A 57,671-nucleotide genomic window follows, 5' to 3' on the forward strand; every position below is an offset into this window, starting at 1 on the left:
GTGTCTCAGTCCCGGTGTGGCTGGTCATCCTCTCAGACCAGCTAGAGATCGTCGGCTTGGTAGGCCTTTACCCCACCAACTACCTAATCCCACTTGGGCTCATCTCATGGCATGCGGCCTCGCGGTCCCGCACTTTCATCTCTCGATTCTACGCGGTATTAGCGACAGTTTCCCGTCGTTATCCCCCTCCATAAGCCAGATTCCCAAGCATTACTCACCCGTCCGCCACTCGTCAGCAAGAAAGCAAGCTTTCTCCTGTTACCGTTCGACTTGCATGTGTTAAGCCTGCCGCCAGCGTTCAATCTGAGCCATGATCAAACTCTTCAATTCAAAAAGTTTAATCGCTCAATACTGCTGACTTAATTAATCATCTATAATAAATAAACGAATCTTCGTAGCACTATTCAGTTCAATTTTAAAATCTTTAATGATAAAACGAATCTTCAAGTGCCCACACAGTTTGTCTGATTGATTATTAAAGAACATTTGCACTAAGCAAGGTTGATAATTCTAACTTCTCGTTATTTTATCGTCAAGAAAAATTTTCAAGAACTTTTCTTTTTGTTTGCTACCCTTGCGGTGCGGAGGCGTATTATAGAGATTCGATCCTGAGGATCAAGTGTTTTTTTCAAAAAAATGTTTGATAGGTTAGAAAAAATACAATTTGCTTATTTGATCTGCAAAAACGCCTCAGAAAATGACCGCACTTTCTGCCAATCTGTATATTCGATCTCTTTTGTCGGATCTGTTTCTCCGCCAGTGATGCGCATAATCAATTGGATCATAATACGATCGAAAAACTTATAGCGCGGATAAAGCAGCGCGCCGGCAAACACTGCCGATATCGTCGGTTTCCATGTCATCCGTTGCAAAAATTTACGCACATATACGTTCGTTTCCGGTGTGGATTTTTCAGGTTTCCGCGCCGTTAAATTGACGCCGAAAAATGCCGTCGTCTTCTGATTTAAAAGTGCGGTGTGTTTTTCTAACATTTTATACAGCTGTTTATTGAAATGCCCGTAGCGGATCGAGGCGCCAATCATAATACGATCATAGGCTTGAAGCTCGAATTCATCATGAATTGACTTAACCTCCACGTTTTCTTTAATCACATTTGCAATAAAACTGGCTATTTTTTTGGTTTGTCCATCATGTGTGGAATAGAGAATGAGCGTTTTCATTAAGATTTCCAAAATGTCGGTGTAAATAGAACTAAAAGTGAGAAGATTTCTAAACGTCCGCACACCATCGCTAACGTGAGAACCCACTTGGCGCTGTCGGGAATATCAACAAAATTACTGCTGACCGCCCCCAGTGCCGGTCCAAGATTATTTAAGCAAGCAATGACGGCATTGAATGCGTCAAACGTCTCAACGCCACAGCTAATCACGCCAAGTAAACAAATGACAAAGACCAATAAATAAGCAGAAAAAAACGCCCAAATACTTTGAATCACCCTTTCATCCAATACGCGTTTACCCAATTTTATCGGATAGACTAAATTAGGATGAATTAAGCGATTAAGCTCTCGTTTACCTTGTAAATAAAGCACAAGTACGCGCACGACTTTCAATCCGCCACCAGTTGATCCTGCACAACCGCCGATAAAAGAAGCGAATAATAATAAGATCGGGAGAAATAATGGCCATTGATCGAAACTTGAGGTGGTATAACCTGCGGTTGTCGAAATGGAAACCGATTGGAATGCCGATTGTTCAAGATTTTGTAGCCAATCATCATTAAAACGATGATGCCCAAGCAACATCACAAAACATACCGCAATAAGCACCAATTGAATAAAAATAAAAAAGCGAAATTCCGGATCACGAAAATAGCTCGACAGGATATTGCCTTTGCCGATTTGAGAAAATGCATTGAAATGCAAGGCGTAGTTGCAACCTGAAATCAGCAAAAATGCAATCGTAATTACGTTGACGGCGGAACTATTAAAATAAGCCATACTGCTATCATGCGTAGAAAAGCCACCAATAGAAACAGTTGAGAAACTGTGGCTAATTGCATCAAATGGCGACATTCCGGCTAACCAATAAGCCATTGCGCACAGTGTCGTTAATGAAGCATAAATAAACCATAATGTTTTCGCCGTTTCAGTAATTCTCGGGCGCATTTTATTTTCTTTGACCGGCCCGGAAATTTCCGCACGATATAGCGACATTCCCCCGATGCCGAGTAACGGAATAATGGCGACCGCCAGCACAATAATTCCCATGCCACCTAACCATTGCAAAAACTGACGATAAAATAAAATGGCTTTAGGCAGCTTGTCTAAGCCAATAATATTGGTTGCGCCTGTCGTGGTTAATCCGGAAAAAGATTCAAAAAATGCAGAGGCAATCGTCAAATCGGGATCTTCAAATAAAATAAATGGAATCGCCCCCAAACTTCCCATTACCACCCAAAAGGCCACAACAATTAAAAACCCCTCACGTGATCGCAGTTCTTCTTTGTGATGATGGCATGCCCACCACAAAATGGCGCCGGCGATAGCGCTAATCACAAAAGATTGAATAAAGGCTTTACCGCCACCGTCTCCGTAAAGCAAGGCGACAAATGCCGGCAATAACATTGTGCCTGAAAAGCACATCACAAGAATGCCGACAATCCGTAAAATAGATAGAAAATGCACAAAAAACTCTCTTACTCACTCTGTTCCAAAGATAATCTACCGGCAGATTTTTCGGTCAATTCCCGTTCAAATGCCTGCAATTTATCTAAGCGAACCCCTAACATCACTGTAACTTCAGCCTGAAAATCTTGCTCGATAACCGCCACATCATATTTTTCGCACAATGCTTGTAGCCACTGAATTTGGCTGTAATCACACCGCACTTGATAGCGCAAATAGTCCACTTTGGTCGTGACGTCCAACCGCTTTAACGCTTGTTGAACACCGCCGCCATAAGCCCGAACCAAGCCGCCGGTCCCCAGCAAAATACCGCCATAATACCGAACCGTTACTGCGCAAATTTCACCTAATCCGCTTCCTTGTAAAGCCGCCAACATCGGTTTTCCTGCCGTTCCCGCCGGTTCGCCGTCATCCGAAAAACCAAGCTGTTGTGAATCATTGGGCTTGCCCGCCACCGTTGCCCAACACCAATGCCGGGCATTCGGGTGCAATACCTTAATTTCATGCCAGAAGGCTTTCGCCTCAGCCAAACCTTCCGTGTGGCGCAAATAGGTAATAAAACGGCTTTTTTTAATTTCTTCGGTAAAATCCACCGCACTTTTAGGAATGCTATATTCAATCATACCATTAAGGAATTTTGCTGATTTTATACTGTGTTTTATTGTATTATAACCTGCAATTTTTCATAACAAATAGCCAAAATGAAGAACATCACAATCACCCAAACACTGGATACTATCGGGCTACGATGCCCTGAGCCGGTCATGTTAATCCGCAAGCATATTCGCCATTTAGAAAACGGTGATGTGCTTTTAATGTTAGCCGATGATCCGGCCACAACGCGAGATATCCCCAGTTTTTGTCAATTTATGGATCACACCCTGTTGCATAGCGAAACCGAACAACTTCCCTATCGCTACTGGGTAAAAAAAGGAAAATGATAATAACAAAAAGTGCGGTGAATTTTAAAAGCATTTCTAAAATCCACCGCACTTTCACTTGTTTGCCATCACAATCATACTCGACATCTACGATATAATATCATCATGAAAAACTTATTAACCACCCCTCATCCCACCCAAAACGATTACATTAACGCCATCGTCAAATTGGGCTCACGTGTTTACGAAGCGGCACAGGTAACACCATTACAAAAAATGAATAAGTTATCTGAGCGCCTGCATAATGCGATTTGGATCAAACGTGAAGATCGCCAGCCGGTTAACAGCTTCAAATTGCGTGGTGCGTATGCCATGATTTCCAGTCTATCGGCGGAACAAAAAGCCGCAGGTGTGATTGCCGCCTCTGCCGGCAACCATGCACAAGGCGTGGCGTTATCAGCAAAACAGCTCGGCTTAAAAGCCCTTATCGTGATGCCACAAAATACCCCCAGCATTAAAGTAGATGCAGTGCGTGGTTTTGGTGGTGAGGTGTTGCTGCACGGCGCCAATTTCGATGAAGCCAAAGCGAAAGCCATTGCGCTGTCAAAAGAAAAAAACATGACCTTTATTCCGCCCTTCGACCACCCTCTCGTGATTGCCGGCCAAGGCACCTTAGCCATGGAAATGTTGCAGCAAGTGTCCGATTTGGATTATGTTTTCGTCCAAGTTGGGGGCGGTGGTTTAGCCGCCGGTGTGGCAATTTTACTCAAACAATTTATGCCGGAAATTAAGGTTATCGGTGTGGAATCCAAAGATTCTGCCTGCTTAAAAGCCGCCTTAGATAACGGCAAACCGACGGATTTAGCCCATGTTGGCTTATTCGCCGACGGCGTAGCGGTAAAACGTATCGGTGATGAAACCTTCCGCCTATGCCAACAATACCTCGACGACATGGTACTGGTGGACAGCGACGAAGTCTGTGCCGCGATGAAAGATTTGTTTGAAAACGTCCGCGCCGTCTCTGAGCCATCAGGGGCATTAGGCTTAGCCGGTCTGAAAAAATACGTCAAACAGCACAATATTCAGGGCAAAAACATGGCGGCAATTCTCTCCGGTGCCAACTTGAATTTCCATACGCTCCGCTATGTATCCGAACGTTGCGAAATCGGTGAAAACCGCGAGGCCTTGCTTGCCGTCACCATGCCGGAACAGCCTGGCAGTTTCTTAAAATTTGTCCATACGCTTGGTGCGCGTGCAGTGACCGAATTTAGCTACCGCTACGCAGATGACCAAAAAGCCTGTATTTTTGCCGGGGTTCGCACCGCAAATGAAGCCGAAAAAGCGGAAATTATCGCAGAGTTAACACAAAACGGCTTCGATGTAGAAGATATGTCCGATGATGACATCGCCAAAACCCATGTGCGTTATTTAATGGGCGGACGGGTTGCCGATCACGGCGAACGCCTTTATACCTTCGAATTTCCTGAGCAAAAAGGCGCATTATTAAAATTCCTTGAAACGTTGGGTGGTCGCTGGAACATTTCTCTTTTTCACTACCGCGCTCACGGTGCCGACTACGGCAATATCCTTGCCGGATTCCAATTGGAACAACGCGATACCGGCGAATTCGAACACGCATTGAAAACCTTAGGTTATGTCTATCAAGATGTTACCGACAGTAAATCCTATCGTTATTTCTTGCGTTAAAAAGACAGCCCAAAATGACCACACTTCATGCTCTCCCCGTCGTCCTATCCGAATGGGGAAAGCCTGTGCAGTCGAAACCCTGCAACGCACTTAGACAGATATTCTATGGTTAAAATTAAACACTCCGTTTCTACCCGCATAGCCAACTATCTCATTGTGATTATTATCTTCGTTGGTGTCATTGCCTCTTTAAGTTTTACGTTAATGGCGGGCAATAGATCGTATGCCGAAGCCATTAATGTCTCCGGCTCATTGCGTATGCAAAGTTATCGCTTATTGTACGACATGGAGCATCAACCGGAATTAGTGGAAAAAGGCTTGCAGCAATACCGTGAAAGTCTGTATTCACAATCGCTACGGAATATCCACCACCAGTTTTTTGTGTCTGAAGACGTGAAATCCTCTTACGACAATCTTATTATGCGTTGGGAGAAAATGGAGTCATTCGCGCAACAAAAAAATTTCGTTGAATATCAACGTGATATTGCCGACTATGTGGCGCAAGTGGATCAATTTGTCTCTGCATTGCAATATTCCGCCGAACAGCGTTGGATTTGGGCAGTATGGGTAATTGCTTTGTCATTATTGTTGATTTTTGTGATGGTTTCGTATGTGAATTGGTACACCCGTAAGGCTGTTGTTCGCCCATTGGAACAGCTGACGCAAGCCAGTATCCAAGTGCAAATGGGGCAATTTAAACATATTCCATTAGATGTGGATAAAGAAGATGAAATCGGCAATTTAGCGCGTACATTCACCAAGATGTCCTCTGAATTGGGTAAGTTATATTCCAGTCTTGAAGCAACGGTAAATGAAAAAACACAAAAGTTGCAACAAACCAACCGCTCTTTAACTACGCTATACCACTGTTCACAACTGGTTACCACCAACAATATTAATGGCAAGATTTTGCAAATGGTGATGCAAAATATCATGAGCAGCGAACACTTACGTTATTTGGAATTAGAAGTGTTAGATGCGGAACATTGGAATATTTGCTTGGGAACAAAACAACCGTTAATCGAATGTCAGCAAACAGATGTGAGCATGGAAGGCGAAACCTTGGCGATTCTGCATTGGCAGGCGGGGTTGCCTTGCCCGGATTTGCGCACCATGAACAACTTGGCGCAAATGCTTAGCCGTTCGCTCTACTTCCACAAAACCCAACGTCAGCAAGAGCAATTGTTGCTAATGGAAGAGCGTTCTATTATCGCCCGCGAGCTACATGACTCTTTGGCGCAGGTGTTGGCTTTTTTACAAATTCAATTAACCCTGTTAAAACACAATTTGCACAAAGACGAACCGGATTCCAAAAAGAAAAGTTTGTCGATTATTCAGCAATTTGAACAAGCCCTGAGCGATGGTTACAGTCAATTACGCGAACTGTTGGCAACCTTCCGTTTAACCATTCAGGAAGCAAATTTAAAACTGGCATTGGAGCAAGTGATTGATTCCTTACGCAATCAAACCGACATGCAAATGAGCGTAGATTGCACCCTACCATCGCAAAGTTTTAATGCGCCGCAGTTAGTGAATGCCTTGCAAATTGTGCGTGAAGCGGTATTAAATGCCATTAAACATTCACAAGGCACGTTAATTGAAGTGATTGCGCACACAAACGAAGATGGCGAATACGAACTCATTGTGCGCGACAACGGTGTGGGCATTCCGAGTTTGGAAGAACCTGACGGGCATTACGGCTTAAACATCATGCAAGAACGCAGCACACAACTCAATGCCAAATTAACAATTTCTCGTCGAGCAAGTGGCGGCACAGAAGTCAAAGTCACACTGGCTCACGCCTTATCTTAAAAGGACAGATACATGCAAAATTTACAACCTTTTCATACCTTTTCTCTTCCTGCAAAAGCTAGAAAAATCATCGAGATTCACTCGATTCCGGCATTGCAACAGGCTTGGCAAGACTGCTTGGCAGAACAGTTGCCGGTGCTTTTTTTAGGGCAAGGCAGCAATGTGCTATTTGTAGAGGACTTTGACGGCGCCGTCTTACTTAATCGCCTACTTGGCATTGAACATCGGGAAGATACGGATTTTCATTATTTACACGTTAATGGTGGCGAAGTCTGGCATGACTTGGTGAGATGGAGCATCGCGCAGGGGTATTATGGTTTGGAAAATTTGGCACTCATTCCCGGCTGTGCAGGATCGGCGCCGATTCAAAATATCGGCGCTTATGGCGTGGAATTTAAAGAGGTATGTGATTATGTGGAGGTGATGAATCTTCACTCCGGCGAATTGTTCCGCCTCACCAATGCCGAATGTGAATTTGGTTATCGAGAAAGCGTATTTAAGCACAAATATGCGCAAGGTTATGTAGTGACTGCCGTTGGGTTGAAGTTAGCGAAGGCATGGAAACCGGTGTTGAAATACGGCAATTTAGCCAATCTGGATAAAAGTGCGGTCACTTCTGCGGACGTTTTTGCCGAAATTTGTGCCGTGCGTCAAAGTAAATTGCCGGATCCGAAAGAATTTGGCAACGCAGGCAGTTTCTTTAAAAACCCCGTGGTTTCAGCCCAACAATTTGAGCGATTACAACAAAACTATGCGACGATCCCACATTTTCCTCAAGCGGACGGCAGCATAAAATTAGCCGCAGGTTGGCTTATCGATCAATGTGGCTTGAAAGGCTACCAAATCGGTGGCGCCGCAGTACATCAGCAACAAGCGTTAGTATTGATTAATCAAGGCAATGCCACGGCATCTGATGTCGTGGAACTTGCCCATCATATTTATCAGCTTGTGGCGCTACGTTTTGATATTCACTTGCAACCGGAAGTCCGCTTTATCGGCAAGCAGGGCGAAATCGATAGTCAACAAGCTATTCGTTAGTTTTTTAACCGATGACTGAAGGAAATTTTATGGACTTTAAAACCGTATTAGACACATTACCTCCCATTGATCACCTTTCCGGATTAGCTATCTTAGATAACGGCACGGTGATTCATCACATTCCCGCCGTAGCCGGCAAATTAGGTTCACTGCGCGTGTACAATGCCTTAGCGCAAGAATTTAACGGAAAATTAGACCGTACTTCAGCACAAAAAGGCTTACAACTTTTCGCCGAACATACGCAAGATGCGCGCGAAAATGCCGGAAAACATCCCAATATTGATTTGTTGTTGCGCGTGATTGAACAAGACTTGTGTTATCAAATTGAGGCAGATTAATGGAACAGCAAAAACCTTTTCCTATTCCGGTCAATTATTTCAGTATCGTTTTAGGGTTAGCCGCATTAGGCTTAGCTTGGCGTTATGGCGCTCACACTGTGGCACTGCCGGCGCTTGTTGGTGAAACGTTACTTGGTTTGGCAACCGTCATTTGGTTGATCTTTATTGTCGCTTATGGCGTGAAATGGTTGCGTTTTCCACATCAGGCTAAAGAAGAATTACATCACGTCATTCAGTGTTGTTTTATCAGCTTGATTCCGATTACCACCATGTTAATTGGCTTAGCGGCGTTGCCGTATGAAATCGCTTTGTCTGTTGGATTAATTACATTGGGCATCATCGGGCAGCTAGCTTTTGCTGCTTACCGTGCAGCAGGATTGTGGCGTGGCATTCATAAAGCAGAAGCCGCCACACCGATTATGTACTTACCAACGGTGGCAACCAATTTTGTAAGTGGCACGGCATTAGGCTATTTAGGTTACAACGAAGTTGGTATGCTCTTTTTCGGTGCCGGTGTATTTTCATGGCTCAGTCTAGAACCGGCAATTTTGCAACGATTACGCAACTTAGAGCCGCTCGCACCTGCCGTTCGTCCGGTTATTGGCATTCAGCTTGCGCCGGCATTCGTGGGTTGTTCTACTTATTTGGCGTTAAATGGCGGCGAAATCGATTTATTGGTGAAACTACTTATCGGTTACGGTGTGTTGCAATTATTGTTCTTAATTCGTTTACTGCCTTGGATTTTCCAAAATGGTTTCACCGTTTCATTTTGGGCATTCTCGTTTGGACTGGCATCCATGGCAAACGTGGGATTGCATTTATACCAAGGTACGGCAGATAGGCTGCTTAGCGTGCTCGGTTTATCCCTGTTCTGGTTTGCCTCCATCATGATTGGATTGTTGATACTAGGCACGCTTTACCTCATGATGCGCAGACGTTTCTTTGCCGCTTAAACGCGCTATCAAACAAAAAAATGCCCTGATCATGTCAGGGCATTCTCATCATTAGTAAAGGCTAAACGCCTGCAAATAAGGCAACTTGCCTTTTTTCATCATATTTTCTATACCGGTTTTATGATCATGGCTAAACCCACGTAGTTCAAAGGTGACACCAATACCGTGATCATAGAAGATGTCATCATTTTTTTGATTCTGACGACTGGTAACATAACGTCTTGCGCCAACACCAACACTCCAACAACAGGTGTTATACTGCACGCCAAGATACTGCTCCACCGGTTTTTTAAGGGCTAAATCTTGATAATAACGGCCTGCAATCGCCCAATGATCACTTAACTCCCAACCGACTTGAACCCCAAGTTGTTTAATATCTTGATTATAGCGATTCGCTTCTGCCGTTAAATTTTGATTAATATATTCCTTGCTGGCATAGCGATAATTTAATTGCACCACGTTATTTTTTGTCGGGTTATATTCTATTCCGGTGTTTGCCAGAGAAACCTGCCCCAGCTGAGGATCGTATTGATAACCTCCCCGCCAACGCATCAGATCATTGATTTTCCAGTTCGCTTCAATCGCCCATGAAGAAGACGATCCTTCGGTTCGGTTATCACGGTTCTCATCAATTCGTGACGGCTCAAGGTAATAAGTTTGCCCAACGGCGATATTAAACCGCTCTTCTTTATTTTCATCAAAGAATCGACTGGTTCCCCCTAGCGTTACTTGATTGGCTGACGCAATTCTATCCAAGCCACTATAACGACGTGAATTAAACAGCGAAAAATAATCTTGCTGTAATAGCGAAGAATCATAACCGAATCCTAAATACTGCGAATTCAGTTTAGAACCGATATTGCTTTGATCTTTATAAGGGCGGAACAAATACTGCGCACGCGGCTCAAGGGTTTGTGTATAGCCCGAAATAAAGGTTTGGTTAGAGGCTAAAACACTCTGCAAGTCAATTTTTAATTGTGGCAAGATACGATTGACGCTCGATTCAACGTCCTCTGCCTTATCTGACCGCCCTTTCTTTTGCTGATACTGGGTTGCGTACAGTTTGGCTTCCAAATTCATACTGCCATAGCGATTTGACAAGGTTGTATTGACACTCGGTTCACCATGGAAACGCCATGCCGTCGGCATTTGCGCACTATCATTGTCAAAACGGACTGCTTGAGAAAAGAGTTTAAAATCCACTTTATTACCGAATAATCCATTTTGATAATAATTAAAGTCGATTTGAGGCAAAGCGCGATAAGGGCCAATAACCACTTCATCAAAAATTTGGAATTGCTTAACGAACATCGCAATATTGTAATTGGGTTGATAATACGCAATTCGCCCGGTTTGATCCGCATACCCATCAGTGCTGCTGCCATAAGCAGAGTCAAAGTCGTTAAAATAACGCTTATCACTCACCTTGGTGTAATTCAAATCCAAACGCCAATCTCGTGCAAAAGCCGCATTATGCTTCCAATAGAATAAATGACGCTTACGATTTTCGCTGTCATAATCTTTTAATCGATCATCGCCCAAATATTCACCGGCAACTTGTCCCTCGCCCAACGTCGTTAAATAGCGGAATTCACTGTTCAACTGCCAACCACGATGAGACATATATTTCGGCGTTAACGTGGCATCTAAATTCGGGGCAATATTCCAATACACCGGCTGAGCATAAAAATAGCCATCCCGACTGCCATGACCCAAGGTTGGAATCAATAACCCGGAACGACGGCGGTCGCCTATCGGTAACTGCAAATACGGCGTATAGAACACCGGCACGCCCTGTACTTTAAAACGGGCATGCCACATTTCTGCATACTCTTCTTTAACGTGTTGACGCATTTCATCGGCATAAATCGACCAAGAATGATCATCTTGCAAACAAGACGTAAAGGTCGCATTTTTCATCACACGATAGTCATCGCGCAATTCCACGCTTTCTGCCGACCCACGGCCTTGGCGATCCACTAATTGATAATGTGCATTGCGAACATCCGTATCTTTGGTATTTAAATGAATTTTGGCATCATCGCCTAACAAATTGATTTGGTTGTCTCGATAATCAAATCCGCCACGGGCAAAGGCATAACGCTGCACATTATCACCGCTTCCCTGTTGTTGCACCTCAACTTCCGCAGATTGTAAATGGCGATTGCCTTGTTTAACATCCACACGGCCTTTATAAATCCCACTGCGAGGCTGCGTTATCTCCGCCTGATCCGCCTCAATATACACCGGCAAATCGTTCGGATTTTCGCTCACCACTTCACCGGTAAAATGCGGCACACCGTATAAACACTGCTTTGCTAAATCAGCCATGCTTTCGGCGCTATAAAGTGCGGTCAAAATTGACAACGAAATTAACGTGTAAGTATTCTTTTTCATGAGAGTAGACAACCATTACAACCAAAGATAGCGTGATTATACTGTAAAACAGGCTAAATCACAGGGGTTAATCGGCGTTATTTGCCCCATTCTTATTTACAATGACAATGATTCCAATGATCATTCACCAAACCCATCGATTGCATAAAAGCATAACAGGTGGTCGGGCCGACAAACACAAAACCGCGCTTTTTTAACGCCTTGGATAACACCGCGGAAACAGCCGTCTGGGCAGGCACCATGGCTAAATCCGGCACATCATTCACCTGCGGTTGGCCATCCACAAAAGACCAAATAAAACGACTAAAATTTTCACCGCACTTTTCCATCGCCAAATACGCCTTGGCATTTTTCACAATCGCCTCCAATTTTGCCCGATGACGAATCAAACCGGCATTTTGCATACACTGATTTATGTCTTCATCTGTCATCTGCGCAATTTTTTGCGGATCAAAATGGTAAAACGCCTGCCGATAATTTTCCCGCTTTTGTAACACCGTAATCCACGACAACCCCGCCTGCTGTCCTTCTAAACAGAGTTTCTCAAATAATTTCTGACTATCAAATTGCGGCTTCCCCCACTCGTGATCATGATAATCCCGATACAATGGCGAACCCTCCGCCCACGCACAACGTGCCATTTTATTTTCCTTCTCAATAAAAAAATCTTCCAGAATGAAAACAATCCCCTAATACCAAGACTTTTCACGCAAAAAATGCGGTCATTTTCTAGCGTATTTCACAGGCATTATCATCTTCATCAATATTTATAAATACCTCATTGACAGGTAGAATAGCACCTTAATTATCAATTGTTTTAATGATTTCTAAGGAGTTTCAATCATGGCCACTGCAATTCAACAACGAGAAGAGCTTCAACGCCGCATTTGGCAAATCGCGAATGATGTCCGGGGCGCTGTTGATGGTTGGGATTTTAAACAGTATGTTTTGGGTACACTTTTCTATCGCTTTATCAGTGAGAATTTTATCACTTACATGAAAAATGGAGATGAAAGTATCAATTACGCTGGTTTAGCTGACAACATCATCACACCAGCGATTAAGGAAGAAGCGGTAAAAAGTAAAGGTTATTTTATTTACCCAAGCCAATTATTTAAAAATGTCGTAGCGAATGCTAACACCAATCCAAATCTCAATACGGAATTAAAACAAATCTTTAACGACATCGAAAACTCCGCCATAGGCTACCCTTCAGAACAGGATATCAAAGGCTTATTTGCCGATTTTGATACCACCAGCAACCGCCTGGGCAATACCGTTGCCGATAAAAACAGCCGTCTAGCTGCTGTATTAAAAGGCGTTGCCGAGTTAGATTTTGGTGACTTTGCAGATAATCATATCGATTTATTCGGTGATGCTTACGAATTCTTAATTTCCAACTATGCCGCCAATGCCGGTAAATCGGGTGGCGAGTTCTTTACGCCACAATGCGTTTCAAAGCTAATTGCTCGACTGGCTTTGTATGGACAAGATAAGGTCAATAAAATTTACGACCCCGCGGCCGGTTCCGGTTCTTTATTATTGCAAGCGAAAAAACCATTTGATGAACACATCATCGAAGAAGGATTCTTTGGGCAGGAAATTAATCACACCACTTATAACCTCGCCCGTATGAATATGTTTTTGCATAACATCAACTACGACAAGTTTGATATTGCCCTCGGTAACACTTTAATGAATCCTCAATTCGGCGATGATAAACCCTTCGATGCTATCGTTTCTAACCCGCCTTACTCCGTGAAATGGATTGGCTCTGACGACCCAACACTAATTAACGATGAACGCTTCGCCCCTGCCGGCGTACTTGCGCCAAAATCCAAAGCGGACTTTGCCTTTATTTTGCATGCGTTAAGTTATCTTTCAGCCAAAGGCCGAGCGGCGATTGTGTCCTTCCCTGGTATTTTTTATCGCGGCGGCGCCGAGCAAAAAATTCGTCAATATTTGGTGGATAATAACTATGTGGAAACGGTAATTGCGCTTGCGCCAAATCTCTTTTTCGGCACCAGTATTGCGGTGAATATTTTGGTACTTTCCAAACATAAACCCAATACCCAAACCCAATTTATCGATGCCAGCGGTTTATTTAAACCCGCCACCAATAACAATCTTTTGGAAGAGGAACATATCGAGCAAATTATCAAACTGTTTGTCGATAAAGAAGATGTGCCACATTTGGCTAAATCCGTGTCCGTTGAAGACATCGTTAACAATGAATACAACCTTGCGGTGAGTTCTTATGTGGAGCAAAAAGACACCCGAGAAGTGATTGATATCGATAAACTTAACGCTGAAATTAAACAAACTGTTGCTAATATCGACCGCTTGCGTGCAGAAATTGACAAGATTGTGACGGAGATTGAGGGGTAAAACACCATGAAAACCAACCGCACTTTTTTAGAGAAATTATTGGATGGGGCTGAGGTTGAGTGGAAGCCACTATCTTTAGTTACAGAAATGCAACGCGGAAAAACAATAACTGCAAAATCTGCAAATGAAGGAAATATCCCAGTTATTAGTGGAGGACAAAAACCTGCTTATTATCATAATGAATCTAACCGTGATGGGAAAACTATTACTGTAGCAGGTAGTGGCGCTTATGCAGGTTATATCATGTACTGGGAAGAGCCTATTTTTGTTAGCGATGCTTTTTCAATTAAAACAGATGAATCTTTATTACAAATAAAATATGTTTACCATTTTTTATTACAAAACCAACAAAAAATTCATGCGATGAAGAAAGGTTCTGGTGTTCCTCACGTTTATCCAAAAGATATAGGAACATTAATGATCCCCATACCCCCACTCTCCGTCCAAACCAAAATCGTAAAAATTTTGGACGCATTGACAGCGCTTACCAGCGAGCTTACCAGCGAGCTTATACTACGCCGAAAGCAGTATGAATACTATCGGGAGAAATTGTTATCTTTTGATAGTTTAGAGCTATCAGGGGGGGTAGTCCAATGGATAAAACTGATTGATTTGGGCGAGTTAATTCGTGGCAATGGATTACAGAAGAAAGATTTTACCGAAACAGGCGTTCCAGCCATTCATTATGGTCAAATTTATACCTACTATGGTACATTTGCCACGAAAACCAAATCTTTTGTTTCGCCTGAATTGGCTAAAAAATTAAAAAAAGCTAAATATGGTGATGTATTAATTGCTGGGACTAGTGAAAATTTAAAAGATGTAATGAAACCTCTTGGATGGCTTGGTAGTGAAATTACTTTTTCAGGCGATATGTTTGCATTTAGACCTAATAAAAGAGTAAATACAAAATTCTTAACATATATTTTGCAAACAGAAAAATTTTATAAATTTAAAGAAAAATATGCTCAAGGTACAAAAGTAATTAGAGTTAAGGCTGATATTTTTTTGAATTATGAAATTCCTCTTCCTACACTCGAAGAACAACACCGCATCGTCTCAATCCTCGATAAATTTGAAACTCTCACCAACTCCATTACTGAAGGTTTACCTTTAGCGATTGAGCAAAGCCAAAAGCGGTATGAGTATTACAGGGAATTGTTATTAAATTTTTCATAGCTCAGTAGCAACTGTAATTTTATGGAATAACTAATGAACGACTTAATCATCTACAACACCGATGACGGCAAATCTCACGTTGCTTTATTGGTTGTCGAAAATGAGGCTTGGTTGACTCAAAATCAGCTTGCGGAACTTTTTGACACCTCTGTACAAAATATCGCCTTACATATAAAAAATATATTAGAAGACAATGAATTAGACGAAAATTCAGTTATCAAGGATTACTTGATAACTGCCCAAGATGGCAAGCAATATCAAGTAAAACATTATTCCCTTGATATGATTCTCGCCATTGGCTTTCGTGTGCGTAGCCCTCGTGGTGTACAGTTTCGTCGTTGGGCAAATACGCAATTACGTACTTATTTAGATAAAGGTTTTCTATTAGATAAAGAGCGGTTGAAAAATCCGCAAGGTCGATTTGATCATTTTGATGAATTACTGGAACAAATTCGTGAAATTCGAGCCAGTGAATTGCGGTTTTATCAAAAAGTACGAGAGCTATTTAAATTATCCAGTGACTACGATAAAACAGATAAAGTCACTCAAATGTTTTTTGCAGAAACACAAAATAAGTTGATTTATGCCATTACACAACAAACCGCCGCAGAGCTTATTTGTACTCGTGCAAATGCTGAATTGCCTAATATGGGCCTCACCTCTTGGAAAGGTGCTGTTGTACGTAAAGGCGATATTATTGTCGCTAAAAACTATTTAACGCATGATGAATTAGATTCCTTGAATCGTCTAGTGATGATCTTTTTAGAAAGTGCCGAATTACGTGTTAAAAACCGTCAAGATCTGACATTGAATTTCTGGCGTAATAATGTCGATAATTTAATTGAATTTAACGGTTTTCCGTTGCTTATCGGCAATGGAACCCGAACCGTGAAACAAATGGAAACCTTTACTAAAGAACAATATGCCTTATTTGATCAGGTCAGAAAACAACAAAAACGCATACAGGCTGATAATGAAGATTTAGAAATTTTAGAAAAATGGCAAAAAGATCTAAAAAAGCAAAAGCATTAAGGAACCACTCATGATCCAATACAAAACTATCGCCGAATCCAACAACTTTATCGTTTTAGATCAATATAATAAGCTTGTGGAAGAGCCTAATGCCGGTTATCAAACGGAAGGAAGCCTTGAGCGTGAATTTATTCGTGATTTACGGGCGCAAGGCTATGAGTATTTACAAGAAATCAATGGTCATGATGCGTTGGTTAAAAACTTACGGGTTCAATTACAGCGATTGAACAATGTGGTTTTCTCTGATGCGGAATGGCGACGTTTTTTAGAGGAGTATTTGGATAAACCGAGCGATAGTCTGATTGAGAAAACCCGTAAAATTCATGATGACTCTATTTATGATTTTGTGTTTGATAATGGGCGCATTCAGAATATCTATCTGCTAGATAAGAGAAATGTTGCCAATAACGCCGTGCAAGTTATCAATCAATTTGAGCAAACCGGCAGCTATGATAATCGTTATGATGTGACAATTTTGGTGAATGGTTTGCCGCTTGTGCATATCGAACTGAAAAAACGCGGTGTGGCCATTCGTGAAGCCTTTAATCAAATTCACCGTTACAGCAAAGAAAGCTTCAATAAAGAAAACTCTCTCTTTAAATATATTCAGATTTTTGTCATTTCTAATGGCACAGATACTCGCTATTTTGCCAACACCACCAAGCGCGATAAGAATAGCTACGACTTCACAATGAATTGGGCAACGGCAAAAAATACCTTAATTAAAGATTTAAAAGATTTTACAGCGACCTTCTTACAAAAACATACCCTGCTCAATGTGTTGGTGAATTACTGCGTGTTTGATGTTTCCGATACCCTATTGATTATGCGCCCGTATCAGATTGCCGCCACTGAGCGTATTTTATGGAAAATCAAAAGTTCTTATTTGGCTAAAAATTGGAGCAATAAAGAAAGCGGCGGCTATATTTGGCACACCACCGGTTCAGGCAAAACGCTCACCAGCTTTAAAGCCGCACGCCTTGCAACAGAATTAGACTTTATTGAAAAAGTATTCTTCGTAGTAGATAGAAAGGATTTGGACTATCAAACCATGAAAGAATACCAACGCTTTTCACCTGATAGCGTGAATGGTTCGGAAAGTACGGCGGGGCTAAAACGCAATATCGAAAAAGATGACAATAAGATCATTGTTACCACCATTCAAAAGCTCAATAACTTGATGAAATCGGAAGATAAATTACCGATTTACAATAAACAAGTGGTCTTTATCTTTGATGAATGCCATCGTTCTCAATTTGGTGAAGCGCAAAAAAATCTAACGAGAAAATTTAAAAAATACTATCAATTCGGTTTTACCGGTACGCCGATTTTCCCACGTAACGCATTAGGTGCGGAAACCACGGCGAGTGTTTTTGGTGTTGAACTTCATTCTTACATTATCACCGATGCGATTCGTGATGAAAAAGTGCTGAAATTTAAAGTGGATTACAATGATGTACGACCACAATTTAAAAGCATTGAAACCGAAAAAAATCTTGAAAAACTGACCACACTTGAGAAAAAACAAGCCTTTTTACAACCTAAACGCATCGAGCAAATTGCCCAATATGTTTTAGACAATTTCAAACAAAAGACCCATCGTTTTAATGCGGGTAATCATGGCTTTAATGCCATGTTTGCAGTAAGCAGTGTCGATGCAGCTAAAATCTATTACGAAACGTTCAAACGGTTACAAAGTGCGGTCAAAAATCCACTTAAAATTGCAACAATTTTTTCGTTTGCAGCCAATGAAGAGCAAGACGCAATAGGGGATATTGCCGATGAAAGTTTTGAAGTGGAGGCGATGAACTCCTCTGCGAAGGAGTTTTTAAAATCGGCGATTGACGATTACAACAACTATTTTGCGACAAATTACGATGTGGATGGTAAATCTTTCCAAAACTACTACCGTGATTTAGCTAAACGTGTCAAAAACAAAGAAGTGGATTTATTGATTGTGGTTGGGATGTTTTTAACCGGTTTTGATGCGCCGACCTTAAATACCTTATTTGTGGATAAAAATCTTCGCTACCATGGTTTGATTCAAGCTTATTCACGCACAAACCGTATTTATAACAGTACTAAAAGTTTTGGCAATATCGTGACCTTCCGCGATTTAGAACAAGACACCATTGATGCCATTACGCTTTTCGGTAACTCCAATACACGCAATGTCGTGCTGGAAAAAAGTTATCAACAATATATGGAAGGCTTTACTGATGCCGGTGTTGCTTGCCGTGGATATATTGATATTGTGACTGAGCTAAAAGAAAAATTTCCTGACCCAAGTGAAATTCAAACGGAAAAAGACAAGAAAGACTTTGTGAAATTATTTGGTGAATATTTGCGGGTTGAAAATATTCTGCAAAATTATGACGAATTCGCCGCTTTGCAAGCCTTCCAATCGCTTGATACTACGGATGAAAAAGCCGTTGAGGCCTTTAAAGAAAAGTATTATTTAACGGATGAAGCTTTTGCTGAAATGCGCCCCATTGATATGCCGAGCGAACGTAATATTCAAAATTATCGCTCTACTTACAATGATATTCGCGATTGGCTCCGCCATCAAAAAGAGGGTGAGGAAAAAGCAAAATCGACGATTGATTGGGACGATGTGGTGTTTGAAGTGGATTTATTAAAATCCCAAGAAATCAATTTGGATTACATTTTAGAATTGATTTTCGAACACAATAAGAAAACGAAAAACAAAGCTGAACTCATTGATGAAATTCGGTCTATCATCCGAGCAAGCCTAGGAAACCGAGCAAAAGAAAGTTTGATTGTGGATTTTATTAATCAAACTGACTTGGATAACATTGTCGACAAAGCCGGCATTATTGAGTCATTCTTCCAATTTGCCCAAAAAGAGCAACAACAAGAAGCCGATGAATTGATGAGCAGTGAAGGACTGAATATTGATGCCGCGAAACGTTACATTAACGTGTCATTAAAACGTGGATACGCCAGTGAACAAGGGACAGATTTAAATGATGCAATCCCGAAAATGAGTCCGCTTAATCCACAATACCTCACAATAAAACAACGTATATTCCAAAAAATCGCCGCATTTGTTGAGAAATTTAAAGGGATTGGAGGGACTCTCTGATTTAGTTTGAATTCACATACGATGTATGCAAACGCATAATTTATGTATGAATTGAGTAAGGCACTACTTTTCATCAAATAAAAACGGCACCTCGACCGATGAGACTTCAGAATCTCTCGGCTGAGATGCCGTTTTTAATCGTATCAATTACTCTTTTGGTAAGCGTATGATGGAAAGTAGCAATCCGCCCCAGATAATGATCAGTGCGATCGCCATCATGATAATTGCATTAGTTGTCATGATTTTCTCCTTGTTTTTGTGTCAAGTGCTTCCACGGCAAACGGGAAAGTAAAAAACTGATAATGACTAAGCCAGCAGCCATGCCCCAGCCGAAGGTGTTGACAAACCATTGTGGGTAACCTTCGTAGCCGTTTGCCAATACTTTGGTCGCTTCTTTGTAAAGCATGAAGGCTAAAACGCCTGTGGTGACGACAATACAAGCCTTCCAGATTACACCAACATTGAAAGAGCTGGTTTCGTTCAGGTGTTCACCAAGTTCTTTTAATCGGCCGGTCACGATAATGGAAAGCAAAGAGAAGAAGGCTACGGCAACGATACCGAACATATTGACGAAGTTGTCCATGGTATCAAGCATCGGTAAGCCGGCCGCCGTACCAAATAATAAGGTGGATGCAAGCATCATTGGTAAACCAACTAAAAATGTGGCGTGCACGCGGCGCAAGCGTAATTTATCTTGTACCGCCGCAATGATAACTTCTAACACGGAAATAAAAGAAGTTAAACCGGCAAACACTAAGGAACCAAAAAATAATACGCCAAGTAACTGTCCTAGCGGTGCTTGATTAATAATCGTTGGGAACGCAAAGAATGCCAAACCAATTCCGCCCTTAGCCACGTCGCTGACTTCTTGTCCGTTTGCCATAGCAATGAAACCTAACGCCGAGAATACGCCAATACCCGCTAACACTTCAAAGCTACTATTTGCAAAACCAACCACTAAACCGGCGCCGGTTAAATCCGATTCTTTTTTCAAGTAAGAGGCATAGGTCAGCATGATGCCGAAGCAAATGGAAAGCGAGAAAAAGATTTGTCCATAGGCGGCAATCCAAACACTTGGATCGGTTAATTTGTCCCAGTTTGGTGAGAATAACGCATCAAGACCTTTTGCTGCACCTGGTAGAAATAAAGAATAGACCACTAAGGCAATAAACATAATCACCAAAATCGGCATAAAGATGACGGAAGAACGTGCAACACCTTTTTGTACGCCAAAAGAGAGAATTAATAACGTGATGATCCAGACAGCAAGCAATGGACCGACAACTGTACCAACAAAATCAAAACTTAAAGCAACCTCACTAGCCATTTTGATGTGTTCATGTAAGAAGAAATCGACCGGGTTACTCCCCCATGCAGAGCTGAAAGAATAATAAGTATAACTTGCCGCCCAACCGAGAATAACCGCATAGTAGAGACCGATAATGACATTGATCATTACTTGCCACCAACCAAAGGTTTCAAACGTAGTTTTGAGTTTACGATAAGCCAGCGGCGGGGATGCACGGAATTTATGACCTAACGCATAATCCAAGAAAAGTAATGGAATACCTGCAGTTAATAGGGCAACAATATAGGGAATAATAAAGGCTCCCCCGCCATTTTCATAAGTAACATAAGGGAAACGCCAAATATTTCCCAATCCGACCGCTGAGCCGATCGCCGCAAAAATAAAGGCTCTCCGCCCAGAGAATGTTTCTCGTTTATGTGTGGTTTGTGTCATATGAACACCTGTTAAAAGTTAAAAATGAAAGAATGCTACTATAACCGAATAAAAAGGCTGTTCATAGCTACAAAACAATTATTCATGTTAAGAACAGAAGACTATTTTATCTATCCAGAAATGTCATCCCACAAAATTGATTTGAAAATATGACTCCTTGATAAAAGCCATAAAAAAAGTGAGTATTGTCATAACAACACTCACTCTTTATAAACTTCAAGTATTTTGCCAATATGGCCTTTTATTATACTTACTTGATAATTTTAGCTACCACGCCAGCGCCTACTGTACGGCCACCTTCACGGATAGCAAAACGTAAACCTTGGTCCATCGCGATTGGGTGGATTAAGGATACAGTCATTTTAATGTTGTCGCCAGGCATTACCATTTCCACGCCTTCCGGTAATTCGATAGTACCGGTTACGTCAGTTGTACGGAAATAGAATTGTGGACGGTAACCTTTGAAGAATGGAGTATGACGACCACCTTCTTCTTTGGATAATACGTACACTTCAGATTCGAAATCAGTGTGTGGAGTGATTGAACCCGGTTTCGCTAATACTTGACCACGTTCAATTTCTTCACGTTTTGTACCACGTAATAATGCACCGATGTTTTCACCTGCACGACCTTCGTCAAGTAATTTACGGAACATTTCAACACCGGTTACGGTTGTTTTCGCTGTTGGTTTGATACCTACGATTTCAACTTCATCACCAGTACGGATGATACCACGCTCTACACGACCGGTTACTACTGTACCACGACCGGAAATAGAGAACACGTCTTCAATTGGAAGAAGGAACGGTTGGTCAATTGCACGCTCAGGTTCAGGAATGTAAGTATCTAATGCTTGAGCTAATTCAAGGATTTTTTCTTCCCATTCTGCTACGCCGTTTAACGCTTGTAATGCAGAACCACGAATGATTGGTGTATCATCACCCGGGAAGTCATATTGAGAAAGAAGTTCACGAACTTCCATTTCAACTAATTCTAATAACTCTTCGTCATCTACCATGTCGCATTTGTTTAAGAATACGATGATGTAAGGTACACCTACTTGGCGACCTAATAAGATGTGCTCACGAGTTTGTGGCATAGGACCATCAGTTGCTGCTACAACTAAGATAGCACCATCCATTTGTGCCGCACCGGTAATCATGTTTTTAACGTAGTCGGCGTGTCCCGGACAGTCAACGTGTGCATAGTGACGGGTTGGTGTGTCATATTCAACGTGGGACGTGTTGATGGTGATACCACGCGCTTTTTCTTCCGGCGCGTTATCGATTTGGTCAAATGCACGAGCTGCACCACCATAGTGTTTTGCTAATACGGTGGTGATTGCTGCTGTTAAAGTGGTTTTACCATGGTCAACGTGGCCGATTGTACCCACGTTAACGTGCGGTTTTGTACGTTCAAATTTTTCTTTAGACATTGATTGTCCCTCTAAACAAACACGGTTATCGATGGTTCAATTTACCAGATTAACCAAAGTATTAAAATTTGTAATGGAGAGATTATTAAGAAGTGGTGCTGATAGGCAGATTCGAACTGCCGACCTCACCCTTACCAAGGGTGCGCTCTACCAACTGAGCTATATCAGCGCTTGGAGCGGGCAGCGGGAATCGAACCCGCGTCATTAGCTTGGAAGGCTAAGGTAATAGCCATTATACGATGCCCGCCGTTCTTAATTCATCTGTCCCATCAGTCGCTTAGAAATGGTGGAGGGAGAAGGATTCGAACCTTCGAAGGCTGAGCCGGCAGATTTACAGTCTGCTCCCTTTGGCCGCTCGGGAATCCCTCCACGCTAATTTGGGGCTTATCACACGAGATAATGGTGCCGACTATCGGAATCGAACTGATGACCTACTGATTACAAGTCAGTTGCTCTACCTACTGAGCTAAGTCGGCCTCGTGAACAAGTGAGGCGTATTATAGGGATTTTTTTATACCTGACAAGTCTTTTTTTTTTATAAATCGTTTTTTTTTTAATTATTCGTTTAATTATCAAACAAAAGAGAATACTGATTTGCTTAATTTATAAGCACAACTAAATTTTTACTGCGCATCCTTTCATTTATAAGGTATATTTCACCCATTATTTTACTCAACGGAAGCGCAATTTAATCGTGAAATCTCCAATTTCTGACACTTTTTCAGACAAATTAACCCCTTTTTTATCCTTTGAACGACAGCACTGGGCTGCCTTACGCAAATCCGTGCCATTAAAATTAACCGAGCAAGATCTTAAACCGCTACTGGGTTTTAATGAAGAATTGTCGCTGGATGAAGTACGTACGATTTACCTGCCACTCACCCGCCTGATTAACTACTATATAGAAGAAAACATTCGTCGCCAGAATGTTCTTCACCGTTTCCTTGGCGGAGAAAGCCCCAAAGTGCCGTACATTATTAGCATTGCCGGCAGTGTTGCCGTTGGCAAAAGCACCTCGGCACGCATTTTACAATCTCTTCTTAGCCATTGGCCGAGTGAACGGAAAGTGGATTTAATTACCACCGATGGTTTTTTGCATCCGCTTTCTTATTTACAAAAGCATCAGCTATTACAAAAGAAAGGTTTTCCGATTTCTTACGATACACCAAAATTAATTCATTTCTTAGCTGATATCAAATCCGGTAAACACCCGGTGAAAGCACCAATTTATTCTCATTTAACTTATGACATTATTCCTGAACAATTTAATGTTATCGATCAGCCGGATATTTTGATATTAGAAGGGCTCAACGTCCTCCAACCCAATGATAATCGTGCAAATCAAACCTTCGTTTCAGATTTTGTGGATTTTTCGATTTATGTGGACGCAGAAGAAAGCTTATTAAAAGAATGGTATATCCGTCGATTCTTAAAATTCCGACAAAGTGCGTTTTCTAACCCGAATTCCTATTTTAAACATTATGCCAATCTTTCCGAACAAGAAGCCATTGCAACGGCCAGTCGTATTTGGGATGACATTAATGGATTAAATTTAAGAGAAAATATTTTGCCGACGCGTGAACGTGCCAACCTGATCTTAAAGAAAGGGGTTAATCATGAAGTCGAGTTAGTCAAACTGCGAAAATAAGGCAAAAAGAGACCGCACTTAATCTAGCAAGACATAAAGTGCGGTCGTTTTTCTTTCTATTTCTATCGAGTCCCATGAATCACGATTGTTTTACCATGGGCTGTAATCAAATGTTGCTCTTCTAACATTCTCATAATACGCCCCACTGTTTCACGGGAGCATCCCACCATCTGTCCGATTTCCTGACGGGTAATTTTAATTTGCATCCCGTCCGGATGCGTCATGGCGTCCGGCATTTTGGCTAAATTTAACAAGGTCTGCGCAATGCGCCCGGTGACATCTAAGAAAGCTAGATTACTCACCTGCCGTGATGTTCGTTGTAATCGATGGGCTAATTGTGCGGTCAAATACATTAAAATATCGGGGCTAACTTGAATTAACTGACGAAATTTCCGATAGGAAATTTCCGCAACCTCACAAGCGGTCTTTGCTTTAACCCACGCAGAACGCAGTTGACCATCTTCAAATAATCCTGCCTCACCAAAGAACTCGCCCTTGCCTAAATAGGTCAAAATCATTTCCCTGCCGTCTTCATCCTTTACCATGACGGAAACCGAACCGCTAATGATGTAATACAACGTATCCGCTTCTTCTCCGGCGTTAATCAGTATACTTTTCGCTGCATATTTTTTGATGTGGCAATGTGATAAAAACCACTCCAGCATCGGATCCGTCGGTTGTGTGGCTTGTGCGTCCTGTTCCTGCACGTAAAACCTCCATCTAATTATGAAAAACTAAAAGGTTTATCTAAAAAAATCCGTTTTATCTTTTATATCGATAGATTCATGTAGTTCAGACCAAACGATCACCGCACGTCCTTGGCGGATTCTGTTCAGTAGCGCTTTCTTTTTTTGTTCAAAAGTCTGTTCATGTGAACCATAATCGGTTCCTTCACGTAAAATGACGCTTTCCACGATATTGATTAACGTGTCTTCCGCCAGTTCTTGCCAAGGAATAATCACAACATATTACCTAAATAAATAAATTATGCAAATAAGCTTTCAATGAGCTGCCATTGCTGGCTAAACCCTTGATTTGGTGTGTGTCGGAAGTTGGAACGCACATAGCGCATAAACTGCCCTTCACAGAGGGTGACGAGGTGTGCCGCGATAATGCGTTCGTCCACGTTAAATCCGCGTCCTTCGCGCAATTTTCGCATTTGCAGAATATTCACGAACTGCAATTCCAGCCTGTCAAAAAAGGTGGCAACACGGGCTTGTAGTTTGGCATCTTCAAACATCAGTGCATGGCCTGTTAACACACGGGTTAAACCGGGATTTTTACGGGCAAAATCCAAGATCATCTGCAGGATGTCTTTTACCCGTTGCATGGTGTTGGTTTCATTTTTGATCGATTGTGAAATGCGATTCAGCAATGTGCTTTCGATATTCTCAATTAAGGCTTCAAAAATCTTGGTTTTGCTCGGGTAATAACGGTACAACGCCGCTTCCGATACGCCCACTTCTGCGGCTAAACGCGCCGTTGTCATACGCTCCATGCCGCGTTCGGAATGCAACATGTGTGTGAGCACCGTCAACACTTGTTGGCGGCGTTCTTTAATACTGCGTTTATTGGTTTGTTCCATTAGTGTTTACCTGAATGGCCGAAACCGCCTTCGCCACGTTCTGTGGCATCAAATTCGTTGACAATATTAAATTCCGCTTGCACAACGGGCACGAAGACTAATTGCGCGATGCGATCACCTACTTCAATTTTGAACGGCTCATTGCCACGATTCCACACGGAAACCATGAGCGGACCTTGATAATCAGAATCGATTAAACCGACTAAATTGCCCAACACAATGCCGTGTTTATGGCCTAAACCGGAACGCGGTAAAATGACTGCGGCTAAATTCGGATCGGCAATATAAATAGAAAGCCCGGTGGGAATTAATTGGGTTTCACCCGGTTGAATTTCAATGCCATTGTCTAGGAGCGCACGTAAATCCAGCCCCGCAGATCCTTCGGTGGCATACGTTGGAAGAGGAAATTCGCTACCAAGACGACTATCTAAAATTTTAACGTCAATTTTTTTCATTATGATCTTTTCCTTTCACAAAATCTGTCATGTTTTTAATAAAGTGCGGTGGGTTTTTGTGGTGTTTTTTATTGACGGTAACGCACCATAATTTCATTGACTAATGCTTCTGCCAATGTATTTTTATCCGCTTGAGCTAAGGCTTTCTCTCCGTTTTTCCAAAAGAGGTGTAGCGCATTATGATCTTGTCCGAACACTTGCCCGCCGGAAACATCATTGGCACAAATCATATCCAAATTTTTGCGTGTCAGTTTATCTTTTGCGTAATCGGCAACATTCTGCGTTTCAGCCGCAAACCCAATAGTGAACGGGCGCTTTTCCGTAAGATGCGCTACATCAGCGATGATGTCCGGATTTTTAACGAGCTTTAACGTCATTTCTTCAGCCGATTTTTTGATTTTTTGATCAGCGATATCCGCAATACGGTAATCCGCCACCGCAGCACAACCAATAAAAATGTGATTTTTGACCGCACTTTCTAAGGCGGTTTGCCACATTTCTTGCGCGGAAGTGACATCAACGCGGTTGACATTGTTAGGTGTGGTAAGGTTTACCGGGCCGGTAATCAAGGTGACATTCGCTCCGCGTTTTGCGAAGGCATCCGCAATGGCAAAGCCCATTTTGCCGGAGCTGTGATTTGAAATGTAACGCACCGGATCGATGGCTTCACGCGTTGGGCCTGCTGTAATGGCAACATGGAGTCCGAGCAAATCTTGCTGCACAGTAAAATGATGGCAAAGTGCGGTGAAAATTTCCGATGGTTCGGACATTCGCCCGGCCCCCACATCACCACAGGCTTGTTCGCCACTGTTCGGGCCGATAAGTTGTATGCCACGGCTTAAAAGTGCGGTCAGATTTTGCTGTGTTATGGCTTGGCGATACATTTGCTGATTCATCGCCGGCGCAAGAAAAATCGGTGCGCTGGTGGCAAGGCAAATCGTGGAAAGTAAATCGTTCGCCATACCGACAGTTAAGCGCGCAATAAAATCGGCACTGGCAGGTGCGATTAATACGACATCCGCCCATTTCGCCAATTCAATATGTCCCATTGCCAGTTCTGCTTGAGGATCCAATAACGATTGCGCCACGGCATTACCGGAAATCGCTTGTAAGGTGAGTGGGGTCACAAATTCTGCGGCAGCAGGCGTGAGCACCACGCGAACTTGCGCATTGGCTTTGCGTAATAAACGAATTAATTCGATGGTTTTGTACGCGGCAATGCCGCCGGTAATGCCCACAACAATGCGTTTATTTTCTAGATTAATCATGCTTGAATCCCATGAATTGACTGACTCGGAGATGAATTCGCTTATTCTACTTGAATTATGATTTAATCAAAAATCTTATTTTGCGATCAGGATTCCACTTTTAAAGCCCGCTGTTTGGGTTTTAATGCCTTGTATGAATGAATAACGAATCTGTTATTTTTTGTGAGGTTGAAGAAATGGATGAGTCCTTAATGCCAAGGGAAAAGCTCTTAAAATATGGCGTCGCCACACTGACGGATGCTGAACTTTTGGCCATTTTCTTGCGTACGGGCATTAAAGGTTGCCCTGTGATGGAATTATCGAAAAATGTGTTGCAACATTTTGGCTCGTTGCGAGGACTCATTAGCGCCGATCAAAAGCAGTTTTGTGCGATGAAAGGCATTGGCATTACGCAATTTATTCAGTTGCAAGCTTGCACGGAAATGACACGTCGTTATTTATTGGCGGAACTTAAAGCAGGCTATTGTTTCAGTTCATCAGATGCCGTAAAAATGTACCTACAGACGGAGTTGGAAAATACAGAACGAGAAATTTTTTTAGTGCTTTTCTTAGATAATCAACATCGGCTGATTAAGCAGGAGCGCTTGTTTCTCGGCACAATTAATAAAGCGATGGTGTATCCGCGCGAAGTCATCAAGGAAGCCTTGGCGTGCAATGCGGCGGCGATTATTTTGGCACATAATCACCCCTCCGGTATGGCAGAACCCAGTTTTTCCGACCGACAAATTACTGAGGCGATCAAGCAGGCAGCAGAGTTGATGGAAATCCGTGTGCTGGATCATTTTGTGATTGGCAAAGGCGATTATTTTTCCTTTGCGGAACAAAATCTGCTCTAAAACGCACCGCACTTTGGGATAATTTTTCGTTTTAATGTCAGCAAATTCAGGATTTAGGCTTGAGAATGCAAGATAAAGTGAGTATAATGCACGACCTTTAATATAGTATGCGGGTCGGGTTATACGACCTGACGAGGTCATTCAAAAAGTTATTTTTGAAATATTCCGAACCGTAAGCTCGAGCTTAAATTTCATTATTGGAGATTAATATGTCTAGAGTCTGTCAAGTAACAGGCAAGCGTCCGGCAGTGGGTAACAACCGCTCTCACGCAATGAACGCGACTCGTCGTCGTTTTCTTCCTAACCTTCACACTCACCGTTTCTGGGTTGAAAGTGAAAACCGTTTCGTAACATTACGCTTAACTGCAAAAGGTATGCGTATTATTGATAAAAAAGGCATTGATGCAGTTTTAGCTGAAATCCGTGCTCGTGGCGAGAAAATCTAAGGAGCTAACAAATGGCAGCAAAAGGTGCTCGTGAGAAAATCCGTTTAGTTTCTACCGCAGAAACCGGTCATTTCTACACAACTGACAAAAACAAACGTAATATGCCTGAAAAAATGGAAATCAAAAAATTTGATCCAGTTGTGCGTAAACACGTTATTTATAAAGAAGCAAAAATCAAATAATTTTGCGAGAATTGAAAAACCCGACATTGTTCGGGTTTTTTTATATCCAGTGGCCATCGGAGAAAGAGAATGCCTGAACTACCTGAAGTCGAAACCGCACTGCGTGGCGTGAGCCCTTACCTGAAAGATTACACGATTGAAAAAATCGAGGTACGTCAGCCTAAACTCCGTTGGGCGGTATCACCGGAATTAGCGACATTGCATCAAATAAAAATTCTGGATCTGAGCCGCCGCGCTAAATACCTCATCATTCATACCGAACAAGGTTATATCATCGGGCACTTAGGGATGTCAGGAACCGTAAGAATCGTACCGCATGACTGCCCGATTGATAAACACGATCATTTGGATATTGTAATGAACAACGGCAGATTATTACGCTATAACGATCCGCGCCGTTTTGGCGCTTGGTTGTGGACGGAAAAATTGGACGAGTTTCATTTATTTTTGAAACTGGGGCCGGAACCGCTATCAGAGGAATTTAACGCAGACTATCTTTTCAAAAAATCTCGCAAAAAAACGACCGCACTTAAGACCTTTTTAATGGATAATGCTGTGGTGGTGGGCGTTGGCAACATTTATGCCAATGAAAGTTTGTTTCTATGCGGACTGCACCCATTAAAACTTGCCGCGAATCTCACCCGAAAACAGTGTGAACGTCTGGTAGAAACCATTAAATCCGTTCTTGCAAAAGCCATTGAACAAGGTGGAACCACACTCAAAGATTTCTTACAACCTGATGGCAGACCGGGTTATTTTGCGCAAGAATTACTGGTTTATGGCAACAAAGGCAAACCTTGTCCAAAATGTGGTACAAAAATTGAAAGTTTAATCATCGGGCAACGAAACAGCTTTTATTGCCCGACGTGTCAGAAGAAAAGGTAGGAATTACTAAAAATTATTAAATTACTATCATGAGTGATATAAAATATCTAGCAGTTCTTCTATATGAGCAGATAAACAAGGATTATAAGTTATACAATCAAGTGGGGTGCTTATTCTATTCTTAAGAGAACTGAATTGTCTAACAGAATTCTGAATAACTTTGTCTAAAGTGTCTATATTATTTCGGCAGAATGTATAACCAAAATTATTTTCTAAAACTTCTAAACACCCCATATTATCTGAAAATATAACTGGTGTTCCAGATAAAATAGATTCAATTCCTACAAGTCCAAATGGTTCATATATTGATGCCATAATTGTATAATCTACTGCTTGATACAGTTCAGACATATTTTTGCAATAACCTAATGATGTAATATTTTTACTTTCCGTAACTGGTGAGCCTGCAACAACAAGGCGAATAGGAAGATCTGATTGATTAAAATAATTTTTAAGGATATTGAAACCTTTTCTTTCATGTCCAGTAGAGGGAAATAAGAAGATAATTTCATGATCTTGAAAATTAAATTTTTTTCTTAAACTTATACGCTCGTCATCATTAACAGGTTTAAAACACTCAGAATTTACTGGTGGATAAATTACTTCTATTTTATTTTCTGGTACTTGATATAGAGTAATTAATTCATTTTTCATTAATTTAGAATGAGCAATAATAGTCTTAGCATAGTCAAAGCATCTTTTTTCATTTTTAATTTTTATTAGATCTAAAAAAGTTGGTTTTTTATTTAATGCTCGTAAATATCCTATATGGTTCCCTCCACATATAACTATATCTGATTTTGTATATGTCGTTGTGATAGAAATTTCTCTCTCTTTTGAGCGAGACTTTATCCTATTTGAAAAATAAGATAGGAAATAATTTCTAAGAGGCTTAGGGATAAGAGACAGGTTAATTTCTATAGGATTTATAAAGCTATATTCTAATATATCTTTATCAAACTTGACAGAATAAACATTTGGGAGAATATTTTTTTCGTGAAAACCGTTTACCAGATCAATTAGATAACGTTCTATACCACCGCCATATCTGAATTTTGAGCAGACAAGAGAAATTTTCATTATATTTACTCTAATTTATTTTTAATTATAGAAATCCCCCCGTAATATCGAGGGCTGAAATTAAAATTACTTTATACCTGGAATTTTGAAATAGCTGTTAAAGCGTTCAACACGACCACCTGTGTCAATAACACGTTGTTTACCTGTATAAAACGGATGACAGTTACCGCACATATCAAGGTTGATGTCTTTGCCTAAGGTTGAAAGGGTTTTGAGCACGTTACTGCAATCTTTATATTCAGGATGAATACCTTGTTTCATAGAAAACCTCAAAGTTGAAGCCATGCCGCTATCAAGCCAATTGAAGATCCAATCCCTGACACCTCTCGATATTAACATTACGCCATTATAAAATAATACTTTGTATACCTACTTACGAAGTTTACAGAAAGAGAAAATGACATTCAAGCTGGCCTAACCCTAAAATACATAACAACCCCCTCAAATATTATACTCATAGCCCACTTTATTCAACGCAGACTATCTTTTCAAAAAATCACGTAAAAAAACGACCGCACTTAAAACCTTTTTAATGGATAACACCGTGGTTGTTGGCGTCGGCAACATTTATGCCAATGAAAGTTTGTTTTTATGCGGATTGCACCCATTAAAACTTGCTGCGAATCTCACCAGAAAACAGTGTGAACGTTTGGTCGAAACCATTAAATCGGTTCTTACTAAAGCCATTGAACAAGGCGGAACGACACTCAAAGATTTCTTACAACCTGATGGCAGACCGGGTTATTTTGCGCAAGAATTGTTGGTTTACGGGAATAAAGGCAAACCTTGCCCAACGTGCGGTACAAAAATTGAAAGTTTAATCATCGGGCAACGAAACAGCTTTTATTGCCCGACGTGTCAGAAGAAAAGTTAACGATATGATTACTTCAATTGCTGCTCGATGATACCGCCACCAAGGCACACTTCATCCAAATAGAACACCGCAGATTGTCCCGGCGTAACCGCAATTTGTGGTTCATCAAAAATGACTTTAATGCTTTCGTCATCAATAGGCTCAATCGTGCAAGGCACATCCGTTTGGCGATAACGGGTTTTCACAGTACAACGCAACGGTTCACGAATCGGTTGACGATCGACCCAATGCAATTGTTGTGCAATTAAACCGGTAGAAAGTAATGCTGAGTGATCATGCCCCTGCGCTACAATTAACTCATTATTGACAAGATCTTTTTCCACCACATACCAAGCTTCTTCACCAGCCCCTTTTACGCCACCAATGCCCAAGCCTTTGCGTTGCCCCAATGTGTGATACATCAAACCATCGTGGCGACCAATAATATCGCCCTCTACTGTGCGAATGTTACCCGGTTGCGCCGGCAAGTAACGGGCTAAGAAATCCTTAAACTTTCGTTCGCCGATAAAACAAATACCGGTAGAATCCTTTTTCTTCGCTGTGATCAAACCTAACTCTTCCGCAATCGCACGTACAATCGGTTTTTCAATGTCGCCAACAGGAAACAGACTTTGTCCCACTTGCTTGCTGCTCAATGTATATAAAAAATAGCTCTGATCTTTGTTGGCATCCAAACCGCGCAATAATTGTGCGTTATCATCCGAGCCGCGGCGACGAACATAATGCCCGGTAGCGATATAGTTCGCCCCTAAATCTTCTGCAGCATATTCTAAAAAGGCTTTAAATTTAATTTCTTTGTTACACAGAATATCCGGATTCGGAGTACGCCCAGCCTTATATTCGCTAAGAAAATGCTCAAACACATTATCCCAATATTCTGCTGCAAAATTGATTTTATGCAGCTTGATACCAAGCTTATCGCACACAGCTTGAGCGTCAGCTAAATCTGCGGCGGCTGTACAATAATCGGTGTCGTCATCCTCTTCCCAATTCTTCATAAACAAGCCCTCCACTTGGTAGCCTTGTTGTTGAAGAATAAAAGCAGACACGGAGGAATCCACTCCGCCGGACATGCCGCAAATCACTTTTTTCGTGGCATTTTCGGCAAGTTGTTCAGCACTTAAGGGTGCGAAATGTTGATTATAGGTATTTGAAAATAACATAAGTCTCCCGTAACTTCGGTTAAGGCGAAGCACATTGGTGATAATGATTGAAAATAGCGGAATGACTTCCACGACATAAATTAAGATTGCTGCACATTAAAATTGCTACATAAAGTGCGGTTGTTTTTTGGTGAATTATTTCACTTCGTAAAATTGAGCTTTCTCTTTTTGCGCAAATTTTTGTTCATATTCTGCCTTGGCGTTTTCATCGCCGGCATCTAATTTAGACTGCAAGGTATCGCAAGGTTTATCGCAATCGCAGGCTTTGGCAATACCTAAAGACGATAAACCGCCACAACTGCCTTTCAGCGCTTGGCGTTTCACAATATAGCCCAATGCCATGGCCAAAATAATCAGGATGAAAATCCCAAAAGTCACTAAGAATAATTTCATATTCGCTCCATAAAACGATAAAAATAGGCACCGCACTTTGGTCTTTCGTGAACTGCATTATAAAATGCAGTCATGTGTAGTGTATCTAAAGTGTCATTCTACAATGACTGACACAGGTTAGACTAGGTTTTATACCTATTCAAGCAATAAGGAAGCAATTATGTTACCCCAAAAACGGTTAGAACAAATTCAAGAAATGGAAAACCTTCTAGGTCAATCGGAAGCCTTCTTACTTGAGGCGGAACAATTTTTAGAAAAATGGCAACAGATGTTACCAACGATAACTCGGCTGGAACATTATTATTTTGACGGCGACTGGCGACAAGATTATCAAGCCTATGAGCAAGGTGAAATCCCGGAGGAGATGCCTTGTGGCGTATTAACCGAAGATGCGATATTCGATGTGGGTGTGACACAACGCTCATTAGCCATCAGCTACTTAAAACTGGTGGCACAAATTTTAGATACGCCAAAATAAACAACCCTAATCGCTGCGATGTAGCCTCGCACGCTTAAGCGATATACCGTAGCACCTTAAAAACCGACCGGCGCAGTGAATTCCATCGTTTCCCCGGTAATCGGATGTTGAATCTGCAGGCTTTCTGCGTGCAAGCAGAGGCGAGGCGATAACGCTTTGGCTTGCGGATGTGCGTAGAATTTATCACCTAAAATCGGATGCCCAAGCGCCAGCATGTGCAAGCGTAATTGATGGGAACGCCCTGTAATCGGCGTAAGTTTTACGCGTGTGGTGTTATTGGGATAACGTTGTAAAACATCGTAAAATGTAACCGCTCTTTTGCCTCGTTCAAAGCAAATTTTTTGGCGAGGGCGATTTTCCCAGTCGCAAATCAGTGGCAACTCCACAACCCCATGATCTTGTTCCAGATGTCCCCAAACCAACGCCTGATAATACTTTTTCGGTTCGCGTTCACGAAATTGGCGTTTTAACTCGCGATCCGCTGCTTTGCTCAATGCAAACAACAAAATCCCGCTGGTTGCCATGTCAAGGCGATGCGCCGGTTCACAAAAACCGTACTTTTCTTTCACTCGCGACATGGCGCTGTCGTAATATTGCGGCTGATTGCCTGGTACGGAAAGCAGTCCACTTGGCTTGTTCACCACCGCAATATAATCATCGCGATACACCAAATCCAACCAAGGTTCCTGCGGCGGGTTATAGTCAATGAGAGCCATATTTATTCCTTATTGGTCACAATCACGCGTAGGCAATCCAAGCGCCATGTGGCTTGCTGTAAGTATTGGAGCATTTGTTTTCGTTGCGTCTGCAAGGTGTCAATTTCATCCTGACGGATATTTTTATTCACTTTTCGTAAGGCGATGAGACGAGTTAATTCTTCGTCAAGGTGTTGCAGTACCTGTTGTTCGGCATTGGCGATAATCTCCTTGCTTTGCTGTGCCATCACCTTTTCGCCTCGCGTAATGAGTGTTTCGATATTCGGTCGCAACATTTTCGCCACCTTATTCGCCATGTTGCGGTCCATCGGTTTGAGCTTGCGTTGTAAATGATCAAACACCACCTGTTGCGCTAAGTCATTGCCTTTGCTATCTAATAATAAACGTATCGGTGTGGGTGGCAGGAAACGCGTTAATTGTAACCCTTGCGGTGCTTGGGTTTCCACCACATACACCAGTTCTAATAACAATGTGCCCGCCGGCAGATGTTTATTCAATAACAACGCCACGGCACTTTTGCCGATGTCGCCGGAGGTGATTAAATCTATGCCGTGATAAATCATCGGGTGGTCCCACGTGAGAAATTCCAACTCTTCGCGCGCTAACGCCAGTTGACGGTCGAACGTGACGGTGACGCCTTCTTCTTTTAAGCCCGGGAATTCCGGTACCAGCATTGTGCCTGTTGGGGTAATCACAATGGATTTTTCCCCTAAATCTTCTTGCTCCACGCCAATGACATCAAACAGATTTAAGGCAAAATCGACCAATTCCGGGCTACCGTCTTGTGCGGCAATTTCTTGTGCCAGCTGTTTCGCCAGCTCGCCACCATTCGAATTCAGTTCCAGCAACAGATCTCGGCCTTGTTCTAATTGCTGTTTTAAACGTAACCGTTCTTGCTGCGTGTGGTCGATTAAGGCTTTTTGAGCTTCAAGTGCGGTCGGATTTTCCAATGTTTTTTGTAATTCTTCACCGAACTGCTCGAATAACAACGCGCCCATCGGACAGGTTTCGTTGAAGGCATTTAACCCCAAATGATACCAATCGGCCAACACCGCTTGTGCGCTGTCGGTAAAATACGGCAAATAAATCTGAATATCGTTGGTTTGCCCAATACGATCCAAGCGGCCGATACATTGTTCCAACAAGTCAGGGTTTTCCGGCAAATTGAATAACACTAAACGGCTGGCGAATTGGAAGTTTCGCCCTTCGGAACCAATATTGGAACTGAGCAACACCTGAGCACCGTTTTCTTGTTGAGTGAAATACGCCGCCGCACGATCGCGTTCCACAATAGCCATTTTTTCATGAAATACGGCGCTGCGAATGCCTTCTTTTTCACGCAGAATTTGTTCTAGCTGAATTGCCGTTCCGGCATAACGACAAATGACGAACACTTTTTCTTGCCGATGTTGTTTTAAAAAATCGATCAGCCATTGCACGCGCGGGTCAAATTCCCACCATGACGTATTGGCATTGAGTTCGCGCATGAAATGTTCGGGGTAAAGGGCGCATTGCACGGGATGTTCACCAAATGCTATGAGGGTTTTAACGGCGTTTTCGTATTGTTTCGGCTGCGGTAGCGCGATCGGATGATAAACCCGTTTCGGAAAACCTTGTACGCTTTGGCGGGTGTTGCGAAATAACAAACGCCCCGTACCGTGGCGGTCGATAAGTTGTTTAATGAGCGTTTCATTATTCGTCGAATTGAAATTGATGTCTTCACCCAACAAGGCAGAAATAGTATTTTTTTCCACCGCACTTAAAGGCTTATCCGCCAATAACGCTTGTGCGGCTTCAGCAATCGGTTGGTAATGCTGTTGTTCTTCCAAAAACGCATGGTAATCGTGGAAACGGTGCGGATCGAGTAAATTCAAGCGAGCAAAATGGCTTTGTTGCCCAAGTTGTTCCGGCGTCGCGGTGAGCAATAACACGGCCGGAATGTGTTGCGTGAGTTGTTGCACCAGTTGATATTCCAAACTCGGATTCACTTCGTCATACACCAAATGATGCACTTCATCGGCAATTAACATATCAAATTCCGCCGCCAAGAGTTGTTGTACTCGCTGCGGATGCTGTACCAACCAATCCAAGGCACAAATAATCAGTGATTCGGTGGTAAACGGATTCACTTCTTTCTGCTCTTCTGTCGCGGCAAAATCAGCGCAACGTTCTTCATCAAACAGCGAAAAATGCAAATTGAAACGACGCAGCATTTCCACCAACCATTGATGTTGCAACGTTTCCGGCACAATAACCAGCACGCGGCGTACTTTTTCGGCAAATAATTGCTGCTGCAAAATCATGCCAGCTTCAATCGTTTTACCTAAACCCACTTCATCCGCCAACAACACACGTGGCGCAATACGCTGACCGGCTTCTTTTGCAATGTGTAATTGATGAGGAATCAACCCGGCGCGGATACCACGTAAACCACGCAACGGCGATTGAAATTGCGCTTTTTGGTATTGCAACGCGTGATAACGCAAGACAAAATGCTCGTTACGATCAATCTGTGCGGAAAACAGACGCTCTTGCGGTCGGCAAAAAGAAATGCGATGAGCCAGCTCCATTTCACTGACGACACGGTCTTCCTTGCCCTCTTGTTGTACCAAATAGAACAGCAAGCCATTATTTTCCGCCACATTGAGCACTTCACCATGCCAACCTTCTACATGTTGAATCAAATCACCGATACGAAATTGCACACGATTTAACGGCGCGTTTTGCACCGAATAAATACGTTGTTCTTGTGCCGCAGGGAAATCAATTGTCACTTGCCGAAAATCCACGGCGCGAATGACACCCAAGCCTAAATTATTTTCCGTTTCGCTGATCCAACGCTGCCCAACCGCAAAAGTCATAATGCTCTCTCTACTGATAAAAAAGGCGCTATTTTAGCGGTGTTATTATGAAAAATAAACGATAAGAAAAACAACGATTGAACATAAAAGGCAAATTTATGTGATCCACCCCTCAAAAAATGTAGCAAATAATTTACATTTTGGAAAATGCTACCTAAAATGACCGCACTTTATCCCATTTGTGAGGTCACTATGAAATTACAACCGTGTTTACATCAACTAAAACAAGAACTTTTTTCCGATTGGAAACCTTTTGAAGTGTTTTGGCTATTTCTCTTTATTGCCGCACAAATTGTTGCTTTCGTATTGGATCCGCAATCGCCTTTAGCCATGATTTCCGGTATTGCCGGCGTGATTTGTGTGGTGTTCGTTAGTAAAGGGAAAATCAGTAATTATCTGTTCGGGTTGATTTTTGCCTACACTTACTTCTATGTAGCATGGGGCGAGAATTTCATCGGCGAAATGAATACCGTCTTGTATGTTTATATCCCAGCGCAATTTATCGGTTATTTCATGTGGAAAACCCATATGCAACAAGAAAAGAGCGGTGCAGAAAGCGTTATTGCGAAATCACTGACGCTGCAAGGCTGGCTCATCCTTGCCACCACAGTGATTGTCGGTACGTTATTGTTCGTACAAGCCCTTAATGCGGCAGGCGGCAGCTCCACAGGATTAGACGGTTTGACCACCGTGATTACTATTTCAGCCCAATTATTGATGATTTTACGCTACCGTGAACAATGGCTTTTATGGATTTTGTTAAATATCCTTTCCATTGCCTTATGGGCAGAAACCCCAGCCATGTATTTAATGTATAGTGCCTATTTATTGAACTCGTTATACGGTTATTACAACTGGACAAAATTAATGAAACAAAAATAATCGTCTATGACTTGTAGCATACTAACGATTTATGCATAAAAAAAAATGTCGCAATATACGCTATCTATTGCGATATTTTTTCTTCTGCTTACCACTAAAAATCACTGTAATTTTTGACCGCACTTTGGGTGAAATAATGCTTATCTTCCCAGCGCAACATGGTGAGGCGATTATTCCAAACGCAACCGGTATCGAGGGCATAAATATTCGGTGGCGTAGGTTCATCCACTAAACTTGCCCAATGGCCAAAAACAATATTTTCGGTTTGATACAGCGGATTGTCTAAAGCAAACCAAGGGACAAGGTTCTTCGGTGCTTCCTTGAGTGGCAATTTACATGCAAAATCCAAGCGATGATCCCGATAGCAAAAACGCATGCGAGTAAAGGCATTAATAATGTAACGCAGGCGATCCAGTCCTTTTAAATTTGACGACCAACGATCAGGCTGTTCCGAATACATATTTTCAATGAGATAGCGATAATTGCCATGACGCAGCACATTCTCTACGTCATTAGCACAGGCTTTGGCGGTTGCCAAATCCCAATCGGGCGAAATACCGGCGTGCGTCATGACGAAATTCAGTTGTTCGTGGTGAATCAATAAGGGTTGTTGACGTAGCCAATGAATTAATTCAAAAAAATCGGGGGCGGCAAAAATCGGTACAACACGATCACGAGGTTTGATTTTTTTAATGCCAAGTGCGGTGGAAATTAAATGTAAATCGTGATTGCCCAACACCGTGTAAGCGGCACTTCCCAAGGATTTAACGAAACGCAGACATTCCAGCGATTTATCGCCCCGTGCCACCAAATCACCGGTTAAATAAAGGGTATCTCGTGTTGAATCGAATTTCACTCGATCCAATAACATCTGCAATTCGTCATAACAACCTTGTAGGTCGCCTACTAAATATGTCGCCATTTTTGATCGCTCTTTTTAGTCTTCCGAATCCACCACATCCGCTTTGCTCACCTCTGCCGACGGGTTATCCGCCAACCAGTTCGCTAAACGGGCATAATCCGCAATGCTAAGATTTTCCGCACGTGCGTTTAAATCAATGTTAAGTGCGGTCAGATTTTCAGGTAAAAATAAGCCGGACAAGGCATTACGCAACGTTTTGCGGCGTTGATTAAATGCCTGAGAACAGACGCGATTAAGCCAATATAAATCTTTCACCGGGTGCGGCAGTGTGGCATGCGGGATTAAGCGAACCACGGCAGAATCCACTTTTGGCGCAGGTTTGAAGGCACTTGGCGGCACTTCCAACACCGGCATGACTTGGCAGAAATATTGCGCCATGATGGTCAATCTTCCGTAAGCCTTGCTGTTCGGCGCGGCACATAGGCGTTTCACCACTTCTTTTTGCAACATGAAATGCATGTCTTGAATAATGTGATGATATTTAAACAAATGGAACATTAACGGCGTAGAAATGTTATACGGCAAGTTACCAAACACGCGCAGTTTTTGACCTTTCTCTGCCAAATGCTCCTGTTCATAAAGAGAGGAAAAATCAAACTGCATGGCATCGGTTTCGATGACATTGAGTTTTTGATGTAAAAACGGGTGATGGCGTAAGCGTTCCGCCAAATCACGGTCAAGCTCTAATACGGTCAAATGCTCCACTTGCTCCGCAACAGGTTCGGTCAGCGCCCCCAAACCTGGGCCGATTTCCACTAAAAATTGATTGGGCTGCGGATAAATCGCCGCTACGATATTTTGAATCACATTGTTGTCGTGCAAGAAATTTTGCCCGAACCGTTTACGTGCCGTATGGCCTAAATGCTTTTTGGAATTCATTGAATAAGATCTTATAAAAATAACGAAAAGTGCGGTGTATTATAAAGCAAAATCCCGACCATTGGGTCGGGATGATGATTAATTTAAGTATTTAATGTCGGCGCGTTTACGCAAGGCCTGAACCCAGTCGCGGGCAGAATCTTGTAATTGTTGATTCACAATTTGCTCATAGGCCTTTTGACGATACGCTTCTTCGGTACGATCCCCTTGGCGAGTATTCGTTACCTCTAAAATATGCCAACCAAATTCCGTTTTAAATGGCGCACTGATCTCACCTTTTTTCGCGGTACGAATCGCTTGACTGAATGGACCTACATACGCTTCCGGAAAGGCATAACCTAGGTTTCCGCCGTTAGCGCCAGATAGATAATCTTTAGAATATTTCAGCGCTGCCTCAGCAAATGTCATTTTGCCGGAAACAATATCCGCTCGAATTTGTGTTAATTGCTTTTTCGCTTGCGCATCATTTAATAATGGATTTAGTTTCAATAAAATATGACGGACTTCATATTGTGTTCCCTTCACATTCTCCATTTTTCCCTTCGCTTTTGCTTCTTTTTGCATTTTCTCCGCCAGTTCTTCCACTTGCTCACGCGTTACATCAACGCTTTGGCTAATAGCATGGTTACGAACCTCTGCCATTAACACTTGTTGAGCAATCTGTTGGCGATATGCGTGGTAGTTAATCCCTTGATAATCAAGGGCATCCAATAACTGACCAAACGTTAATCCGTTTTGCGCGGCAATGCCTTCGATAATCTGATCAATTTTCGCTTCATTGACTTTAACACCGGACTCTTTTACCGCTTGATTGACCAACATATCATTAATCACTTTATCAATGGCTGCTTGACGACTGGTTCTCTTATTGAGTATCGGCTTAATTTGACTTTCCAATACCGGCACACCATTAACGGTTGCCACCACTTTTTCTTCGGCTTGCACCTGTGTCGCCATAGCAAAGAAAGCCAGCGCAACAGAAAAAATAGACTTAAAATTCATAGAGTAATATTCCTTAATCAGATTAAATGATGCTGTTTAGAGTATTAATTGGCTTAAAGGTTCACGAAGGTTATTTAGACAATAATGCGACTTCGTAACATTGATCAAACTGTTTTGTACGAACTTGAATATTTTCATTACGGCTGGTAGGGACATTTTTGCCCACATAATCCGCCCGAATAGGCAATTCACGGTGGCCACGATCCACAAAGATGACTAACTCAATCCGAGATGCTCGTCCAAAATCTGTCAGCGCATCCAATGCCGCACGAATAGTACGACCGGTAAAAAGCACGTCATCTACAAGAATAATCTCTTTATTCTGAATATTCATCTGCATTGATGCGCCTTTATAAATTGGAGACATTTCCTCTTCTATCAAGCTAAGATCATCACGATAAAATGTAATATCTAAATCAAACGATGGCACATCCACTTGTGTTAACGCCATAATCTTTTGCCGGATCAATTCGGCAATTTCGGCACCACGGCGTTTAATCCCAACAATCACTAAATTATCCAGCGTTTGGTGCTTCTCAATAATCTCATGAGAAATCCGTGAAATCGTTCTTAAAAACTGATTTTCATCAACAATAATTTTTTCCATAAGTTGTTACATAAAAAGCGTAGTCAAAACGGGCGCTATCTTAACATTTTTCAATAAAGTGCGGGCAAAAAATATCCTCATTTTTAACCGCACTTCATATGCTTTAAGTTTAATGATCAATGATAAGCCTACCTTAATCAGACACCTTCTTGTACAATGCGAAGAATCTTTAACTTTTCATTACGTTGTTTGGCTAAAATGAGCTAAACATCATCAACTCGAGGATTACGATGCAACTTACCCCTATTATGTATGGATTATTCGCCGCAATGACTATCACATTAACAGCTTGCGATAAACCACAAACACCGGTAGAAAACACATCACTATCAACCCCAAAAGCTGAACAAATTGTTGCCCTTGCCGGGAAAACCATGGGAAGTACTTACCATATCAAATACTTAGAAAAAAATAATTTTCCGGCTTCGCCTAAACAAGTCCATGAAGATATTGAAAAAATTCTTGTGGATGTTAATGCTAAAATGTCTACTTATATCAAGACCTCTGAGCTAAGCCAATTTAACCAAAATACACAAACCCAAACACCAATCGAAATCTCTTCTGATTTAGCCAAAGTGATCAAGGAAGCAATTCGGCTTAATAAGCTCACACAAGGGGCTTTAGATGTTACCGTTGGACCGGTTGTCAATCTTTGGGGATTTGGCCCAGAAAAACGCATAGAAAAACAACCCACAGAAGAACAACTTGCAGCACGTCAGGCTTGGGTGGGTATCGACAAGTTAACACTTACTGAAAAGGCCGGAAAATTTTACCTTACTAAAGCCATTCCAGAACTGTACGTTGATCTTTCTTCCATCGCTAAAGGATTTGGTGTTGATCAGGTTGCAGATTATTTGGAAAGTCTTCAGATAGAAAATTATATGGTCGAAATCGGTGGGGAAATCCGTGCCAAAGGACATAACAGTGAAGGTAAGCCATGGCAAATTGCAATTGAGCGGCCAAGTTTCGATGGATCACAAATTGCTCAGCAAATTATTGGTATAAAAGATTTAGCTATGGCAACTTCCGGTAATTATCGTAACTATTTTGAACAAGATGGTATTCGCTTTTCCCATGAAATAGATCCACATACCGGTCGCCCAATTCAACACGCGCTCGCCTCAATAACTGTTTTAGCTCCTAGCTCCATGACCGCAGATGGCCTTTCTACGGGGTTATTTGTTCTTGGAGAAAAAAAAGCCATGGAGATTGCTGAACAAGAAAATTTGGCAATATTTATGATCATTAAAGAAGGTAAAGGCTACCGCACAGAAATGTCGAGTGCATTTAAGACGTTATTAGAACAATAGTAAAAACAAAATCAATCTTGACCTCAACATCATCTTTCTCATCAGAGGATGATGTTGATTGATTCTCTCTCCAAATCATTCTCCATCCCCCACTTCTCCCCGAAAAATCAAAAACCCCCGATGCTTTCACATCAGGGGTTCATACGAATAAACTTGGCGGTGACCTACTCTCACATGGGAATCTCCCACACTACCATCGGCATAACAGCGTTTCACTTCTGAGTTCGGTATGGAATCAGGTGGGTCCACCGCATTATCGCCGCCAAAAATCGGTCGATGATATTCTTCTCTTTCTCTCTTATCTCTTTCTTTTTATTTCTCTGTCTTCTTCAAACTAAAACAAGCTGACTCTCCACTTTCTCTTCTTCGTCTACTCTCTTAACTGTTACCCTCTACTTCACTCCATGCTCCAGGTCTCCCCCAAAACACTTGAGCGTTGTATGGCTAAGCCTCTCGGGCAATTAGTATGCGTTAGCTCAATGTATCACTACACTTACACACCGCACCTATCTACGTCTTAGTCTTAAACAACCCTTACACACTTGATGTGTGGGAGAACTCATCTCTTGGCAAGTTTCGTGCTTAGATGCTTTCAGCACTTATCTCTTCCGCATGTAGCTACCCGGCAATGCGTCTGGCGACACAACCGGAACACCAGTGATGCGTCCACTCCGGTCCTCTCGTACTAGGAGCAGCCCCAATCAATTCTCCAACGCCCACGGCAGATAGGGACCGAACTGTCTCACGACGTTCTAAACCCAGCTCGCGTACCACTTTAAATGGCGAACAGCCATACCCTTGGGACCTACTTCAGCCCCAGGATGTGATGAGCCGACATCGAGGTGCCAAACACCGCCGTCGATATGAACTCTTGGGCGGTATCAGCCTGTTATCCCCGGAGTACCTTTTATCCGTTGAGCGATGGCCCTTCCATGCAGAACCACCGGATCACTATGACCTACTTTCGTACCTGCTCGACTTGTCTGTCTCGCAGTTAAGCTTGCTTATACCATTGCACTAACCTCACGATGTCCGACCGTGATTAGCAAACCTTCGTGCTCCTCCGTTACGCTTTGGGAGGAGACCGCCCCAGTCAAACTACCCACCAGACACTGTCCGAGACCGCGTTTCGCAATCTTCGTTAGAACATCAAACGTTAAAGGGTGGTATTTCAAGGACGACTCCATAATCACTGGCGTGACTACTTCAAAGTCTCCCACCTATCCTACACATCAAAATTCAATGTTCAGTGTCAAGCTATAGTAAAGGTTCACGGGGTCTTTCCGTCTAGCCGCGGGTACACCGCATCTTCACGGCGATTTCAATTTCACTGAGTCTCGGGTGGAGACAGCCTGGCCATCATTATGCCATTCGTGCAGGTCGGAACTTACCCGACAAGGAATTTCGCTACCTTAGGACCGTTATAGTTACGGCCGCCGTTTACTGGGGCTTCGATCAGGAGCTTCTCTTTCAATTACACCATCAATTAACCTTCCAGCACCGGGCAGGCATCACACCCTATACGTCCACTTTCGTGTTTGCAGAGTGCTGTGTTTTTAATAAACAGTTGCAGCCAGCTGGTATCTTCGACCGGTTCAACCTTCAGGGGCAAGCCCTTACAATCTACGCCGGCGCACCTTCTCCCGAAGTTACGGTGCTATTTTGCCTAGTTCCTTCACCCGAGTTCTCTCAAGCGCCTGAGTATTCTCTACCTGACCACCTGTGTCGGTTTTCAGTACGGTTTAGTAAAGCCTTTCGCTTAGTGGCTTTTCCTGGAAGTGTGGTATCAGTTACTTCAGCTCCGTAGAGCCTCGTCATCATCTCTCAGTGTTAAGGAAGTCCGGATTTGCCTAAACTTCCCACCTACCAACTTAAACGTACATATCCAACAGTACGCTAACCTAACCTGCTCCGTCCCCACATCGCAGCTTTACCAAGTACGGGAATATTAACCCGTTTCCCATCGACTACGCTTTTCAGCCTCGCCTTAGGGGCCGACTCACCCTGCCCCGATTAACGTTGGACAGGAACCCTTGGTCTTCCGGCGAACGGGTTTTTCACCCGTTTTATCGTTACTTATGTCAGCATTCGCACTTGTGATACGTCCAGCATGCTTCTCAACACACCTTCATCCGCTTACACAACGCTCCCCTACCCAACAGACTTACGTCTGATGCCGCAGCTTCGGTGCTATATTTGAGCCCCGTTACATCTTCCGCGCAGGCCGACTCGACTAGTGAGCTATTACGCTTTCTTTAAATGATGGCTGCTTCTAAGCCAACATCCTAGCTGTCTAAGCCTTCCCACTTCGTTTCCCACTTAATATAGACTTTGGGACCTTAGCTGGCGGTCTGGGTTGTTTCCCTCTCCACGACGGACGTTAGCACCCGCCGTGTGTCTCCTGAGTATCACTCTTCGGTATTCGTAGTTTGCATCGGGTTGGTAATCCGGGATGGACCCCTAGCCGAAACAGTGCTCTACCCCCAAAGGTGTCCGCTCAAGGCTCTACCTAAATAGATTTCGGGGAGAACCAGCTATCTCCCGGTTTGATTGGCCTTTCACCCCCAGCCACAAGTCATCCGCTAATTTTTCAACATTAGTCGGTTCGGTCCTCCAGTTAGTGTTACCCAACCTTCAACCTGCCCATGGCTAGATCACCGGGTTTCGGGTCTATACCTTGCAACTATTCGCCCAGTTAAGACTCGGTTTCCCTTCGGCTCCCCTATTCGGTTAACCTCGCTACAAAATATAAGTCGCTGACCCATTATACAAAAGGTACGCAGTCACCCTTGCGGGCTCCCACTGCTTGTACGTACAAGGTTTCAGGTTCTATTTCACTCCCCTCACCGGGGTTCTTTTCGCCTTTCCTTCACAGTACTGGTTCACTATCGGTCAATCAGGAGTATTTAGCCTTGGAGGATGGTCCCCCCATCTTCAAACAGGATATCACGTGTCCCGCCCTACTTCTCGTTAGCTTAGTACCACGACCTGGACTTCGAGTACGGGGCTATCACCCTGTGTCGCCAAGCTTCCCAGCTTGTTCCTCTGTCTCTGTCGCTATCACTAACAGGCTCTTTCGCTTTCGCTCGCCGCTACTCACAAAATCTCGGTTGATTTCTTTTCCTCGGGGTACTTAGATGTTTCAGTTCTCCCGGTTCGCCTCACTTACCTATGAATTCAGTAAGTGATAGTAGATTCTTCATCTACTGGGTTTCCCCATTCGGACATCTTGGATTAAACGCCTCTTATCGACTCATCCAAGCTTTTCGCAGATTAGCACGTCCTTCTTCGCCTCTGATTGCCAAGGCATCCACCTTGTACGCTTTGTCACTTAGCCATACAACCTCAAGTATTCTTAGGATGAACAATCTGATGAAGATAAAATGGAATTTAAAGTTAAAATCCACTCTACATCACAGATTGACGCTAAAAACACGTTAGGTTTGTCAGCCGTAACAGTTAATTTATTCAGAATCATTGCCTTTTATCAATAACCCTTACTCAGACTTTCTTGAAAGTCTCGTTTTCAGCTTGTTTCCAGTTTGTTAAAGAACAGTTTATAAAGAAAGTTATCTCTTTATATCATCATAGTTAAGTCAACTTTACCGTTTACTTATGATTTATCGTAATAAACTTAACTATGATGATATTGGTGGAGATAAGCGGGATCGAACCGCTGACCTCCTGCGTGCAAGGCAGGCGCTCTCCCAGCTGAGCTATATCCCCAATCACATCCTTTGGTTTTCACTCATACACAGTATGTTTGATATTTTCGTTGTCAACGTTAATTCACTAACATAATTATCAAATCACCGGTCTAAGTGGTGGGTCTGAGTGGACTTGAACCACCGACCTCACCCTTATCAGGGGTGCGCTCTAACCACCTGAGCTACAGACCCAATAGGATTTATCTTCGATACGTTTATTCTTCTTTTGTTTACAATCATCAGCCAAACTGTGTGGACACTTAAAGTCAATTCTATCTTTGGTAAGGAGGTGATCCAACCGCAGGTTCCCCTACGGTTACCTTGTTACGACTTCACCCCAGTCATGAATCATACCGTGGTAAACGCCCTCCCGAAGGTTAAGCTATCTACTTCTGGTACAACCCACTCCCATGGTGTGACGGGCGGTGTGTACAAGGCCCGGGAACGTATTCACCGCGACATTCTGATTCGCGATTACTAGCGATTCCGACTTCATGGAGTCGAGTTGCAGACTCCAATCCGGACTTAGACGTACTTTCTGAGATTCACTCCACCTCGCGGCTTCGTCACCCTCTGTATACGCCATTGTAGCACGTGTGTAGCCCTACTCGTAAGGGCCATGATGACTTGACGTCATCCCCACCTTCCTCCGGTTTATCACCGGCAGTCTCCTTTGAGTTCCCGACCTAATCGCTGGCAACAAAGGATAAGGGTTGCGCTCGTTGCGGGACTTAACCCAACATTTCACAACACGAGCTGACGACAGCCATGCAGCACCTGTCTCATGGTTCCCGAAGGCACTCCCGTATCTCTACAGGATTCCATGGATGTCAAGAGTAGGTAAGGTTCTTCGCGTTGCATCGAATTAAACCACATGCTCCACCGCTTGTGCGGGCCCCCGTCAATTCATTTGAGTTTTAACCTTGCGGCCGTACTCCCCAGGCGGTCGATTTATCACGTTAGCTACGGGCACCAAGCTTAAAGCCCAATCCCCAAATCGACAGCGTTTACAGCGTGGACTACCAGGGTATCTAATCCTGTTTGCTCCCCACGCTTTCGCACATGAGCGTCAGTACATTCCCAAGGGGCTGCCTTCGCCTTCGGTATTCCTCCACATCTCTACGCATTTCACCGCTACACGTGGAATTCTACCCCTCCCTAAAGTACTCTAGCTACCCAGTCTGAAATGCAATTCCCAGGTTAAGCCCGGGGATTTCACACCTCACTTAAATAGCCGCCTGCGTGCCCTTTACGCCCAGTTATTCCGATTAACGCTCGCACCCTCCGTATTACCGCGGCTGCTGGCACGGAGTTAGCCGGTGCTTCTTCTGTGATTAACGTCAATTTGTTGCGCTATTAACACAACAACCTTCCTCGTCACCGAAAGAACTTTACAACCCGAAGGCCTTCTTCATTCACGCGGCATGGCTGCGTCAGGGTTGCCCCCATTGCGCAATATTCCCCACTGCTGCCTCCCGTAGGAGTCCGGGCCGTGTCTCAGTCCCGGTGTGGCTGGTCATCCTCTCAGACCAGCTAGAGATCGTCGGCTTGGTAGGCCTTTACCCCACCAACTACCTAATCCCACTTGGGCTCATCTCATGGCATGCGGCCTCGCGGTCCCGCACTTTCATCTCTCGATTCTACGCGGTATTAGCGACAGTTTCCCGTCGTTATCCCCCTCCATAAGCCAGATTCCCAAGCATTACTCACCCGTCCGCCACTCGTCAGCAAGAAAGCAAGCTTTCTCCTGTTACCGTTCGACTTGCATGTGTTAAGCCTGCCGCCAGCGTTCAATCTGAGCCATGATCAAACTCTTCAATTCAAAAAGTTTAATCGCTCAATACTGCTGACTTAATTAATCATCTATAATAAATAAACGAATCTTCGTAGCACTATTCAGTTCAATTTTAAAATCTTTAATGATAAAACGAATCTTCAAGTGCCCACACAGTTTGTCTGATTGATTGTTAAAGAACAAAAAACGACGCGCTGCTTAATGCTTTACAACGGCGCGTCGTTGTGGTGGCGTATTATAGGCATTTTTTATCACCACGCAACCCCTTTTTAGCTTTTTTTTCATTTTTTGTTTTGATTGAAGATAATTTAATCAAATTAACAACATTCTTTACTTCAGCGATCCTTAGTATCCAACCTGTTCTTAAAGACGAAACCTATTGATTTCATTATTATGAACACGCTTTTTAAGAGTTGCTTTCTATAACAAGTGCGGTTATATTTTTTAACGATTTCTGCTATGAATAAAACATAGCTCTCTTAACGATTCAACTCGTTTCCCATCCTCCAATTAAAGGAATACATAAGGAATACATTATGACTAACCAGTTAGATTCTCTTCGCGAACTTACCGTTGTTGTTGCCGATACCGGTGACATTGATGCCATTCGTCAATATAAACCTGAAGATGCTACAACGAATCCATCTTTGATTCTGAGTGCGGCAGCGTTACCTCAGTATGCAGCGTTGATTGATGAAGCGATTGCTTATGGTAAACAACAAAGTCAGGATAAAGCACAGCAACTTGTTGATGCGGAAGATAAATTGGCGGTCAACATTGGTTTGGAAATCTTAAAATTAGTGCCGGGCCGCGTTTCTACGGAAGTGGATGCGCGTCTTTCTTATGACACCGAGGCGACTGTCGCGAAAGCCAGAAAATTGATTGCGTTGTATGAAGCCTCAGGCATTAATAAAAATCGTATTTTGATTAAAATCGCCTCTACATGGCAAGGTATCCGTGCTGCGGAAATCTTAGAGAAAGAAGGCATCAACTGTAACCTGACGTTGTTGTTTTCCGAGGCGCAAGCACGCGCTTGTGCAGAAGCCGGTGTTTATTTGATCTCGCCATTTGTAGGCCGTATTTTAGATTGGTATAAAGCCAACACAGATAAAAAAGAATATGCGCCGGCAGAAGATCCGGGCGTGATTTCTGTTACCAAAATTTACAATTACTACAAACAATATGGCTATAAAACCGTGGTGATGGGCGCAAGTTTCCGTAACGTGGGCGAAATCATTGAATTAGCCGGTTGCGACCGTTTAACCATTGCTCCGCCACTATTAAAAACCCTACATGAAACACCAAATGCGGTAGTGAGAAAACTGGGTTTCCAAGGCGAAGTACAGGCCAAACCACAACCATTAACCGAAGCGGAATTCTATTGGCAGCATAACAGCGATGCCATGGCCGTGGAAAAACTGGCCGAGGGTATTCGTAAATTTGCCGTTGACCAAGGCAAATTAGAAGAGATGTTACTGTCTAAATGGTAATGGTTTATTAGTTATGTATTAAGCAAAAGTGCGGTGGACATTTTCCGTGTTTAAAAACGCTGAAAAATCTGACCGCACTTTTTTATGAGCACACCCTATTTTGTCAATTTATCTCAATCAGGAGGCACAATGTCAACTCGTCAACAACTCGCCAATGCCATTCGCTTTTTAAGTATGGATGCGGTGCAAAAAGCCAAATCCGGTCACCCGGGCGCACCGATGGGCATGGCGGATATCGCTGAAGTATTATGGCGTGATTTTTTATATCACAACCCAACCAACCCGCAATGGGCTAACCGTGACCGCTTCGTGCTATCTAACGGCCACGGTTCTATGCTGATTTACAGCTTGTTACATTTAAGCGGTTACGATGTATCCATTGAAGATTTAAAACAATTCCGTCAATTACATTCCAAAACACCGGGGCACCCAGAGTTTGGTTATACACCCGGCGTTGAAACCACTACAGGTCCACTAGGTCAAGGTATCACCAATGCGGTGGGTATGGCGATTGCAGAGAAAACCCTTGCGGGCCAATTTAACCGTGACGGCCACAACATCGTGGATCACCACACCTATGTTTTCTTGGGCGATGGCTGTTTAATGGAAGGGATTTCCCACGAGGCTTGCTCTTTAGCAGGTACCTTGGGCTTAGGTAAATTAATTGCCTTCTACGATGACAATAACATTTCTATCGATGGTCATGTTGACGGTTGGTTTACCGATGATACACAAAAACGCTTTGAAGCTTACGGTTGGCAAGTGATTCCGGCAATCGACGGTCACAACCCGGCACAAATCATTGAGGCAATCAAACAAGCGCAAGCGGAAACCAATAAACCGACCTTAATTATTTGTAAAACCATTATCGGTTTCGGTTCCCCGAATAAATCTAACTCTCACGATTGCCACGGCGCACCATTAGGTGATGAAGAAATCGCATTAACCCGTAAAGCACTAAACTGGGATTACGCACCGTTTGAGATCCCAGCCGATATTTATGCACAATGGGATGCAAAAGCGAAAGGCGCAGAGCTAGAAAAAGCCTGGCATGAAAAATTTGCTGCTTATGCGAAAGCCTATCCAGAATTGGCTGCTGAATTTACCCGCCGCATGGAGAAAAACCTTCCGGCTGATTGGGCAAAAGAATCTCAGGCGTTTATTGACCATTTACAAGCGAACCCGGCAAGCATTGCAAGCCGTAAAGCCTCACAAAATGCTATTGAAGCTTATGCAAAAGTGTTACCGGAATTACTTGGTGGTTCTGCCGACTTGGCAAGCTCCAACCTCACCCTTTGGTCCGGCTCTAAACCGATTCGCGCGACTCAAAACGTGGATGGTAACTACCTCAACTACGGCGTACGTGAGTTCGGTATGGCGGCAATCATGAACGGTATTGCGCTCCACGGTGGTTTCATTCCTTACGGCGCAACCTTCTTAATGTTTATGGAATATGCCCACAACGCGATTCGCATGGCGGCATTAATGAAACAACGCAGCTTATTCGTGTTCACACATGATTCCATCGGTTTAGGCGAAGACGGTCCAACCCACCAACCGGTTGAACAAACCTCCGCATTACGTTTAATCCCGAACTTGAACACATGGCGCCCTTGCGACCAAGTAGAGTCTGCCATTGCTTGGAAAGCAGCGATTGAAAGAACTGATGGCCCAAGCGCATTAATTTTCACTCGTCAAAACTTGGCACAAATGGACCGCACTTCTGAGCAATTAGCTAACGTAGCGCGCGGCGCTTATGTATTAAAAGACTGCGCCGGCACACCGGATTTGATTTTCATTGCGACCGGTTCTGAAGTGGAATTGGCGGTGAAAGCGGCAGAACAATTAACCGCAGAAGGCAAAAAAATCCGTGTGGTTTCTATGCCAAGTACGAACGTGTTCGACAAACAAGACGAGGCTTATCGCGAAGCGGTATTGCCAGGCGCGGTGACTAAACGTGTGGCTGTTGAAGCGGGCATTGCCGACTTCTGGTACAAATACGTCGGTTTCAACGGTCGTATCGTTGGTATGCACAGCTTCGGTGAATCCGCACCGGCAGACCAATTGTTCAAACTCTTTGGCTTCACGGTGGATAACGTGGTCGCTAAAGCGAAAGAAATTCTTTAATTTCAGACCGCACTTTAAAACAACAGGCCGAACAGCAAAATCACTGTTCGGCTTTTTTCTGTTGTTTCTTGGCATTTTAAATCCATCATAGAAAGCACAAAGGCAGGTTACCCTGCCTTTTTTCTTATGTTCTAAAAAACCACTAATCAGATTTTTTCTGATTCTCTTTTGCCGCTTTCACAAAGCCTTCGAATAATGGATGCCCATCACGTGGCGTGGACGTGAATTCCGGGTGGAATTGGCAAGCAACAAACCAAGGGTGGTTCGGCACTTCAATGATTTCCACCAGTTTTTTATCAGCAGATAAACCGGTTACTTTCAAGCCGGCTTTTTCGATTTGTGGAAGTAAGACATTATTGACTTCGTAACGGTGACGATGACGTTCTTCGATAGTTTCGGCGCCATATAATTTGCGTGCTAAGCTGCCTTCAATTAAATGGCATTTTTGTGCGCCAAGACGCATGGTGCCACCTAAATCGGATTCATCACTGCGGACTTCTGTATTGCCTTCCGCATTTTGCCATTCGGTGATTAAACCTACTACCGGTTGCGGACAAGTGCGGTCGAATTCGGAAGAGTTTGCCTGGGTCATGCCGGCAACATTACGGGCGAACTCGATGAGCGCCACCTGCATACCTAAGCAAATGCCTAAATACGGAATATTGTTTTCACGCGCATATTTGGCGGTGAGGATTTTGCCTTCCACGCCACGATAGCCGAAGCCGCCCGGCACTAAAATACCGTCTAAGCCTTTTAAGATGTCAACGCCTTTGGTTTCTACATCTTGTGCGTCGATGTATTTGATATTTACACTCAAACGATTTTTCAAACCGGCATGTTTTAACGCTTCGTTTACGGATTTATAGGCATCCGGCAATTCGGTGTATTTACCCACCATACCGATAGTGACTTCGCCCGTCGGGTTGGCTTGTTGATACAACACTTGTTCCCATTCGGATAAATCGGCTTCCGGGCAAGTTAAGTGGAAGCGATTGCAAATGAAATCGTCCAATCCTTGAGATTTTAAGAGTGCCGGGATTTGGTAAATGGAAGACACATCTTTCAGAGAAATTACCGCGCGTTCCGGCACGTTACAGAACAACGCAATTTTGGCGCGTTCATTTGGCGGAATCATGCGGTCAGAACGGCAAATCAGCACGTCCGGTTGAATCCCGATAGACAATAATTCTTTTACAGAATGTTGTGTTGGTTTAGTTTTGACTTCGCCGGCGGTCGGAATATAAGGAACAAGCGTTAAGTGCATGAAAATCGTGCGTTCACGTCCCACTTGTACAGCAAGTTGGCGCAAGGCTTCCAAGAACGGGAGGGATTCAATATCGCCTACGGTGCCACCTACTTCTACGATGGCCACATCATGCCCCGCTGCGCCATCAATCACGCGTGCTTTAATTTCGTTGGTAATGTGTGGAATCACTTGAATGGTGGCGCCTAAATAATCTCCGCGACGCTCTTTGCGTAACACTTCGGAATAGATTTTACCGGTTGTGAAGTTGTTACGTTTGGTCATTTTGGTACGAATAAAACGTTCGTAGTGACCTAAATCTAAATCGGTTTCCGCGCCGTCTTGGGTCACGAAAACTTCACCGTGCTGAGTCGGGCTCATGGTGCCCGGATCGACGTTGATATAAGGGTCGAGTTTCATGATCGTGACGTTCAAGCCACGCGCTTCTAAGATTGCCGCAAGTGATGCTGCTGCAATGCCTTTACCAAGCGAAGAAACTACGCCGCCTGTGACGAAAATATAATTGGTAGCCATAAGAAACCTATTTGTTGCTATTGGGATGGATGGAAAATTAGGATAAATATAATCTATCAAGACGGGAGCGTAGTTTACAACAAAGGCAGAATGAACTCAATTGCCGAACAGAGAATTACAGGAAAAGTGCGGTCAAATAATACAATGTTTTTTATGTGTTTTTCATCGTTTCGTTACGAATAATCAGGCTTTTATAGTAGAATCCGAAATGCGTCTTTATTTTATTACCAAAGAGAAACGATTATGTTTTCACGCAAAGATATTCTTGTTTTAGGCATGATGATTTTCGCCCTGTTTTTAGGCGCAGGAAACATTATTTTTCCGCCGATGGAAGGCTACACGGCAGGGCAACATTGGGCAACAGCCGCCTTGGGATTTGTGCTCACCGGCGTATTAATGCCGTTTATCACGCTGGTTGTGGTCTCTGTCTTAGGTCGTGGTGAAGAACTCACCCGCGACCTTCCTAAATGGGCAGAGGTCTTATTTTTAGCCACGTTGTATTTGGTCATTGGTTCTACGTTTGCGATGCCACGCATTACCAACGTCGCATACGAAATGGCGTTTGTACCACTTGATATAGTGGCAGACACGTCAAGAAATCATCTGATTTTTGCGGTAGTCTTTAACATTATCGCCATGCTATTTATGTTGAAACCGAACACCATTATTTCCAGCGTAGGCAAATTTATGACCCCGGCCTTATTGGTGTTGTTAGTGGTGGTGACCGTAACTGTCTTTATCTCTCCCTTGTCGGATATTGTCGCGCCAAGCAAAAGCTATGCGGACAGCTCAGCATTGACCACCGGTTTAATTAGCGGTTATCAAACCATGGATGTCTTGGCGGCAATTGCTTTCGGCGGCATTGTTGCTCGTGCGTTAAGTGCGAAAAATATCACCGAACCGAAAAAAATCATGCGTTACACCATATCCGCCGGTGGCATTTCAGTGGTTTTATTAGCCGCACTTTATTTCTCCCTTTTCTATCTTGGCGCAACCAGTGACCAAGTGGCGCAAGGCGTCAGCAACGGTGGTCAAATTTTCTCCCGTTATGTGAACGTGTTATTCGGCAAAGAAGGCTCTTGGATTATGTCCGGTATCATCTTCTTGGCAAGTTTAACCACTTTAGTGGGCGTGACCAGTGCTTGTGCTTACTATTTCGCTAAATTCTCTAACCGCTTGCCATATTCTTTCTGGGTGGTGGTGTTTACTGTCATGACGACCATCATTTCCGAAAACGGTTTAACGAAATTATTACAAGTCACCATTCCGGCGTTGTTATTAATTTATCCGGTAGCAATCATGTTGGTCGTGTTGCAATTCGTCCGCGCTAAATTACCTTGTGTGAAATTAACCTATCGTGCCACCATTGCGATAACGGTGTGTTTTAGTCTGTGTGATAGTTTAAATAACGTGGGACTCTTGTCTGACGGCATGAAACAATTCCTTGGCAATTTCCCCTTATATGATAATGGTTTGGCATGGTTAGTTCCTTCGTTAGGCGTGTTGTTCTTGACTATGCTGGTGGGTAAAAAACGTGCTGCGTAATTCTTTTTTCAGCAAGCATAAATAAAGAAAACAGGCAAAAAATGACTCGCAATCGAATCCAGTTCGATTGTGTTTCCAGTGGCGCCGTTGGCAAAGCCAACGTTAAAAATCCGTCAGATTTTTTGACCGCACTTTTTTAGTCAACAAAAGAACTTTTAGGCTAAAAATAGGTCATATTAACCGTGAAATGATAGAATTCAATCGTCCAAACCGATTGAAATTCTGATGAATTATGTTATAACTGAGCTTAATCAAGCTTGGTGATGTCAGTAAGAAGGAAGATGATGGATAAAGAAACTCAAACTATGATGTTAGTTCCCCAAGGAAGCTTAGAAGCCTACATTCGCGCAGCGAATGAATACCCGATGTTAACGGCGGAAGAGGAAAAGGAACTTGCGGAACGTTTGTATTACCACGAAGATATTGAGGCGGCAAAAAAACTCGTGTTATCTCACTTGCGCTTCGTTATCCATGTTGCCCGCGGCTATTCCGGTTATGGCTTGCCGCAAGCGGATTTAATTCAAGAGGGCAATATCGGTTTAATGAAAGCCGTGAAGCGTTTTAACCCGGAAGTCGGTGTTCGCTTAGTGTCTTTCGCCGTGCATTGGATCAAAGCAGAAATTCACGAATACGTTTTACGTAACTGGCGTATTGTGAAAGTCGCAACGACCAAAGCGCAACGTAAGTTGTTCTTTAATCTACGCAAAACAAAACAACGCTTAGGTTGGTTTAATGAAAACGAAGTGGACATGGTCGCCAATGAGTTAGGCGTTTCTCCGCAAGATGTGGTGGAAATGGAATCGCGCATGACCGGAGCGGATGTCACCTTTGATTTACCAACCGATGATCATGACGAAGAAACCTATGCGCCGGCATTATACTTGGAAGATAAAAGCTCCAATTTTGCAGCGGAATTAGAAAATGAAAACTACGAAGCACAAGCGACCGACCGACTTGCTGTCGCTTTGGATAACTTGGATGCCCGTAGCCAAGACATTATCAAAGCCCGTTGGTTGGATGAAACCAAAGCTACGTTGCAAGATTTGGCAGCAAAATACAATATTTCTGCCGAACGCGTTCGTCAGCTCGAAACCAACGCACTGAAAAAATTAAAAACCGCAATAAGTGTTTAATCTCACCTCATCAAAAAAACCGACAATTATGTCGGTTTTTTTATTGGGTTCACAATGAAAATATCGCAGAAATGACTCACAATTGAATTGAGTTCAATTATTCGATCTAATAGGCTGTTGACAAAACCAACGTCTGAAATCCGTTGGATTTTGTGACCGCACTTTAAGATGAAAACGGCTGATTTATTTGAAAATCACTAATATCACCCTTTCACCATTTTCTTTAACTGATACAAATAGGCTAATGCCTGTTTTGGACTTAATTCATCCGGATCTAATTCTTGTAACATATTCAATAACATCTCCTTATTTTCATCTTCCGCCTGATCAAATGCTAATTCACCTTGGCGTTGATTTAATAAACGCAGATCCTGAATCTGTTGGTTGGCGTTTTGCTGTGATAGTTTTTCTAATTGCGCCAGTTTTTGTTTGGCAAGCTTGATGACTTGTTGAGGCACGCCTGCCAAGGCAGCGACCGCAAGACCGTAACTTTTACTGGCAGCACCTTTTTGCACGGCGTGCATGAAAGCAATGGTGTCATTATGTTCAATGGCATCTAAGTGAATATTGCCGATGCCTTGTACCTGTTCCGGTAGCACAGTGAGCTCAAAATAGTGGGTGGCGAATAAGGTTAAAGAACGGATTTTCTTCGCTAACCATTCGGCACAAGCCCAGGCGAGGGACAAACCGTCATAAGTGGAGGTTCCACGGCCGATTTCATCAATTAACACCAAACTTTTGTCTGTTGCTTGATGCAGAATATTCGCCATTTCCGTCATTTCCACCATAAAGGTTGAACGTCCGGAAGCGAGATCATCAGAAGCGCCGATACGGGTAAAAATACGATCAACAGGGCCAATTATCGCACTGTCTGCCGGCACAAAACTGCCCATGTACGCCATTAAGGTAATCAGCGCCGTTTGGCGCATATAGGTACTTTTACCGCCCATATTTGGGCCGGTAATAATGAG

General features: G+C 43.0%; 46 protein-coding genes, 6 tRNA genes, 4 rRNA genes and 2 pseudogenes (2 of these 58 only partly in view). 23 read left to right on the forward strand and 35 right to left on the reverse strand.

Annotation, left to right across the window (positions count from 1 at the left end; all coding sequences use genetic code 11):
* From AC30SF_RS09375 to AC30SF_RS09390, 4 genes are all read right to left on the reverse strand, one after another.
* Window positions 1-330 (reverse strand): 16S ribosomal RNA (locus AC30SF_RS09375) (it extends 1,210 nt beyond the left edge of the window).
* A gap of 338 nt (window positions 331-668) precedes the next feature.
* Entirely contained in the window at window positions 669-1,181 is a 513-nt protein-coding gene (gene hemG, locus AC30SF_RS09380; protein ID WP_489608246.1) for a menaquinone-dependent protoporphyrinogen IX dehydrogenase, read from the reverse strand.
* The gene (locus tag AC30SF_RS09385; protein WP_489608247.1) at window positions 1,181-2,647 is read right to left on the reverse strand and encodes a TrkH family potassium uptake protein; all 1,467 of its coding nucleotides are present in this window, start codon (window positions 2,645-2,647) and stop codon (window positions 1,181-1,183) included. The genes hemG and AC30SF_RS09385 overlap by 1 nt, the downstream gene beginning before the upstream one ends.
* Window positions 2,648-2,658: 11 nt before the next feature.
* Complete coding sequence (locus AC30SF_RS09390) at window positions 2,659-3,270, reverse strand: YigZ family protein (RefSeq protein ID WP_209364004.1); 612 nt, start codon at window positions 3,268-3,270, stop codon at window positions 2,659-2,661.
* A gap of 78 nt (window positions 3,271-3,348) precedes the next feature.
* Here AC30SF_RS09390 and tusA point away from each other — a divergent pair, with 78 nt between their 5' ends.
* From tusA to tehA, 6 genes are all read left to right on the forward strand, one after another.
* Window positions 3,349-3,588 carry a sulfurtransferase TusA gene (gene tusA, locus AC30SF_RS09395; RefSeq protein ID WP_021615402.1) on the forward strand — a complete coding sequence of 80 codons (240 nt, stop codon included), beginning with the start codon at window positions 3,349-3,351 and terminating at the stop codon, window positions 3,586-3,588.
* Between the two features lie 105 nt (window positions 3,589-3,693).
* Window positions 3,694-5,235, forward strand: a complete 1,542-nt coding sequence (gene ilvA / locus AC30SF_RS09400) for a threonine ammonia-lyase, biosynthetic (RefSeq protein WP_314117184.1) — start codon at window positions 3,694-3,696, stop codon at window positions 5,233-5,235.
* A 105-nt stretch (window positions 5,236-5,340) separates the two neighbouring features.
* A complete protein-coding gene (narQ, locus tag AC30SF_RS09405) occupies window positions 5,341-7,047 on the forward strand; it encodes a nitrate/nitrite two-component system sensor histidine kinase NarQ (RefSeq protein ID WP_315543235.1) in 1,707 nt (568 codons plus the stop codon).
* Between the two features lie 12 nt (window positions 7,048-7,059).
* Complete coding sequence (gene murB / locus AC30SF_RS09410; protein WP_489608248.1) at window positions 7,060-8,085, forward strand: UDP-N-acetylmuramate dehydrogenase; 1,026 nt, start codon at window positions 7,060-7,062, stop codon at window positions 8,083-8,085.
* A 29-nt stretch (window positions 8,086-8,114) separates the two neighbouring features.
* Window positions 8,115-8,423: a DUF2322 family protein gene (locus tag AC30SF_RS09415; RefSeq protein WP_489608249.1), complete on the forward strand. Its 309-nt coding sequence runs from the start codon at window positions 8,115-8,117 to the stop codon at window positions 8,421-8,423.
* Window positions 8,423-9,376, forward strand: coding sequence for a dicarboxylate transporter/tellurite-resistance protein TehA (gene tehA, locus AC30SF_RS09420; protein ID WP_489608250.1), 954 nt, complete (start codon window positions 8,423-8,425; stop codon window positions 9,374-9,376). The genes AC30SF_RS09415 and tehA overlap by 1 nt, the downstream gene beginning before the upstream one ends.
* 51 nt (window positions 9,377-9,427) lie before the next feature.
* On the opposite strand, the gene lptD is transcribed toward tehA, so the two are convergent.
* Together lptD and AC30SF_RS09430 are read right to left on the reverse strand one after the other, a co-directional pair.
* A complete protein-coding gene (lptD, locus tag AC30SF_RS09425; protein ID WP_489608251.1) occupies window positions 9,428-11,773 on the reverse strand; it encodes an LPS assembly protein LptD in 2,346 nt (781 codons plus the stop codon).
* Between the two features lie 92 nt (window positions 11,774-11,865).
* The gene (locus AC30SF_RS09430) at window positions 11,866-12,414 is read right to left on the reverse strand and encodes a DNA-3-methyladenine glycosylase I (RefSeq protein ID WP_489608252.1); all 549 of its coding nucleotides are present in this window, start codon (window positions 12,412-12,414) and stop codon (window positions 11,866-11,868) included.
* 202 nt (window positions 12,415-12,616) lie between these two features.
* Here AC30SF_RS09430 and AC30SF_RS09435 point away from each other — a divergent pair, with 202 nt between their 5' ends.
* Genes AC30SF_RS09435 through AC30SF_RS09450 form a run of 4 tightly spaced genes read left to right on the forward strand, consistent with a single transcriptional unit; the run spans window position 12,617 to window position 19,478 of the window.
* Window positions 12,617-14,161: a type I restriction-modification system subunit M gene (locus tag AC30SF_RS09435; RefSeq protein WP_489608253.1), complete on the forward strand. Its 1,545-nt coding sequence runs from the start codon at window positions 12,617-12,619 to the stop codon at window positions 14,159-14,161.
* Window positions 14,162-14,167: 6 nt separating this feature from the next.
* Complete coding sequence (locus AC30SF_RS09440) at window positions 14,168-15,340, forward strand: restriction endonuclease subunit S (RefSeq protein ID WP_489608254.1); 1,173 nt, start codon at window positions 14,168-14,170, stop codon at window positions 15,338-15,340.
* A gap of 33 nt (window positions 15,341-15,373) precedes the next feature.
* On the forward strand, window positions 15,374-16,372 hold the full coding sequence (locus tag AC30SF_RS09445; RefSeq protein WP_489608255.1) for a virulence RhuM family protein: 999 nt from the start codon (window positions 15,374-15,376) through the stop codon (window positions 16,370-16,372).
* A 10-nt stretch (window positions 16,373-16,382) separates the two neighbouring features.
* Window positions 16,383-19,478 carry a type I restriction endonuclease subunit R gene (locus AC30SF_RS09450; protein ID WP_489608256.1) on the forward strand — a complete coding sequence of 1,032 codons (3,096 nt, stop codon included), beginning with the start codon at window positions 16,383-16,385 and terminating at the stop codon, window positions 19,476-19,478.
* Between the two features lie 147 nt (window positions 19,479-19,625).
* Here AC30SF_RS09450 and AC30SF_RS09455 read toward each other — a convergent pair whose 3' ends face one another.
* From AC30SF_RS09455 to AC30SF_RS09485, 7 genes are all read right to left on the reverse strand, one after another.
* Complete coding sequence (locus AC30SF_RS09455; protein WP_033002399.1) at window positions 19,626-19,718, reverse strand: methionine/alanine import family NSS transporter small subunit; 93 nt, start codon at window positions 19,716-19,718, stop codon at window positions 19,626-19,628.
* Window positions 19,708-21,219, reverse strand: coding sequence for a sodium-dependent transporter (locus tag AC30SF_RS09460; protein WP_489608257.1), 1,512 nt, complete (start codon window positions 21,217-21,219; stop codon window positions 19,708-19,710). The genes AC30SF_RS09455 and AC30SF_RS09460 overlap by 11 nt, the downstream gene beginning before the upstream one ends.
* 250 nt (window positions 21,220-21,469) lie before the next feature.
* Window positions 21,470-22,654, reverse strand: a complete 1,185-nt coding sequence (gene tuf / locus AC30SF_RS09465; RefSeq protein WP_109092123.1) for an elongation factor Tu — start codon at window positions 22,652-22,654, stop codon at window positions 21,470-21,472.
* Window positions 22,655-22,747: 93 nt separating this feature from the next.
* Window positions 22,748-22,823 (reverse strand) — tRNA-Thr (locus tag AC30SF_RS09470).
* A gap of 3 nt (window positions 22,824-22,826) precedes the next feature.
* Window positions 22,827-22,901, reverse strand: a tRNA-Gly gene (locus AC30SF_RS09475).
* Window positions 22,902-22,938: 37 nt separating this feature from the next.
* Window positions 22,939-23,023 (reverse strand) — tRNA-Tyr (locus AC30SF_RS09480).
* Between the two features lie 31 nt (window positions 23,024-23,054).
* Window positions 23,055-23,130: transfer RNA gene (locus AC30SF_RS09485), tRNA-Thr, on the reverse strand.
* A gap of 218 nt (window positions 23,131-23,348) precedes the next feature.
* On the opposite strand from AC30SF_RS09485, the gene coaA reads away from it, so the two are divergent.
* A complete protein-coding gene (gene coaA / locus AC30SF_RS09490; protein ID WP_376922938.1) occupies window positions 23,349-24,302 on the forward strand; it encodes a type I pantothenate kinase in 954 nt (317 codons plus the stop codon).
* Between the two features lie 62 nt (window positions 24,303-24,364).
* On the opposite strand, the gene crp is transcribed toward coaA, so the two are convergent.
* The 5 genes from crp to coaBC all read right to left on the reverse strand — a co-directional run bounded on the left by crp (window position 24,365) and on the right by coaBC (window position 27,610).
* Complete coding sequence (gene crp / locus AC30SF_RS09495) at window positions 24,365-25,009, reverse strand: cAMP-activated global transcriptional regulator CRP (RefSeq protein ID WP_021615125.1); 645 nt, start codon at window positions 25,007-25,009, stop codon at window positions 24,365-24,367.
* Between the two features lie 36 nt (window positions 25,010-25,045).
* Complete coding sequence (locus tag AC30SF_RS09500) at window positions 25,046-25,264, reverse strand: YheU family protein (protein ID WP_297930994.1); 219 nt, start codon at window positions 25,262-25,264, stop codon at window positions 25,046-25,048.
* A 23-nt stretch (window positions 25,265-25,287) separates the two neighbouring features.
* Window positions 25,288-25,887, reverse strand: a complete 600-nt coding sequence (slmA, locus tag AC30SF_RS09505) for a nucleoid occlusion factor SlmA (protein WP_006716723.1) — start codon at window positions 25,885-25,887, stop codon at window positions 25,288-25,290.
* On the reverse strand, window positions 25,887-26,342 hold the full coding sequence (gene dut, locus AC30SF_RS09510) for a dUTP diphosphatase (RefSeq protein ID WP_485861106.1): 456 nt from the start codon (window positions 26,340-26,342) through the stop codon (window positions 25,887-25,889). Before dut ends, slmA begins: the two co-directional genes overlap by 1 nt.
* A gap of 68 nt (window positions 26,343-26,410) precedes the next feature.
* The gene (coaBC, locus tag AC30SF_RS09515; protein WP_489608258.1) at window positions 26,411-27,610 is read right to left on the reverse strand and encodes a bifunctional phosphopantothenoylcysteine decarboxylase/phosphopantothenate--cysteine ligase CoaBC; all 1,200 of its coding nucleotides are present in this window, start codon (window positions 27,608-27,610) and stop codon (window positions 26,411-26,413) included.
* A gap of 176 nt (window positions 27,611-27,786) precedes the next feature.
* Here coaBC and radC point away from each other — a divergent pair, with 176 nt between their 5' ends.
* From radC to mutM, 4 genes are all read left to right on the forward strand, one after another.
* Entirely contained in the window at window positions 27,787-28,446 is a 660-nt protein-coding gene (gene radC / locus AC30SF_RS09520) for a RadC family protein (protein WP_489608259.1), read from the forward strand.
* A gap of 209 nt (window positions 28,447-28,655) precedes the next feature.
* Window positions 28,656-28,892, forward strand: coding sequence for a 50S ribosomal protein L28 (gene rpmB / locus AC30SF_RS09525; protein WP_005542826.1), 237 nt, complete (start codon window positions 28,656-28,658; stop codon window positions 28,890-28,892).
* Window positions 28,893-28,903: 11 nt separating this feature from the next.
* Complete coding sequence (rpmG, locus tag AC30SF_RS09530; protein ID WP_005613503.1) at window positions 28,904-29,074, forward strand: 50S ribosomal protein L33; 171 nt, start codon at window positions 28,904-28,906, stop codon at window positions 29,072-29,074.
* Window positions 29,075-29,143: 69 nt separating this feature from the next.
* Window positions 29,144-29,959: a DNA-formamidopyrimidine glycosylase gene (mutM, locus tag AC30SF_RS09535; RefSeq protein WP_489608260.1), complete on the forward strand. Its 816-nt coding sequence runs from the start codon at window positions 29,144-29,146 to the stop codon at window positions 29,957-29,959.
* 27 nt (window positions 29,960-29,986) lie between these two features.
* Here mutM and AC30SF_RS09540 read toward each other — a convergent pair whose 3' ends face one another.
* Both AC30SF_RS09540 and rpmE read right to left on the reverse strand, forming a co-directional pair.
* Entirely contained in the window at window positions 29,987-31,039 is a 1,053-nt protein-coding gene (locus tag AC30SF_RS09540; protein ID WP_314401832.1) for a glycosyltransferase, read from the reverse strand.
* 66 nt (window positions 31,040-31,105) lie between these two features.
* On the reverse strand, window positions 31,106-31,300 hold the full coding sequence (rpmE, locus tag AC30SF_RS09545; RefSeq protein ID WP_314401834.1) for a 50S ribosomal protein L31: 195 nt from the start codon (window positions 31,298-31,300) through the stop codon (window positions 31,106-31,108).
* A gap of 208 nt (window positions 31,301-31,508) precedes the next feature.
* Here rpmE and AC30SF_RS09550 point away from each other — a divergent pair.
* Window positions 31,509-31,913, forward strand: a pseudogene (locus AC30SF_RS09550) (zinc finger domain-containing protein); the annotation flags it as partial.
* Window positions 31,914-31,921: 8 nt separating this feature from the next.
* Here the strand turns inward: AC30SF_RS09550 and mnmA are convergent.
* Both mnmA and nqrM read right to left on the reverse strand, forming a co-directional pair.
* Window positions 31,922-33,076, reverse strand: coding sequence for a tRNA 2-thiouridine(34) synthase MnmA (gene mnmA / locus AC30SF_RS09555; RefSeq protein ID WP_489608261.1), 1,155 nt, complete (start codon window positions 33,074-33,076; stop codon window positions 31,922-31,924).
* 135 nt (window positions 33,077-33,211) lie between these two features.
* Window positions 33,212-33,469, reverse strand: coding sequence for a (Na+)-NQR maturation NqrM (gene nqrM / locus AC30SF_RS09560; RefSeq protein ID WP_109859884.1), 258 nt, complete (start codon window positions 33,467-33,469; stop codon window positions 33,212-33,214).
* 160 nt (window positions 33,470-33,629) lie between these two features.
* On the opposite strand from nqrM, the gene AC30SF_RS09565 reads away from it, so the two are divergent.
* The gene (locus tag AC30SF_RS09565) at window positions 33,630-33,947 is read left to right on the forward strand and encodes a DUF4298 domain-containing protein (RefSeq protein ID WP_489608262.1); all 318 of its coding nucleotides are present in this window, start codon (window positions 33,630-33,632) and stop codon (window positions 33,945-33,947) included.
* 56 nt (window positions 33,948-34,003) lie between these two features.
* Here AC30SF_RS09565 and rluA read toward each other — a convergent pair whose 3' ends face one another.
* Window positions 34,004-34,663 (reverse strand): bifunctional tRNA pseudouridine(32) synthase/23S rRNA pseudouridine(746) synthase RluA, encoded by a 660-nt coding sequence (rluA, locus tag AC30SF_RS09570; RefSeq protein ID WP_489608263.1) that lies wholly within the window; start codon window positions 34,661-34,663, stop codon window positions 34,004-34,006.
* A 2-nt stretch (window positions 34,664-34,665) separates the two neighbouring features.
* Window positions 34,666-37,524 carry an RNA polymerase-associated protein RapA gene (gene rapA, locus AC30SF_RS09575; RefSeq protein ID WP_489608264.1) on the reverse strand — a complete coding sequence of 953 codons (2,859 nt, stop codon included), beginning with the start codon at window positions 37,522-37,524 and terminating at the stop codon, window positions 34,666-34,668.
* A 192-nt stretch (window positions 37,525-37,716) separates the two neighbouring features.
* Between rapA and pnuC the strand changes: the two genes are divergently transcribed.
* Window positions 37,717-38,406, forward strand: coding sequence for a nicotinamide riboside transporter PnuC (pnuC, locus tag AC30SF_RS09580; protein ID WP_489608265.1), 690 nt, complete (start codon window positions 37,717-37,719; stop codon window positions 38,404-38,406).
* A gap of 94 nt (window positions 38,407-38,500) precedes the next feature.
* Here pnuC and apaH read toward each other — a convergent pair whose 3' ends face one another.
* The 4 genes from apaH to pyrR all read right to left on the reverse strand — a co-directional run bounded on the left by apaH (window position 38,501) and on the right by pyrR (window position 41,816).
* Window positions 38,501-39,328, reverse strand: a complete 828-nt coding sequence (gene apaH, locus AC30SF_RS09585; RefSeq protein ID WP_489608266.1) for a bis(5'-nucleosyl)-tetraphosphatase (symmetrical) ApaH — start codon at window positions 39,326-39,328, stop codon at window positions 38,501-38,503.
* Between the two features lie 15 nt (window positions 39,329-39,343).
* Window positions 39,344-40,207 (reverse strand): 16S rRNA (adenine(1518)-N(6)/adenine(1519)-N(6))-dimethyltransferase RsmA, encoded by an 864-nt coding sequence (gene rsmA / locus AC30SF_RS09590; RefSeq protein WP_489608267.1) that lies wholly within the window; start codon window positions 40,205-40,207, stop codon window positions 39,344-39,346.
* Window positions 40,208-40,285: 78 nt separating this feature from the next.
* Window positions 40,286-41,209 (reverse strand): peptidylprolyl isomerase, encoded by a 924-nt coding sequence (locus AC30SF_RS09595; RefSeq protein WP_314117188.1) that lies wholly within the window; start codon window positions 41,207-41,209, stop codon window positions 40,286-40,288.
* 70 nt (window positions 41,210-41,279) lie between these two features.
* Entirely contained in the window at window positions 41,280-41,816 is a 537-nt protein-coding gene (gene pyrR, locus AC30SF_RS09600) for a bifunctional pyr operon transcriptional regulator/uracil phosphoribosyltransferase PyrR (RefSeq protein ID WP_021615144.1), read from the reverse strand.
* 230 nt (window positions 41,817-42,046) lie between these two features.
* Between pyrR and AC30SF_RS09605 the strand changes: the two genes are divergently transcribed.
* Window positions 42,047-43,126, forward strand: coding sequence for an FAD:protein FMN transferase (locus AC30SF_RS09605; protein ID WP_489608268.1), 1,080 nt, complete (start codon window positions 42,047-42,049; stop codon window positions 43,124-43,126).
* 151 nt (window positions 43,127-43,277) lie between these two features.
* On the opposite strand, the gene rrf is transcribed toward AC30SF_RS09605, so the two are convergent.
* The 5 genes from rrf to AC30SF_RS09630 all read right to left on the reverse strand — a co-directional run bounded on the left by rrf (window position 43,278) and on the right by AC30SF_RS09630 (window position 48,655).
* A 5S ribosomal RNA gene (gene rrf, locus AC30SF_RS09610) occupies window positions 43,278-43,393 on the reverse strand.
* A gap of 173 nt (window positions 43,394-43,566) precedes the next feature.
* Window positions 43,567-46,463, reverse strand: a 23S ribosomal RNA gene (locus tag AC30SF_RS09615).
* A gap of 313 nt (window positions 46,464-46,776) precedes the next feature.
* Window positions 46,777-46,852, reverse strand: a tRNA-Ala gene (locus AC30SF_RS09620).
* Window positions 46,853-46,948: 96 nt separating this feature from the next.
* A tRNA-Ile gene (locus tag AC30SF_RS09625) sits at window positions 46,949-47,025 on the reverse strand.
* A 90-nt stretch (window positions 47,026-47,115) separates the two neighbouring features.
* Window positions 47,116-48,655, reverse strand: a 16S ribosomal RNA gene (locus AC30SF_RS09630).
* Together the 16S, 23S and 5S rRNA genes with 2 tRNA genes alongside form the textbook arrangement of a ribosomal RNA operon.
* A gap of 509 nt (window positions 48,656-49,164) precedes the next feature.
* Here AC30SF_RS09630 and tal point away from each other — a divergent pair.
* Together tal and tkt are read left to right on the forward strand one after the other, a co-directional pair.
* Window positions 49,165-50,118, forward strand: coding sequence for a transaldolase (tal, locus tag AC30SF_RS09635; RefSeq protein ID WP_489608269.1), 954 nt, complete (start codon window positions 49,165-49,167; stop codon window positions 50,116-50,118).
* 129 nt (window positions 50,119-50,247) lie between these two features.
* Complete coding sequence (gene tkt, locus AC30SF_RS09640) at window positions 50,248-52,245, forward strand: transketolase (RefSeq protein WP_489608270.1); 1,998 nt, start codon at window positions 50,248-50,250, stop codon at window positions 52,243-52,245.
* 142 nt (window positions 52,246-52,387) lie between these two features.
* Here tkt and pyrG read toward each other — a convergent pair whose 3' ends face one another.
* Window positions 52,388-54,022: a glutamine hydrolyzing CTP synthase gene (pyrG, locus tag AC30SF_RS09645; protein ID WP_489608271.1), complete on the reverse strand. Its 1,635-nt coding sequence runs from the start codon at window positions 54,020-54,022 to the stop codon at window positions 52,388-52,390.
* 90 nt (window positions 54,023-54,112) lie between these two features.
* On the opposite strand from pyrG, the pseudogene brnQ reads away from it, so the two are divergent.
* Window positions 54,113-55,567: pseudogene (brnQ, locus tag AC30SF_RS09650) on the forward strand (branched-chain amino acid transport system II carrier protein).
* Between the two features lie 284 nt (window positions 55,568-55,851).
* A complete protein-coding gene (rpoH, locus tag AC30SF_RS09655) occupies window positions 55,852-56,700 on the forward strand; it encodes an RNA polymerase sigma factor RpoH (protein WP_290521796.1) in 849 nt (282 codons plus the stop codon).
* A gap of 203 nt (window positions 56,701-56,903) precedes the next feature.
* Here rpoH and mutS read toward each other — a convergent pair whose 3' ends face one another.
* On the reverse strand, window positions 56,904-57,671 hold the end of the coding sequence (gene mutS, locus AC30SF_RS09660; RefSeq protein WP_489608272.1) for a DNA mismatch repair protein MutS. 1,833 nt of this gene lie beyond the right edge of the window; 768 of the gene's 2,601 nt are visible here — the last part of the coding sequence; its start codon lies off the right edge, out of view; its stop codon occupies window positions 56,904-56,906.

The organism is Aggregatibacter valvarum (assembly GCF_980468985.1).

Coding starts and splice junctions, on each gene's coding strand:
- hemG (WP_489608246.1), bottom strand. CDS start 1,181: ATGAAAACGCTCATTCTCTATTCCACACATGATGGACAAACCAAAAAA.
- AC30SF_RS09390 (WP_209364004.1), bottom strand. CDS start 3,270: ATGATTGAATATAGCATTCCTAAAAGTGCGGTGGATTTTACCGAAGAA.
- tusA (WP_021615402.1), top strand. CDS start 3,349: ATGAAGAACATCACAATCACCCAAACACTGGATACTATCGGGCTACGA.
- ilvA (WP_314117184.1), top strand. CDS start 3,694: ATGAAAAACTTATTAACCACCCCTCATCCCACCCAAAACGATTACATT.
- narQ (WP_315543235.1), top strand. CDS start 5,341: ATGGTTAAAATTAAACACTCCGTTTCTACCCGCATAGCCAACTATCTC.
- murB (WP_489608248.1), top strand. CDS start 7,060: ATGCAAAATTTACAACCTTTTCATACCTTTTCTCTTCCTGCAAAAGCT.
- AC30SF_RS09415 (WP_489608249.1), top strand. CDS start 8,115: ATGGACTTTAAAACCGTATTAGACACATTACCTCCCATTGATCACCTT.
- tehA (WP_489608250.1), top strand. CDS start 8,423: ATGGAACAGCAAAAACCTTTTCCTATTCCGGTCAATTATTTCAGTATC.
- lptD (WP_489608251.1), bottom strand. CDS start 11,773: ATGAAAAAGAATACTTACACGTTAATTTCGTTGTCAATTTTGACCGCA.
- AC30SF_RS09430 (WP_489608252.1), bottom strand. CDS start 12,414: ATGGCACGTTGTGCGTGGGCGGAGGGTTCGCCATTGTATCGGGATTAT.
- AC30SF_RS09435 (WP_489608253.1), top strand. CDS start 12,617: ATGGCCACTGCAATTCAACAACGAGAAGAGCTTCAACGCCGCATTTGG.
- AC30SF_RS09440 (WP_489608254.1), top strand. CDS start 14,168: ATGAAAACCAACCGCACTTTTTTAGAGAAATTATTGGATGGGGCTGAG.
- AC30SF_RS09445 (WP_489608255.1), top strand. CDS start 15,374: ATGAACGACTTAATCATCTACAACACCGATGACGGCAAATCTCACGTT.
- AC30SF_RS09450 (WP_489608256.1), top strand. CDS start 16,383: ATGATCCAATACAAAACTATCGCCGAATCCAACAACTTTATCGTTTTA.
- AC30SF_RS09455 (WP_033002399.1), bottom strand. CDS start 19,718: ATGACAACTAATGCAATTATCATGATGGCGATCGCACTGATCATTATC.
- AC30SF_RS09460 (WP_489608257.1), bottom strand. CDS start 21,219: ATGACACAAACCACACATAAACGAGAAACATTCTCTGGGCGGAGAGCC.
- tuf (WP_109092123.1), bottom strand. CDS start 22,654: ATGTCTAAAGAAAAATTTGAACGTACAAAACCGCACGTTAACGTGGGT.
- slmA (WP_006716723.1), bottom strand. CDS start 25,887: ATGGAACAAACCAATAAACGCAGTATTAAAGAACGCCGCCAACAAGTG.
- dut (WP_485861106.1), bottom strand. CDS start 26,342: ATGAAAAAAATTGACGTTAAAATTTTAGATAGTCGTCTTGGTAGCGAA.
- coaBC (WP_489608258.1), bottom strand. CDS start 27,610: ATGATTAATCTAGAAAATAAACGCATTGTTGTGGGCATTACCGGCGGC.
- radC (WP_489608259.1), top strand. CDS start 27,787: ATGGATGAGTCCTTAATGCCAAGGGAAAAGCTCTTAAAATATGGCGTC.
- rpmB (WP_005542826.1), top strand. CDS start 28,656: ATGTCTAGAGTCTGTCAAGTAACAGGCAAGCGTCCGGCAGTGGGTAAC.
- rpmG (WP_005613503.1), top strand. CDS start 28,904: ATGGCAGCAAAAGGTGCTCGTGAGAAAATCCGTTTAGTTTCTACCGCA.
- mutM (WP_489608260.1), top strand. CDS start 29,144: ATGCCTGAACTACCTGAAGTCGAAACCGCACTGCGTGGCGTGAGCCCT.
- AC30SF_RS09540 (WP_314401832.1), bottom strand. CDS start 31,039: ATGAAAATTTCTCTTGTCTGCTCAAAATTCAGATATGGCGGTGGTATA.
- rpmE (WP_314401834.1), bottom strand. CDS start 31,300: ATGAAACAAGGTATTCATCCTGAATATAAAGATTGCAGTAACGTGCTC.
- mnmA (WP_489608261.1), bottom strand. CDS start 33,076: ATGTTATTTTCAAATACCTATAATCAACATTTCGCACCCTTAAGTGCT.
- nqrM (WP_109859884.1), bottom strand. CDS start 33,469: ATGAAATTATTCTTAGTGACTTTTGGGATTTTCATCCTGATTATTTTG.
- AC30SF_RS09565 (WP_489608262.1), top strand. CDS start 33,630: ATGTTACCCCAAAAACGGTTAGAACAAATTCAAGAAATGGAAAACCTT.
- rluA (WP_489608263.1), bottom strand. CDS start 34,663: ATGGCTCTCATTGACTATAACCCGCCGCAGGAACCTTGGTTGGATTTG.
- rapA (WP_489608264.1), bottom strand. CDS start 37,524: ATGACTTTTGCGGTTGGGCAGCGTTGGATCAGCGAAACGGAAAATAAT.
- pnuC (WP_489608265.1), top strand. CDS start 37,717: ATGAAATTACAACCGTGTTTACATCAACTAAAACAAGAACTTTTTTCC.
- apaH (WP_489608266.1), bottom strand. CDS start 39,328: ATGGCGACATATTTAGTAGGCGACCTACAAGGTTGTTATGACGAATTG.
- rsmA (WP_489608267.1), bottom strand. CDS start 40,207: ATGAATTCCAAAAAGCATTTAGGCCATACGGCACGTAAACGGTTCGGG.
- AC30SF_RS09595 (WP_314117188.1), bottom strand. CDS start 41,209: ATGAATTTTAAGTCTATTTTTTCTGTTGCGCTGGCTTTCTTTGCTATG.
- pyrR (WP_021615144.1), bottom strand. CDS start 41,816: ATGGAAAAAATTATTGTTGATGAAAATCAGTTTTTAAGAACGATTTCA.
- AC30SF_RS09605 (WP_489608268.1), top strand. CDS start 42,047: ATGCAACTTACCCCTATTATGTATGGATTATTCGCCGCAATGACTATC.
- tal (WP_489608269.1), top strand. CDS start 49,165: ATGACTAACCAGTTAGATTCTCTTCGCGAACTTACCGTTGTTGTTGCC.
- tkt (WP_489608270.1), top strand. CDS start 50,248: ATGTCAACTCGTCAACAACTCGCCAATGCCATTCGCTTTTTAAGTATG.
- pyrG (WP_489608271.1), bottom strand. CDS start 54,022: ATGGCTACCAATTATATTTTCGTCACAGGCGGCGTAGTTTCTTCGCTT.
- rpoH (WP_290521796.1), top strand. CDS start 55,852: ATGGATAAAGAAACTCAAACTATGATGTTAGTTCCCCAAGGAAGCTTA.